The organism is Bacteroidota bacterium, from assembly GCA_018266755.1.
Taxonomy (GTDB): domain Bacteria; phylum Bacteroidota; class Ignavibacteria; order Palsa-1295; family Palsa-1295; genus JAFDZW01.
Map to the genome: position 1 here is coordinate 230,687 of JAFDZW010000001.1, position 57,671 is coordinate 288,357.

The window sequence follows — 57,671 nt, forward strand, 5'->3', positions numbered from 1 at the left end:
TGTTTTTCTTGCACGAAAAGGACTCTACCAGCATCTGACACGAGAGATGCGCAGGCAAGAGTCCGCCGTCTGTAGATCCACCCAGCGAGAGATTGTCGCGCAATTTTACAAGGATACTGTCACACAACTCGCGTTCATTCTCTATCCGTGGAGTATTCCGGATGCGCTTGCCAGTGAAGTTCGGCGTTACATTTCAGAATATGTCCTGATTGCCGAATCGGACTATGGGTTTGCACAGCTTGTAGTGCTCGCTCGAATCCATCAGGAGCTCGAGCACACACTCAAAGGCAGCACGACGCTCGACACGGTCAACAGAATGATCGAGGAGCTTGAACGGTTGATGCAGTCTGAGTCCGGTGCCGAGAATTCGCTCGTTCGTTTCGGCGTGGGATTTATGCTATTGCGGATCTGTGCGGAGATCGCTTGCTCTCATGAACGCACCATCCGATATTGCGAGTATGCGTTGAAGGTGACGGAGGATCTCGCCGCATCGCTCGGAGAACAGGCACCGGTGTTTCGACTGATCTGCCGGATGAATCATCCCGAACAGCGGAATAATTTTGCGTTGGAAGTCAAAGACTTTCTCAACTCCCCCTCGTTCGATCCGTCAATTTCGTCGATGCGGTACCTCGAGCAATTTCTCCCGTTTCTATTGCATGCTGGCGAGCACGAGTTCGTGGAACAGTATCTGGCACGACCCGAGAAACGAGAAGTCGACACGATACATCATTCGCTTGTACGTGTCATCTGCATGATCTATCGCGACGAACACGATGCTGCCGGCGCGATGCTGCAGGATCTGCTCAATCGTAATCGAGGTGACCGGCGAACACTTGTACAGGAGTTGCATCTGCGATGTATCGACAGTTATCTCCACTCGGTCCGTGGCGACCACGTATGGGCGGAGGAAACCCTCTCACGACACATCCGCTACATCCGTCAGCATGCCGGGACCCGCGAAGAATGCCCGCATCTGATCTTCACACAACAATTACTGCGATTGATCCGCGAGGCCGAGAAGGGATCGAGGGAGCGAGCACAGCAACTCTGCTCCGCGTATGTTGCAGAACACAGCGGACCGATCCACTATCGGTTCATGATCGAACGAACGTATCAACGGTATTTCGAAGGACGATAAGTTTCGTCGATAGTACGAGATATATACGGTCTACTTGTTCCTCCGTATTTTTAACTTAATGACTATCTACAATCCCTCTTCGGCCTGTCTCCAGGATTGCCATTATCACCGGCACGAGCCGGGGTTTGGGGCGACGGTGGCGCTTTCGGGCGGGGGAGGCTTCTGCGTTTCGCGAGCGGTGCAGATCGAACGATAGGTGCTCCCACGTTTGGTTGTAACCTTTGCGAGGTTCGGGTGTCAATTATTCGTAGATACTGCAATTCGATGAGATGACCAAGTTGATCCCACTCTACGTGTTGCTAACACTCTTGCCTCTTGGCACCGGTGACGTGTGTGCCCAGTGGGAGAAAATGAACATCCCGCAGTCGCTCGATGCCGTTAACCCGAGGTACTGCTTCTGTGGCGCCTATCTCTTCATTTCTCCGAACTCGGGGTCGCTTGTTCGAATCAGCTACCACGGTGCGGCCTCAGAAGAACTCGCCTCGCACTTCCCGCACCAAGACCTGGGGGCGTATAGCAAAGGATTGTCCGGCATAACAAGCATCGGGGGGTACCTGATCGCTTCGTTCGGTACGGTGTGGCCGGAGGCTGACTCCCTCGACGGCATTTATCGATCCTCGGATTTCGGGCTTACTTGGCTGCAGGTGAAGGACACCAACGCGATCGGGATTCGGGCATACCGAATGCTCTGCGTTGGCACGAGATTGTTGGCAGAAGATGGCTATTTCTTCCGCAGTGATGATTCGGGTGCGACTTGGCAGGTCGTTGGTGGTGGTCCCAACGGATTAATGACCGATCTGTGTGGGAGAGGTGATCAATTGTACGCGACCACGCAACAGAGCGGTCTGTTTCGCTCTTCCGATTTCGGAGCAACTTGGGAAAACATTGGGGGCGAGCTTGCGAAAGACTTCCTGTACGGAGTTGCAGTGTCCGGGTCCATGCTATTCGTATCTGGCTACAACTTCTACACTTCGCAAGATAGCGGCTCGACATGGAGTGTGATCACACACGACTATCTCGCGGGCGGTGCCCGTTATGTAGTGCCAGTGCACGGCTCGGTGCTTGCTGCCGGGTTACGCGCGGATGCGGGGATATTCCAAACACGCGACAACGGGATCACGTGGAGCAATGTTGGAGGCAACCTCGCTGCGAGCGGAGTAAGTCTTTTGACGGCCGACTCACAATATGTATTCGCAGTTTCGGGAGACCTGTATCGCCGATCGATCGAAGACCTCGGAGTCGAGGCGAATTTGCGTGACAATGCTACCAGCGACCAGTTCCTCCTCACCCTCGAAGGTGATCGGCTGAGCCTGCGATACTTCTCGCGCATCAACATCGATCATCCGATACTCGAGTTGTACGATATCCTCGGGAAGCTCGTATTTACTACCACCCTCGAACCTGCTGTGAGCGGCTGGAACCGTGCAAGCTGTGCGTTGCCATCGTTGCCGGGCGGGACGCACGTCTGTCGCGTGAGCGGGGGAGGGCTCTGCGTTTCGCGAGTCGTGCAGATCGATCTATAGGAGCACCGATGTTTAGGTGTAACCTTTTTGGAGTCAAGGTGTCTTGTTATCATCGAGACTACCCTACGATGACGAAGCTGATGATTTTCTGTCTACTGCTCGTACTGCTGCCGATCAGTGTCGGTAATGCACTTGCGCAGTGGACTCGGTGCAATGGTCCTTATGCGTGCAGAGTCAATGCCGTTACAACGATTGGAGCGACGCTCATTGCGGCCACAGACAGGGATGTATGGTGGTCACGAGACAGTGGCAATACCTGGTCTGAGGGCGGGTGCATAAACATTTATGCACCAAGTCTTACACCCTACGTTATCCGCTTTGTCGCGACAGCCAAGGGATTCGTATTTGCTGTCACGGACTCGAGTTATTGCTACCGATCTGCCGATTCTGGAAAGGTATGGAAACGGATGGATGGGTCTGGGTTAGGCTCTGTAACCTCGGTGCTGAGCGTCGATTCAGTCGTGCTTGCTGTTGACGACGGCATTCTGAAACGGACCACAGATTATGGCCAGTCATGGTCTACCGTACTTCCGGCTCTCAAGATTCGTAACTACACCTCCCCGGTCGTCAGCAAGAACACGCTCTACCTGTTGCTTGATAGCGGCATGGCGATATCGACAGATGCAGGTGATCACTGGAGTATGCGTTCGTTTGTATGGCCACCCGAAGTCCATCTGTTTGATGAATTAGAAGGCATGTGGTTTGTAGAATGCGGCACTCAGGGGATGTTTGTTTCCCGTGATAGCGGGCAACACTGGGTAAAGTCGTTGGCGGGGCTTGAAGAACTCCACGCAACCACCCTCGCAACAACAGATGCAGGCATCTATGCCGGCACCCTACAGGATGGCCTCTTTCTATCGACCGATCTGGGAGTGACCTGGAGGGGGAGCGATCCTAGTATCCCAGACGGACATATTACGTGCACCAGAGCATTCGGGGATGGTGTGTTGGTCGGCACGGACGTTGCACTTTTCTTCAGGAGGATTCAGGATTCTATTTGGAAGCAGTGTACCATTCCTGCGCTGCCAGTAACAGTGGTAGATCTTGGGACGTATCGCGGTCAGCTGGTCGCAGGATCCTACTCTGGCCTATTCTTTTCGAGTGATGGCGGTACGACATGGCATGTCGCGAATGCCCGCACGGGGGTAGGCTACACCAACGACATGGTCGGTGGTATTGTAATAGAGGCTGATACCGTTTGGGTAGGCTCCGACGGCGGGAGTGTGTGTCGCTCGAGCGATGGGGGCTTGTCTTGGAACTGCTATCGGGTCGAGATGGTCACAACACCTATCTTTCATTTGTGGGCTCACGATCGCGTTTTCCTGGCCTCGTCGTATTATGAAACGTATAGGTCTCAAAATGGAGGAATAACTTGGACGTTCCTAAACCCGCCTGATCAACGTCATGCTTTAGACTTCTTTTCTGGCGTAGATTCTGTTGTCTACGGGTGGGCAAACCTGATACTCTACCGGTCTTCTGATTTGGCAAAACACTGGCAGCCGGCTCAATTCCCCCAACCTAGCGGTACACCTCGGCAGATCTGTAGTGCGGATTCAAGCTTCTTCTTCACTGCTGACAGTGGTCTTTTCCGTTCTACTGACTTGGGTGAGAACTGGGATAAGATAGGCTTCGGGCTGCCAGCGGGGAGCTTTCGGATGATCTCGTCCGACAGCAGACGGTACCTAACCACCTTATCTCAGGGAGCCTTCTTTATTTCATCAGACCAAGGCAGTAGTTGGCAAAAGACAGTCTCTGCTCCGGCGCGGGAATCCAAATTCGCCACTTGGTTCTTTCTTGATACCATTCTCTACGTGTCGCAGAGCATTGACGGAGCGTTTGAGACAAGTGCCGGCCTCTGGAAGCGGAGTTTCACCGAACTACTCGCCCGCAGTCCAGATTATGCACGTTCACTGGAATGTGAAATATCCCCCAACCCGTACGAAGTTGGTGCGACACCGCTCCATCTCAAGATTCGGAATTACGGTGCGACTCAGCCGACTTTGATGTTGGTAGACATGCTCGGGCGAACTTGGGCTGTGCGCTCGGATGCGATCTCGATGCATAGCGGTGCAGATATGGATGTAAGGTTACCATCCCTTGCACCTGGCCCGTATGTGCTACAGGTTGTGTCGGAAGGCGCGATTTCGAGTTCACTTTTGGTGATCAGGTAAGAACTGTGCAATGTGTTGAGTTCTCGGCGTATTTTTGGCTTCGTGAACTACCTACAGGATCTTTTCGGACTTTCGGGAAAGACCGCCATCGTTACCGGCGCGAGCCGCGGGCTTGGGCGGGCTGCTTCACTTGCGCTTTCGGGAGCGGGTGCTAACATGGTGCTCGTCGGGCGTGATGGTGTTGCGCTTGATGAAACCAAGCGCGAGCTTTCGGGCGAGGCGATGATCGTCGAAGCAGATGTGACCTCCGCGAGTGATCTCGAACGGACGATCGATGCGGCGAAACACCAGTTTGGTGCGATCGACATCCTCGTCAATAATGCCGGCATCATACGTCGCTCACCCGCGATGGAATACTCGATCGAAGACTGGGATGCGGTGATCGAGACGAACCTGACGGCAGTGTTCGAATGGTCGCAAGCCTGCGCGCGTGAGATGGCGAAACGCGGCGGCGGGAAAATCATTAATATTGCATCGCTCCTCTCGTTTACCGGCGGGATGAATGTTGTTGCGTATGCCGCAGCAAAAGGTGGCGTCGCACAACTCACGAAGGCTATGGCGAATGAGTTTGCGTCGCATGGGATTACTGTCAACGCGATCGCTCCGGGATATTTCGAGACCGATGCGACAGCCGGTGTCCGGCAGAACCCGGATCGCATGTCACAACTACTCTCTCGGATTCCGTTGGGACGATTCGGCCGTCCCGACGAACTTGCAGGTGCGTTCGTTTTCCTCGCATCGCATGCCTCCGATTACATGACCGGGCACATTCTCACAGTCGATGGCGGTTTCAATTCCTACTAAGCGATTCTCTGTGAACCTCTGTGCATCCTCTGTGTACCTCTGTGGTTAAAGATTCTGCTCAACCACAGAGGTACACAGAGGGCACACAGAGTCGCACAGAGAGTGAGTGGCAGATTCACCGTTACTTCATCAGTAGATGTCACACAAGTGGTTGTTTCGCAATACTGCATCGCAACGAGGTCGGCACATTTCGATCTCGCCTGCGAACAGCGAGTTCAAGTTCATCTCTGCGGGTCGTATTATCCTTGATCAGAGTATGCCATCTGCAACGGGGAGTAATCCCGGTTCGGAGACGACACTGCTGTGTTTGCATGGCAGCGGTCGCGTTACCGTGGATGGGAAGACGTACGAGTGTTCGCGTTTTGACGGGATGTACATTCCGCGAGGTGCCGAATTCGAGGTCACGACGGATGATTACGTCGATATCGTGGAGGCGTCGAGCCCCACGTCCAAAGATCACCCGGTCCGCTATGTGAATTTCGAAAACGAAGTGAAGGAGAGCGATTCGCTTACGCTCCGTGTCGGCGCCGAGCCATATTACCGGGATATCCATAAAGTGATCGCCGAGAATGTCGAAGGCTCGCGGCTTTTGATGGGCGTGACCATGTCGAAGCCCGGCAACTGGACGAGCTGGCCGCCGCACGAGCATGCCGACACTCGCGAAGAACTCTACCTCTTTTTCGACATGCCGCGTCCGGGATTCGGGACGCAGTTTATCTACCATGATCTGATGAATCCGGAATTCTCCGAACCGGTGTTCGGGAACGACGCGGTCACCATTGTCGAAGGATACCATCCGAATGTCGCCGCGCCAGGCTACCCGATCAATTTCTGCTGGGCGCTGTGTTCGCTTGAGGACGATACCTGGCGCACGCTTGCGAACGTGAACGTTCAGAAAGGGTTCGAGACCATGCCGACAGGATTAAAGTAGAACCAACGATGCAGTGGCTCCGGCTATCGCCGGACGCGCACCTGTTAAAACTGGCTCCACGTTTGGAAGTACTGATGAAAGAGATATTAGATTTTTTTGAGACACTCTACACCCCGCTGGTGAGCGACACCATGGATAAACTTGGCATTCACGGCCAAGTGGTCGATCACGCAGTGCAGTCGATGTTGTTCGACCCTCAGCTGAAGGTTGCAGGCATTGCGTATCCGTGTAGGGTCGTTCCGACACGGGAGTATGTCGAGATTGGTACCTTGCTCGAGATGGTCGATTCGATCCCTGCGGACTCGATGGTACTGGTCGCTGCCGATTCCGATATCGATGCCGCACTCTGGGGAGGCATGATGTCATCTCGGTCGAAGGCCAGGGGAGCTCGAGGTGCGGCGGTCAATGGCGGGGTACGGGACGTCGAACAGATCGCCGACCTCAATTTCCCTGTGTTCGGTACATATCGTTGCGTCAAAGATATCCGTACCCGAGGATATATGGCCGAATATAATTGTGCGGTCAACTTCGGAGGTGTCGAGGTACGGCCCGGTGATATTGCCTTTGCCGACGCAAATGGGATAGTAATCATACCATCGCAGCACCTACACTCTATCCTTGCCGTACTTACCGAAGCAAAGTTGAATGAAGACCGAACGATTAGCGGCCTCTCGGAAGGGAAAAGTGCTCAATCCTTATACAGTGAGTATAAAGCATTTTGAAGAAATCTCCATTCGCAATTTTTTCAGAATCTTATTAATTCCATATTTCTTATTTTGGCAAAATATGTAATTTTGAATTTATAAATAATTGTTTTATAATAAGTTACTAGAGAATTTCCAATATTAAGTGAATATTACCGAATGGCCCGTTTCTTGCATAATCTACCGATCTTGAGACAAAGATTTGGAACCAGGTGTCAATGACACGTATATTTGCGGCGAGAAGTTTCTGAGCTGCCACGGGATACAGCTCTTAGTAAGCGATATCACATTTAGATATTCATCTTCTCAGCCAGAGGGCTGCAATACTATTGCATTCTCTGACCAGTTTTTGTTTTTTACGGGATACAACTATTATCAATAACCGCGCGTCATTGCGCGAGTGGCAATCCTTAGCTCACAACCACGGAGAGTTCTGGAGGCTACTTCACAACAGATACTGATCTGTAGGATCAGAGACGGATTCAATGCGAAATCTATTTTTGCGGCTTTTGCTGCTCATCGGGATTCTGTTGCCTTTTTCGAAGGTAAGGGGACAAGGAAACGTCAGGACGTTCGGTGCCGGCGCACTCGCGCTCGATAACCGAAGTGTGCCGTTCCGCTCCGTTACCATCGATGCACCAACTGGATTGTTGCAAAGCTATTCGTTGCATTTCCCAACGTCTGCTCCGCAGGATCCTACGTTCAATACGCTGGTATTTGACCAGGCTGGCAACGGAATCTGGTCGAATAGTTCACTGCCCCCGCTCGCACCGGGCGCAATCTGGTATGGTAATGCGCAGGGAGTTGCTACTCAACTTCCCCCAGGACAGGCTGGTACCATATTAGCCATTGGCCAAAATGGCTTACCGTACTATACACCGACCCTTCCTCCCTCGACATCCGTCAATCCGGCACAGATTGTCAGCGGCACGCTGCCGCCAGGGACGAATATCAACGTATCGCCGGGATCTTCTCTTACCGTCAATGGTGGTGTTGTACAATCGAATCAGCTTGTCGGCAGCGGTCCTGGGAAATATTCCGGATCAGTCACCATCCCGCAAAACGCGCTGACGATGACGATCCCATATCCGGGGATCATCTCCAGCTCTGTCGTGATCGTATCGATCGTCGACCCGAGCGGCCAGACCGACGGTGTGAGCGTCACGGGCATCACACCCGGTGCAAGTTTTACAATTCAGTTCACCGGTTTCTATCCGACGACCACCGGGCAGCTGAATTATTGCGTGATCAATTAATCAACGAAGAATTTTGAATTCCACGGGTATACAATCATTGATAATGAATACTCAACTAATCACAATCCATACAACTCAGACAATGAAAGCACTCTCTATTGCACTGGTACTCGCGCTTGTAGGCGGGTTCACGTTTACCGCGAATGCACAGAATGCAGCACCGTTTGCCGGCGGTGTGAAGCTCCAACAAGGTGGCGGAACGTCGCCTTCGTTCGGCTTGACGTTTGCGGCGAAGCAAACCTACACCGGAAATATGCAGCTCAACTTCGTACAGCCCACGGGTAATGGTATCCTGAAGGTGTCGAACTGGGGTACAAACGCTGGTGATGTCAACGTCACGACACTGGATCTCGCCAGCCCGTCGGATGTCGGAACAAGCATCCTCAGCATCGCCAACGGCGGTACGGGTGCGAGCACGGCCAATGGCGCGCTCAATAATCTGTTGCCGACGCAGACGAGCAACGGCGGAAAGTTCTTGACGACCGATGGTACGAATGCATCGTGGTCCACTGCAGTGACCTCGGTCGGCCTTTCGTTGCCGTCGATCTTCACCGTCAGCAACTCGCCGGTGACCACAACAGGTACGTTGACGGCTACACTCGCCAACCAGGGCGGAAACACGGTCTTCGCTGCTCCGGCGGATGGTTCGACGGGCGCACCGTCATTCCGCAACCTCGTTGCTTCGGACATCCCGAATCTGGATGCAGCCAAGATCACGACCGGTACGTTGCCGGTTAACCGTGGCGGTACGGGCGTAACGTCCCTCACACCGTATGGTGTACTGACAGCGAATGCTGCTGGTGACGGTATCGTATCGACCACGCTTGATTCCGGCCAAATCATGATCGGTTCGCACGGCGGCGCGGCTGTTGCAGCGAAGCTCACCGCAGGCTCGGGGATCTCGATCACGAACGGAAACGGCTCGATCACGATCTCGCAGAACAACTCGAACTTCATCAATAAGAAGCGTATTGCCCTCAGTCAGACCTCGGTGAGCTATACCGGTCAGACCCCGCCGGCTGGCTTCACGTTGAACGCGAACTCCATTGTTACGATTACGGTCATGGAGACAGGCGGATACCCGATCACGGCAACCGTATCGAATATCGATACGGCGAACAACACGTTCGACTTTGTGATCTCGGGTTATGTGAGCACCGCAACAAGCTTTGCTCTTGTTAGCTTCCAGAACTAAGCAATCTGATAGTTATCGGTTGTATGGATTTACAGATGGCGCCGGGCAGTAGCTCCTGCCTTGGGATCTTCACCCGGCGCCTTCCGTACTGAACCGATCGAATCAACTACCATTCGGGAAAGAATACGATGCTGTCTATGCGGAGAGTAATGCGATATCTGTCGGTGCTGATGATTGCGCTCGGAGCAATCCCATCGCTCCGTGCACAGCAGTCGCTCTATCGCTTGCGCTTGCAAGACTCGCTGAGCCATGCGCTCACACTTGGCGGGCCGAGCACTGGGTTCTCGTCAAATTGGACACTGCGCTTTCCCGGAAGTGGGGCCAGCGCCGGATCGTTGCTCTACGCCTCCGATGGCGCCGGGCAGCTCTCATGGCTGACCCCCGGTTCGAACACACAGGTACTGACTCTCGTTGGCGGAGTGCCCACCTGGGCCCCACCCGCCTCCAGCGGAACAGTCACCAGTGTCGGACTCTCGCTTCCAACGAACGAGTTTACCGTAACGAACTCGCCTGTGAGTTCTTCAGGGACGCTCACCGGTTCGTGGAAAACACAAGCTCAGAATCTCGTATTCGCTTCGCCGAATGCTTCGACGGGAGTGCCATCGTTCCGTGCCCTCGTAGCCGGTGACATTCCGTCACTCGCATACGTCACAAGTGTCGGTCTTTCTCTTCCGTCGTTATTCACAGTCAGCGGTTCCCCGGTGACCACGAGCGGTACGCTCAGCGCAACGCTTGCCACGCAGTCGGCTAACATGGTATTCGCCGGCCCGACGACCGGTGTTGCCGCGGCTCCGACCTTCCGGTCGTTGGTTGCATCGGATATTCCGTCACTTGCATATGTCACGAGCGTGGGATTGTCCATGCCGTCCGGCTTCACGGTATCGAACTCTCCGATTACATCGAACGGTACGCTTGCCGTCACGACAACGCTCAACGGTCCGCTTCGCGGTAACGGTAGCGGGTTTACGACCGGCAATCTGAATCTTGCCTCGGAAGTCACGGGCACGCTTGGCGTAACCAATGGTGGAACGGGCACGAACACACAGTTCACGCAGGGCAGCGTGATCTTCGCCGGTGCGAGCGGCGTGTACTCGCAGAACAATGCAAGTTTCTTCTGGGACAATTCGAATAGCCGGCTTGGGATCGGAACGAGTAGCCCCGGGACATCACTCGATATCAACGGTGCATTGACCAACCGTGAGACGTCGCTCGCGGTCGCCTCGAACGCCGCCACGATCCCATCGAACTCAAGTCAGATCCAATTGACAGGTGCTGCAACAGGGACTGTTGCCTTGACCGGACCGACGACGCCACCGACGGGTCAGCGGTTAGTCGTGTACAATAACACGACGGGCGGCAATGCAGCGACGCTTGCCGGATATACAATTCCGAACGGACAAGCGATCGAGTTCGTCTACACCAACGGCGCATGGAGATCGGTCACGGGTACGACCGCCCCAACCGGTGGAACTGTCACGAGTATCGGTCTGACGATGCCAACAGGGTTCAGCGTGGCAAATTCACCAATTACGACAAACGGGACGCTTGCCGTCACTACGTCGCTCAACGGACCGCTGCGTGGAAATGGTACCGGATTTACCACAGGTAACACGAGCCTTACTTCGGAAGTATCTGGAATCCTGCCTGTCGCGAATGGCGGTACAGGGTTGAACACTTCTGCGACCGCAACTGGCAGCCTGCTCTATACATCGTCAGCAGGAACGTGGTCGACGCTTTCCCCCGGCGCCAACACCAACGTACTGACCTTGGTGGGTGGTGTACCGACCTGGCAGGCCCCTGCGACGAATGGAACGGTGACGAGCGTCGGACTTTCCATGCCATCGATCTTCTCAGTCTCTAATTCGCCGGTCACCACGAGCGGCACCTTGACGGCAACGCTTGCCACACAGTCTGCCAACATGGTATTCGCCGGCCCGACGACCGGTGTTGCTGCGGCCCCGACCTTCCGGTCGTTGGTTGCATCGGATATCCCATCACTTGCATATGTCACGAGCGTGGGATTGTCCATGCCGTCCGGCTTCACGGTGACAAACTCTCCAATTACATCGAACGGTACGCTTGCCGTCACGACAACGCTCAACGGTCCGCTTCGCGGTAACGGCAGCGGGTTCACGACCGGCAATCTGAATCTTGCCTCGGAAGTTACGGGCACGCTTGGCGTAACCAACGGTGGGACGGGCACGAACACGCAGTTCACGCAGGGCAGTGTAATCTTTGCCGGTGCGAGCGGTGTGTACTCGCAGAACAATGCAAGTTTCTTCTGGGACAATTCGAATAGCCGACTCGGGATCGGAACGAGTAGCCCCGGGACATCACTCGATATCAACGGTGCTCTAACCAATCGTGAGACGTCGCTCGCGGTCGCTTCCAATGCTGCCACGATCGGTGCTAATATCGGTCAGGTGCGGTTGACAGGCACTGCTACTGGTGCAATTGCTTTGACAGGACCGACGCCGACGAATGCCGGTCAGTACTTGACAGTATATAATAATACCACAGGTGGTTTTGCTGCAACGCTCAATGGATATACCATCCCGAACGGTCAGGCGTTAGAGTTTATCTACTCAAATGGTGGTTGGCGTTCGCTGATCGGCGCTACTTCTCCGGGCGGAAGCGGTACTGTCACGAGCGTGGGTCTTTCTCTTCCGTCGTTATTCACAGTCAGCGGTTCTCCGGTGACCACGAGCGGTACGCTCAGTGCTACGCTTGCCACACAGTCTGCCAACATGGTATTCGCCGGCCCGACGACCGGTGTCGCCGCAGCCCCGACGTTCCGGTCGCTGGTTGCATCGGATATCCCGTCGCTCAACTATGTAACGAGTGTGGGATTGTCTCTTCCGTCGTTATTCACAGTCAGCGGTTCTCCGGTGACCACGAGCGGTACGCTCAGCGCAACGCTTGCCACACAGTCGGCAAACATGGTATTCGCCGGCCCGACGACCGGTGTCGCCGCGGCCCCGACCTTCCGGTCGTTGGTTGCATCGGATATTCCGTCACTTGCATATGTCACGAGCGTGGGATTGTCCATGCCGTCCGGCTTCACGGTGACAAACTCTCCAATTACATCGAACGGTACGCTTGCCGTCACGACAACGCTCAACGGTCCGCTTCGCGGTAACGGCAGCGGGTTCACGACCGGCAATCTGAATCTTGCCTCGGAAGTCACGGGCACGCTTGGCGTAACCAATGGTGGAACGGGCACGAACACACAGTTCACGCAGGGCAGTGTGATCTTTGCCGGTGCGAGCGGTGTGTACTCGCAGAACAATGCAAGTTTCTTCTGGGACAATTCGAATAGCCGACTCGGGATCGGAACGAGTAGCCCGAATACATCTGTCGATATCGTAAAAGATTTCGCTACGCGGGAATATAATTATTCCACAAGTATTTCGGGTTCGAATAATAATGTTAACTTCGATGGTTCGGGCAATCTCTTCGGCATGGTGCGAATTGCATCTGCGTCGGCTGCATTTACGTTGACGAGTATTGCGGGGCCGCAAAACGGCAAGCGGATCACGATCTATAATGCGAGCAGTCAATCAATGACGTTGGCGAATCAGTCGTCAGCATCCGGGGCGACTGCCGCAAACAAGATTATCACGGGTACTGGTGCAGATGTTACAATCCCTTCCGGAGGTACGGCAAATCTGTTGTATAGTGCTACCGATTCGCGGTGGGTCGTGATGTCGAGTTCGCTTGGTAATGTATCGTCGACAGGTACTTCCTTGCAAGTCACACCGTCGGATCCAACAGGTACAAGCAGTGGGACAGGGGTCATGATGGGCCTTGGTTCATCTGCGTCCTTTACGCCGACAAAGAGCGGTAAAGTGCTCATTATAATTTCCGCGTCGGAGAATAATAACGCTGGTGGTAACGGAGGCCAAATGCAGATACGATATGGAACCGGTTCCGCCCCGAGCAATGGTGCGGCACTGACCGGAACGACTGCTGGCAATCTGGCTCAAGGATCTCCTTCTGATCCCAGCGGTGCGAATAGTGCTCAGCATCATGAGACGATTCCGATGACATGTAATGCCGTGGTAAGCATGACCGTCGGTACCACATACTGGATTGATGTGAGTGTGGCACAAATTGGCGGAGGTACAGCAGAGATAGTTGGGGTTAGTATCTCGGCGATTGAGTTTTAATGGTTTAGATAGTATAGCTGATATATTAGTTTTTCTCCCTGCTCACACGGGGTCCCGTCCCCGAAAACAACGGGATGTTGATAAGGCAAACTAATGGCTCCCCGCGTTCTCCGGAACGTGGGGAGTTATTTTTTTGAATGGGGATATACGTAAAATCATCGTTACATCCTACACACCAAGCTGAATATCACTGGAGAACGCGTGTATTTTATCTATATGGATTACTATACTTAAGGCAAATTTTGGTGAAGATTTTGCGCAATCATGACCGAAGAATTCATCGTCACCGCTGGCGGAAATTATCACGTCGAGTGAGCTTTTTCTAAAAATTCATCCCGAAATAATGCAACTGTGCTGCATAACATTGCGTTAATTTTTATGCCGAACACTACGGGAAATTCAAATGCTTCATTACGTACCCTGACCTGTTCGAGCACAACGATCGTATAGATTTCTCTTATTCACTGCTCACACGGGGTCCCGTCCCCGAGAACAACGGGATGTTGATAAGGCAAACTAATGGCTCCCCGCGTTCTCCGGAACGTGGGGAGTTTTTTTTATGCATCGGCGCTTAGTGTATGATATGCGGATCCGATACAAACTCAGCCTGGGCGTGTTATTACTATGCAGCGGGTGTTCGTCAACCGATATAACATCTGCCGATCAGATCGTCTTTCCGGCGACGAATGTCAGTTACAAAGCACACGTCGCGCCACTGCTTGCGATCGCGTGCAATGCGGCAGGATGCCATGATATGGCACGACCTGAAAATGCAAATGTGGATCTGACATCATGGATCTCGCTTCGCGGTTCGACGAATGTCGTCAATCAGCCTGGCGATACGAATTGCGGGTTGGTGAAGGTCGTCTATGCCCGCGTCGGGCATCCGGGACCGCTGCGAATCAATGACAATCATCGTCAAGGGATCAAACAATGGGTGATCGAAGGCGCACAAAACAATTGACCGTTCTGCTGTTGCTCTGTTGCACTGTGACTGTGCATGCGCAGCGTTTTTCTGCCGACACGCGGTCGTATTTCGATTATGGTGACCAGAGCTATGTCACGACGCTTCAATCGCCGGCGGCAGATACGCTCTACGTCCTCATCAACACCGCACATGCCCTGTTCTCATTTCTGAAGACCGACCACACCCTCTCTTCACGCGGATCCTATTTTGCCGTGCGCGATCTTTCGGTCGAAGTTCGTGACGCCGCGACTTCGAAAGTTGTCGTAACGCGATCGGTACGTGACACTATCTTCGCAAAAGAATTTTCCGAAACGACATCGAAGCAACGATGGGAATCGAAGGTTGTCGCGCTGCCGCTCTCGTCGATTACCACGCCTCTTGCGGTAGATGTTCGCACCGAAGTGCGCGATGGTTTCCTCTCGCGCTTAGCGGACCGTCCTGCAAGCCAATCACTGACACTGCGAGCATTCTCGGGTGTCCGTTCGTTGACTGCCGCCGATACGAGCGATATCGGTATCGGCGACCCGATCGTCTTCGACGCTGCGGTCGCTGACTGCAACGAGTGTGCTCGAAACTATGGCAACACCACAGAATTCGGACGCGACCTGCGAGGAGTACTCCCGATCGCACTTGCATTGACGGATCATCTTGATAGTGTCGTATTCACATTGTATCAGGAATCCGATCAACTCCAGACCCCGAAGTTCGAGCGGCACCTCGTTCGCCATCTTGCGGTCTTGCCCGAGTCCTTTATCATGCACCGTCGTGAGGAGGTGTTATCGACCGATAGTCTCATTCGGTATCGTTCGGTTGCAACGAGTGATACCGCAGTACAGCATGTGCTCGTGCCAATGAATATCGACGGACGCATGCTCGAGCCGGGAGATTATTCTCTGGTGATAGAAATTTATCGCGGCTTCCAGACTCGACGTGTTAATCGTGCGATCCAGCTCGAGTGGCACGATATGCCGCTTTCGTTACAAAATGCGAAAGATGCGATTCCTCCGATGAGTTATATTCTGACTGACGAAGAGTATTCGGCGATGTCATCGGGTTCGAATGCCGAAGAACTACAGAAATTGTATGGGTATTGGAAGACGCAAGATCCAACCCCGTCTACTGCGTATAATGAGAAGATGGCGGAATTCTATCGCCGTGCCGATTATGCATATTTCAATTTTGCCCGTAGCCCAAGACAGCTTGACGGCGCTATGACCGATCGCGGGAAAGTCTATATATTATATGGTCCCCCCACATCCATTCAACGCTCGTTCCTCGTCGGGGAACAACCGACCGAAACCTGGACGTACTCGAATAATGTGAAGAAAGTATTTCGTTTCGTCGGTCAGGGAGGTGATTCGTTTAAGCTGATCGAGGTTAAGCCGTTATAATATAGTCTGTTACCAAGTTTCTTTTTGCCGGACGTCCCCTTTTTCCTAAAGGGACTCAATATATTTTTCTCCCAGAGTGTCACACGACGCAACTACTGCGTGTCATAACACGCAAAGGGCGGATTTTTGCCCTGCTCATTCCACAAACAAAAGAACTCGGTCGTGAACACTACCACTCAGCACTTCCTCGCTGCACAAGGACGCCGAATCGCGATCCTCTCAATGTTCGTAACGGTCTTAGTGATCGCTGCACAATATGCCACATCACACTCCGGCGGTATGACCGGGCAGACAAATAAGTCCGGCGACGGACAAGGGTGCACCTGCCACTGCGCCAACTCGAACAGCAATACCACCGTCACCATCTCAACGAATGCAACCTCGTTCGAGGCAGGCCAGACGTATTCATTCACGATATCGGTATCGAACGGGAATGAAGTCAAAGGCGGCTGCGATATCGCTGTTCAAAGCGGTACACTTGCTGCCGGTGCCGATGGTTTGCAGTTGAGCGGAACGCAGCTCACGCATACCTCACCGAAGACCTTGCCTGCTACCTGGAGCTTTACGTACACCGCACCGTCGACCGCAGGTACCGATACTATCTTCGCAGCAGGCAACGCAGTCAATAACGATGGCGGCAACGGCGGCGGCAACTGCACCGACCAGTGGAATTTTGCATCGAAGTTCGTGATCAACGTCACGGCGCCTCAACGGACGCTGGTACTCTCGCGCAACTCGATCGCGTTCGGCTCGCGCCGCGTCGGCGGTTCGTATACCGATACGATGCGCATTTCTTCCACAGGCAATGCAACCGTCGCTATCTCGTCGCAGTCGATGAAGACCGCCAACCCGATTACGAACTCCGTTACCGGATCCGCGAACCTGAGTGCCGGATCCAGCGAGACACAGACGATCACGTTCGCACCTACTTCGCGCGGATCGTTCACCGATACGCTTGTTGTCGCATCGGACGCGAATAATAACAATCTTGCGAGCCCGACCAGACAGACGGTCACGGTTACGGGTACGGGAGTTCAGGCCATCTTTAACGGCGCGAACACAGTGAATTTTGGCTCGGTCCGAGTTGGCGCGACCAAGTCATTGACTTACTCGATCGCAAATACCGGGGACGACACGCTGTTCTTGACGGCACCGTCGATTACCGGTTCGAATGCAGGGGCGTTTTCGATTACTTCTCAACCGACGCTGACAATTCCTCCGGGTGGAAATACATCGGTCGGTATTCAATTCGCACCGCTTACGAAGCAGCAGTTGACGGCGACACTGTCGCTCACGGCATCGAACGGCGTAAGTGTTCCGACGATCACCCTTGGTGGCACCGGTACGGCACCGATCGTTACGATCTTGTCGATGACCGATCTGGGGACCGGCCGTGTGGGCGGCACGCGGAACGGTTCGATCCAAATCAGCAACGGTGGTGATGCGGATCTGAATATTTCCTCGATCACGATCAGCAATCAGGCGCAAGGGAGCAAATTCTCTTTCACCGGATCGACTGCTGCGGTGATCACGCCGAATAATTCAACAGTGTTCCAGATGCAATATTCGCCGACGAGCGAACGCACGGACTCGGCGATCATCACCATCAACAGCGACGATATTACGGCACCTTCGTTCAAGGCGACCGTCATCGGGGAAGGTGGATTGCCGAAAATGGCGCCGCTTCAGACCGACACGATCAAGTTCGGTGATGTTCGCGTCGGAGCCAATGCACAGAATTTTTCTTTGCAAATCAAGAACAACGGCACCTATGACCTCGTGGTGAATTCGATCGATGTCACCCCGTCGCAATTCACCGTTGTCGGTAAGCCTTCGACAGTTGCCCCGAAGGGTGCCGGCCAGGTAACACTGAAGTTCGCGCCCACGGCGGCCGGGAAGGTCGTCGGCACGATCATCGTCCATGGCGACGATGTGAATAATCCCGTCGACACCGTCTATGTCAGCGGGAACGGGACGATCTCGAACTTCGACATTCCGTCGGGCATTTCCTTCGGCGATCAGAAGCTCAATACATCGAAGGATACGCTCATCAAATTGCGCAATCTCGGTACTGCTCCGGTCAAAATCCTGCAGTACGGCCTTACCGATCCGAGCAACGGATTCCAACTCTTTAGCGACACGGCCGCCGTTCGCCAGATCAATCCGCATGACAGCGCGACGATCAAGCTGCGGTTCAATGCATTCAAAGAGCAGTCCTTCTCCGGAACGCTCTCGATCACGACCGACGAAGGCAGCTCGAGCATTCGTCAGATCCAGCTCACCGGACGTGGCGTCAACTCGAAGCTGACGATCGGCGTGAGCTCGCTCGATTTCGGCACCGTCGACAGTGCGACTACTCTCGTGAAGAGCTTCTCGATCACGAATACGGGTACTGCACCGGCGACGATCAATGCGCTGACACTCACCGGCTCGACAGAGTTCGCCGTGGATTCGCCGAAGACGGCATTCACGATCGCCGCCGGTGGCTCGACTACAGTGCTCGTGCAATTCGCTCCGGTGTCAGCCGGTATTGCCGATGGTACGCTCACGATCTCATCGGCCGAAGGCTCGTCGCCGCAAGTGCTTCTGCATGGGATCGGCAAAGGCAAAGTAGATACCACGCAATCCGGTTCGGTGCGTGTGGTAGCGCCGCAAGTCGGGTTCGTCCGCGTGGTGCCAAATCCGGCAACGACTGCCGCAACGCTCTCGATGGGCCTCGTCGCACCACTATCGGATGTGAAGATTTCGTTCTACGATGCCGCTGCTCGGTTGGTGGCATCGCAATCGGTCGGTTCGCTTGACGAAGGCGTGCAGCAAATACCGCTCACGCTCCCGGCCATCTCGGGTGTCTCTTTCGTACGGATCACATCGAGTGGGATGTTGGTCGGTACGGTGGAGATTGTGATCACTCGCTGATCCCTACATCACGACACAAAACACAGCGAAGCGGCGCCTCGAAAGAAGCGTCGCTTTGTTGTTTTTTTTGCCCTCCTAACAATGACTTCAAGTTTAGCAAGGACATCGTTAGTACGCTCTACGAAGGAGTCATTCTGAGCGAAGCGAAGAATCCCTTGATGAAACGCAGTGAAGTCACGCCAACGAGATTCTTCGCTTCTGCTCCTGTGGTCGCAGAAGAATGCTCAGAATGACCATACGATGCCAAACTCCTATGGTCAACACTGAGCTACTTCCCGACGCATCCTGTGCGAACTCATTGGCACCTCGCGCGTTGTAGTAATGTCAATTTTTCTTCATCACTATGCATCGTCGAGTATTCTTGAAGGGCGCGCTGGCAGGCGGTGCGCTCGCACTTACCGGCCTCGATGCCCGTCTTGCCAGTGCGGCGTCGTTGCTGCGACCTGACGGCGGAGCGCTCACAAAACCATCGGCCGACCAGCAAGCGCTTGCCGACACGTTGCTCGCATATGCCAAGAGCCAGGGAGCGACCTACGCGGATGTGCGCATCTCACGCTATGCATCGCAATCGGTCGGCGTCCGCGATTCGGTCGTCACCGGCGTGAGCGATTCGGATTCGTTCGGGCTTGGCGTACGCGTAATCAAATCCGGCACCTGGGGCTTCAGCGCAACCCAAATGGTCAACGAGACGAACGGGAAACGCGCGGTGGACGAAGCGGTGCAAATGGCCGAAGCAAACTCCAAGCTGCAGTCGATCCCGCTCGATCTGGCACCGGTCGATGCGGTGACGGCCGAGTGGAAGACGCCGATCAAGAAGAACCCGTTCGACGTTTCGTTCAAAGAACGCGCTGAATTCCTGCTCAGTATGCATGCGCTTGCGAAGGGCGTGGATGTCGGCGGCAAAAAGCTCTTTATCAATTCGCATCTCTCGTCGGTGCGCGAGGAGAAGTATTTCGCATCGACCGATGGATCGAAGATTTGGCAGGAAGTGACGCGTGTCGATCCGTCGACGCACATCACGATTGCCGATCGAGCCAAAGGTGAATTCGCCAGCCGTGCGCTCTTCGTGCTTCCGCAAGGCAGAGGGTATGAATACGTCGAAGCGTATCCCTATAAAGAGGAGATTGCACAAGCCGTTGCCGAAGCGACGCAGAAGCTTTCGGCCAGGAGCGTCGAACCCGGGAAGTACGATCTGATCCTGCACCCGACGCACTTGTGGCTGACAATCCACGAAAGTATCGGGCATCCGACGGAGCTCGATCGCATCATGGGTTACGAGGCGAACTTTGCCGGTACGAGCTTCGTGAAAAAAGACGACCTGAATAGTCTTACCTATGGCAGCGATAACGTCAACATCGTCGCCGATCGGACGCAGGATGGCGCGCTCGCAACCGTCGGCTTTGATGACGACGGCGTGCCGTCGCAGTCATACGATCTGATTCGTGAAGGGGAGCTCGTCGGATTGCAAACGACGCGCGAACAAGCGAAGATGATCGGGGAGGCGCGTTCGCGTGGACAGAGCTATGCGCAAGGTTGGTGGAGCGTGCCGTTCCAGCGGATGCCGAATGTCAGTCTGAAACCGGGCAAGACGAAACGCTCGCTGAACGATCTCATCGCCGATACCGACAGCGGCATCCTGATCAAAGGAAATTCCAGCTATTCGATCGATCACCAGCGATATAACTTTCAGTTTACCGGGCAGGTCGCATACGAGATTAAAGGGGGAAAGCTCGGCGATATGTTGCGCGACGTAGCGTATCAGGCAAACACCCGCGACTTCTGGAAGCGATGCGATAGCGTCTGTGACCAAAGCGAGTATATGCTTGGCGGCGCGATGAACGACGGCAAAGGCGAGCCGATGCAGTCGAACCCGGTCAGCCATGGCTGTGCGCCGGCGCGGTTCTCGCGGATCGCAGTAATCAACACCAAGTCGCAATCGGCCAAAGCCCGTTCGGGCATGATCGATTACGAAGAGTGATCGGCCGCTATCCACAGAGAACGTCTTCTGAATGACAACAGATTGAATGTATGGCAAACGATATTCTTTCATCGGACGAATTAGAGACACTCGCGAAAAAGACGCTGAAGTATTCGAAGTCGGAGTGGTGCGAGGTGAGCATCGACAGTGCGCGCAGTTCGAATCTTCGCTATGCGGCCAATACCGTCACGACGAGCGGTTCGAGCGTCAACACGACCGTGCACATCAAGTGCGCCAACGGCAAGCGGGCAGGATCGGTCACGACGAACGATCTGAGCGACGATGGCCTCTCGAGGGCGGTTGCACGGGCGCATGAGATCAGTGGCCTCTCGCCCGAGAACGAAGAGCTGATGCCGCCGCTCGATGCGAAGCAAGAGTACTTGCGTTCGGCGCAGTTCGATGAGTCGAGCTCCGATCCGTCCTATACCGCAGGCGAACGTGCTCGGATCGCGAACCGCGCGATCAGCGAGGCTCGAGCGCGAAAGTTTATCGCTGCCGGATTCCTCGAGACGATCGTCAGTAGAACGGCATTTGCAAATTCGAAGGGATTGTTCGTCGAAGACGAAAAGACGCGCTCGACGTTCTCGACAACGATGCGCAACGACGACGGCACGTCCAGCGGCTGGAACAAGCGAGCCTCGCATGCGATCGCCCGGCTCGATGCCGAACGATGCATCATGCGCGCAGCCGAGAAATGCGCTGCATGGAAAAGTCCGTCCGAGCTCGATCCGGGTGTGTACCGTACGATTCTCGAACCGAGTGCGGCAGCCGACATGGTCCAGCAGTTCATGTGGTCGCTCGACGCTCGAGATGCCGAAGAAGGGCGCAGCCCTTATTCGCGTCCCAACGGGGCAACAGCGCTCGGTGAGCAGCTCTTCTCGCCGAAGGTGCATATCTATTCCGACCCGAATCATCCACTTGCTCCGGCGGGCGTGTATACCGGAGAGGGTATGCCCACCGAGCACATCGACTGGGTGAAAGACGGGAAGATCGAGAACTTCACACGCGGACGCTATTGGGCACAGAAAACCGGCAAACCGGCGGTTCCGGGACCCGCGAATATCATACTCGAAGGAGGCAATCAGTTGCCGGAAGATTTTCTTGCCAACGTGTCCGAAGGCTTGCTCATCACGAGCTTTTGGTACATTCGGGACGTCGATACCCAAACACTGCTCAAGACCGGGCTTACGCGCGACGGGGTATATTGGGTGAAGAACGGCGAGATCAAATACGCCGTGATGAACTTCCGATGGAACGAGTCGCCGCTCAACGTCTTGAAAAATGTCGAGGATATGTCGCGCCAAGTGGTGACGGCGCCTCGCGATGGCGACGACGATATCCAGATGATGATCCCGATGATGGTCGTGAGCGGGTTCAACTTCTCGTCGGTGTCGGACGCTGTATAGCGATTTACGCATGGAGCATTGAGAACGGGGGCGCGGGAAACCTTGCCCCTCTTGTTTTTCAGCAAAATCTGTGGAATGCCAATGCGTTCGCAGATTGTTTGATGCTTTCTCAATTCTGCATTCTCAATTCTCAATTCTGGATCATGCACATCGCACAACGGATCGGACGCCTCGGGACGGAAACTTCATTTGTGGTTCTGCAGCGTGCTCGCGAACTCGAAGCACAGGGAAAAGACATCGTCCATCTCGAGATCGGCGAGCCCGATTTCGACACGGCACCGAACATTGTCGCCGCCGCAAAACTCGCGCTCGATCAGGGGTTCACGCATTACGGTCCGGCTCCCGGACTTCCGGAATTCCGCAAGGTGATTGCCGATGTGGAAGGGAAGCGCCGCGGACTTGACTTCGACCCGAGCGAAGTGGTGGTCTGCCCCGGTGCAAAGCCAGTGATGTTCTATGCGATCATGGCTGCCGTCGATCCGGGCGATGAAGTGATCTACCCGAACCCGGGTTTCCCGATCTACGAAAGCTGTATCGAGCTTGCGGGTGGTATTGCTGTGCCGCTTGTGCTCAAGGAAGAGAAGGGATTTCGGTTCGACATCGAAGATCTGCGCAAGCTCGTGACGCCGAAGACGCGCATGATTATTATCAATTCGCCGCAAAACCCGACCGGCGGTGTCCTCACGCAGGACGATCTCAAGGGGATCGCAGAGATTGCCGTCAAGCACGACATCATGGTGCTTTCGGATGAGATCTATGGACGTGTGGTGTATGACGGATTCGTCAATCATACGATCGCAGCAATACCTGGCATGCGCGAGCGCACGATCATCCTCGACGGATTTTCCAAGACCTATGCGATGACCGGCTGGCGCCTTGGCTACGGCATCATGCCCGCCGACTTTGCCGCGGTATGCTCTAAGCTTCAGACGAACGTCCCGAGCTGTGCGACGAGCTTCATCCAGCGTGCTGGCATGGAGGCGTTGACCGGTCCGCAGGAGTGGGTTGACGGTGTGGTCGCCGAGTTCAAGCGTCGTCGCGATTTCATCGTCGATGCGCTCAACGACATTCCGGGCTTCAAGTGCCACAAACCGTTGGGTGCATTCTATGTCTTCCCGAACATCACCGGCACGGGCCTCGACTCGCGCGCCATTGCCGACAAGATCCTCTATGAAGGAAATGTAGCCTGCCTTTCGGGCACATCGTTCGGCAAGTATGGTGAAGGTTACATCCGCTTCAGCTATGCCAACTCGATCGAGAACATCGAGAAGGCGATGACGCGGATCAAGAAGCTGTTTGTGTAAGAGGGAAGTCACCCCTCCCCAACCCCTCCCCGCAAGCCTGCGGGGAGGGGCTTTTTGTATCTACCCCTCCCTCAGGCTTGTAGGGGAGTGATCTTTATTCAAAGTCCCTCCCCGCAGGCATGTAGGTGAGCGATCTTTATTCAAAGTCCCTCCCCGCAGGCTTGCGGGGAGGGATTTAGGGAGGGGTTATATAGGTCGGCGACTCCAAGTGCGTCTGCGGCAATTCCTCCAACCCACACGCGACTAAGATCGAAGAGATCACTCCATCGATATTCATAGATACCTGATTTGTCGTGAATCGGATCAACCGGAATCCGGCTTGTTCCAGCGCACGTTGGCGAGTAGCATCGCGGCGTTCTACGTCGCTTCGTTCATGTACGTCGCCGTCGATCTCGACGATTAGCCGATGCTCCGCGCAGTAAAAGTCAACAATGAATCCAATGATGGGGTGTTGCCGACGAAACTTCAACCCGCGTTGGCCGTGGCGACGCAGGGCATGCCACATGAGTTTCTCAGTGTGGGTTGGGTTCTTGCGAAATGATCTGGCTGTTGACAGCAGGGAATGTGTATAGGTACCCATAAACCAAATATACGCACAGCCCCATCACCCCTCCCCCAACCCCTCCCCGCAAGCCTGCGGGGAGGGGCCAAGAGAATCGCTGCTCGCAAGGTGCGGACAAGCGAACACGAAAGTCCCTCCCCGCAGGGTGCGGGCAAGCGAACATGAAAGTCCCTCCCCGCAGGGTGCGGGCAAGCGAACATGAAAGTCCCTCCCCGCAGGCTTGCGGGGAGGGATTTAGGGAGGGGTTATTATCGTTACAATCCCAACTTCTTGTAACCCAAGCATTGCCGGATGAAATATCTTCTTCTGTTCTTTCTCGTTCTTCCGATCAAACTCGTTGCACAACCTGCCAACTATTGGCAGCAGCATGTCTCCTACACCATCAGCGGCACGTTGATCGATTCCATTCACTCGTTCGATGGCAAGCTATCGGTCGTCTATACGAATAACTCGCCGGACACGCTGCACGAAGTCTATTTCCATTTATATGCGAATGCCTTTCGGCCCGGCTCGATGATGCACGAGCGTGCGAAAGCACTTCACGATATGGGACTGGTCAATCGGTTCGATCACTACAAACCGAGCGATTGGGGAGGGTATATCATCGATGAGGTGCGAGTTCACAAGCTCGCATTCGGCACAGATGACACACGAAAAACAAACGCACGGTTTGAAGTGACCGGCACAATACTCAAAGTATATCTCGATCGGCCGCTTGCTCCAAAAGAAGAGGTCGAGATCTCGATGCCGTTCTTCGAGCAGATCCCACTGCAAACGCGTCGCAGTGGCTGGATGAATGCCGATGGCATCAAATATTCAATGTGTCAATGGTACCCGAAGGTCTGCGAGTACGACCGCGAAGGCTGGCATCATCAGGAGTACGTTTCTCGCGAGTTCTATGGTGTGTGGGGCGACTTCGATGTGACGATGACCGTCCCCTCGAAATTCTGCGTCGGTTCGACGGGACAATGTCAGAACCCGCAAGAGGTCGGCTGGGGATACGACGAGATCGCAAACGGCGTGAAGAAGGGAAAAGTCTATCCCGATTCCGTCGCGAAAGCTCAGCATTCGCCGATGCTGACGTGGCACTTCAAGGCCTCCAATGTACACGACTTCGCATGGGTTGCGCATGAGTATATCCACGAATGGGATACCTGGAGCGACACGGTCACTGTGCACTGCTTCTACAAACAATCCGAGGACAAACAGTGGGCCGAAGCGATGAAGAATACCTTCTTTATGCTCGAGCATCATTCCAAGAAGGTCGGGTGGTACCAATATCGTAACTTCTCGAACACGCACGGCGGCGACGGAGGGATGGAATATCCGCAGTTGGTGATGGACGGAAGTCCGAACGCCGGACTCATCATGCACGAGGGTGGCCACCAGTGGTTTTACGGCATGCTCGGGAATAACGAAACGCGCTACGCCTTTCTTGACGAAGGATTCACCGAATTTATCGAGATGACCGGCATGGAAGCATATCACGGACGGACTGGCGATGATGGCATCGACAAACGTCCGTGGCTTACACGCATGCTCATCCCACGCGACGATAGCCGTCGCAGGTACTACTCATCGTACCTCGATCTTGCGACGGCTGGATATGAAGAGCCGCTGACTATTCCGCATGACTGGTTCAGAGAGAATGTAAACGCAGGGCAAGTATACTTCAAAACGCTGGCGGGCCTTGCACAGCTCGAGTACATTCTTGGCGACTCCGTCTTTTGGGCTGGGATGAAAGAGTATTTCCGTCGCTGGCATTTCAAGCATCCGACGCTCAACGACTTTAAACGGACAATGCAGGATGTCTCCGGCGCCGATCTCGATTATTATTTCGATGAATGGTTCGGTGCCACGCGAACGATGGACTATGCTGCTTGTGGCGTTTCATCGAAAGAGCAGGGCAATGGATCCTACGAGACGACCGTAACACTACACAACAAGTCGATCGGTGTTGCCCCGATCGATCTCACGTTGCATTACTCGGATGGTACGACCGGGATCGCGACAATCCCGTTAGCGGTCAATCAGAGTCTCGCCTATAAGAAGCCCGAAGCAGGGCGTATTTTCTTCCCGAGCTGGGATTGGGTGTCGCCTCGGTATGAGGGGAGCGCGATCACGCCGAAGAAGGTGTCCTGGTACGAGATCGATACGTCGATGCGACTCATGGATCTCGACCGTCGCAACAATTCCAGTTCCATGTGGCCGAATGTCGAGTGGTCGTTCTTGGAACAACTCAATAATTACCCGCCGCTTGGCTCATCGTACGGCGTATTTCGCCCGATCGTCGGATACGACGAGCTTGCCAAACTGAATCTTGGCGTTGGCCTGCGCTTCGGGACGGCACGGCTGAGCTCCGGCGATCTGAAGTTGATCGTGAAGCCGACACCAGCGCGAAATGCCGATTCCGGCAGAGGCCTCGTGCCGGTGAAAACGGTGTGGAGCGACTATATCGATGGCGAACTGAAATACGACAGAAGCGTCAAGTGGTTAGGCAATCTGACGACGTTTGCGGTTGACTTGCGCAAGATCAACGATGTCACCGGAGTAAATGTATCGCTCACGCATACCGTCCGGCCGGACTACTTATATCTCGGCCCGACGCATGTCATTAGCTTCGATCTCGACTTCGAACAGCGTGGCGCATTCGCCGACGACAATATTTCCTATCCGATCTATCCGCTCGATTGGGATCCGGTGAACTCGCGTTCGATCGGGTTGAACTATCATTATTCCTCGAGCGATCGCAAGACGTTGGCGTATGCAGCAGGCCGGATCGGCAGTCTGTTTGTGCGAGAGAAATTCTACGATAGCCTCGGCCAACATTACACGACGGAGATGAACGGCTACGCGCAGTTCGAGCTCGGCCTCTCGCATACCTACACACTATTGCCGGATGTGGATCTGAAGCTGCGCGCCGTTGCGGCTCGCACGGCCGGTACGCTCGAGGATCAGTATTACTATCAACTCAGCGGCGCGACGTATTCGCAGTCGTTGCGTAGCGATCTGTTCCGTACGGTCGCGAGCATCAGTCGGCATTTCAGCGAACAAGGTCACTTCTTTGTCGAGGGCGGTGCAGGTGTGCGTGGCTATGCGGATCAGCGCGGCGACCCGACGCGTCAGATCACGACACACGGAAGCGATCTGCTCGGTTTCAGCGCCGATCTCTCGTTGCCGAATCCGCTTGCGTCGCTCGGGTGGTTGCCGGCGTCGTTCGAGTGTTCACTCTTCTGCGATGCCGGCTGGGCGGGCGACTTTGCACATGGTAATCTCTCGACCGCCGAGAGCTTTGGTGACATTGCAAAGCAGCTCATGACGGATGCAGGCGTTGGGGTGAAGTGGAATGTACTTTCCTGGCTGCCGTGGCAATTGCAGGGTGTTGCCGAAGAATACGGTGCCATCCCAACGATCAATTTTTATTTCCCGCTGTACCAGAACCATCCGATCGACGGGAAGGATAATGTTGCATTCCGTTATGTGATCGGTATCGGCTCAATGTTCAGAATATGAAAACAGGCGTCATCGGGGTTGGGCATCTTGGTAAAGTCCATGCACGCTTATGGAAGCAAGTGCATGGCGCGGAGTTCGTCGGTGTATTCGATATGAATACGGCTGCAGCAAGAGAACTCGCAGACGAGCTTGGCGTGACTGCGTTCGAGTCGATCGAGGCGCTGCTTCGCGAAACCGACGGCGTCTCGATCGTGACGCCGACGAGCACCCACCATGCCGTTGCAATGCAGGCGTTGTCGATGGGCAAGCATGTGCTGATTGAAAAACCGATCACGACGACGATCGAAGAAGCCAACGAACTGATCGCGCTTGCGAAGAAGAACGATCTTCGTATTCAAGTCGGTCATATCGAGCGGTTCAACCCCGCACTCTTAGCCGTCGAACCCTTTATCAAGCAGCCGCGATTCTTCGAGTCGCACCGGTTGGCGCAATTCAAACCCCGCGGGACTGACGTTGCCGTTGTCCTCGATCTGATGATCCACGACATCGACGTGATTCTCTCGCTCGTCGGCGCGCCGGTGACATCCGTCGATGCCAGCGGAATCAGCGTCGTATCCGACGAGATCGATATCGCAAATGCACGCATTAAGTTCGAGGGAGGTGCGGTCGCGAATGTGACGGCAAGTCGCATCTCGCAAAATCCGATGCGGAAGCTTCGTATCTTTGAGCAAGACGCTTATGTGTCGGTCGATTTCGCTTCGAAACAGGCAGAAGTCTTCCGGCTCGTGAGTCCTGAGATAGCTACAGGGAGTTCATCGCTACTGTTCAACCTCGGCGAGATCGATCGCGCAGAAAAGAAACTCAACATTGTCTACGAGCGGCCGGATGTGAAAGATGTCAATCCGTTGCTCGTGGAGTTGCAGGAGTTTTGTCGTGTCGCAACGACTGCTGCTCGGCCGATCGTTTCGGGCGAGGACGGAGCAGCGGCGTTGGAAGTTGCAGATCGGATACTTCGTTCGATCCGAGAGAACGCCAAACGCTGACGGTTGAGTAGTGTTCGAATTCTTAACAAAATCCTCAAAAATCTACTTTTAGGGATTGTTTACCGGTATCATCGAGGAACTCGGCACAGTGATTGCTGTAATGCAATCTGGCACATCTTTGCGTATAGAATTTAGTGCAGAGAAGGTGCTGGGCGACTTGAAAGTTGATGATTCTATTGCAGTTAACGGCGTGTGTCAGACTGTGGTGAATCGGGCTTCGTTGTCTTTTGAGGTCATTTGTGTCGCCGAAACCATTGGGAAAACGACACTTGGCTCTTTGAAAGTTGGGGATAGGGTGAATCTCGAGCGGGCAGCGACACTTTCGACGCGGCTCGGCGGGCATCTGGTTCAGGGGCATGTCGATGCGGTCGCAACTCTGGAGCAGATCATACCGATCGACGGCAGTTGGGAATTCTACTTCCGGCTTCCGCAGGCTCTCATGAGATATGTGATCCCGCGCGGCTCGATCGCCATCGACGGGGTCAGCCTGACGGTCGCGGAGGTCGAAGGAGACCGGATCAAGACCGCGATTATCCCCCATACGTTCGAACTGACGACCTTCGGCTCGCTTCGAGTTGGCGACCGGGTCAATATCGAACCCGACAGCATTGTGAAGATGGTAGAACGCTTGCTCGAGGCTCAGGCTGAAGCCCGATAACGCAGCGTCAAGGGATACGGCCCGCCCGTGTGGCGGACATAGTTAACAAAGTGTACGAAATATGACGATCGAACCATATATGCACACAGGGTCGGTCGTTGTTGTGTCTAACTAAGCTTACTGAAGGAACAGAGCTATGGCAGGTCATGGCGGCGGCGGAAAAGTATACTTCATTCTCTACCTCGCAGTTCTGCTCGAACTGCTGATCATCATCGTCGAACGCGACGATGCTGAAGAGGAGCTCAAGCGCGAGAAGGAAGCACTCGTTCGCAAGAACAAGCGTATTCAATTGATCGCCGAGACGATCATTAACGCCCTTCGTGGTTCGCAGACGAGTGTGTCGTCCACCTCCGATCAGTCCATGACGCTCGGCGATCCGAAAGAGCCGGAACGTGAGTTCTCGGTCAAGGTTCGCGTTTCGGATCCGGCCCGCGACTCCGTCAACGATCTTTCGCTGACCATCCTTCGCAACGATACGAAGATGGATTCGATCGAAATGACCCACGACACGTCGATCTTCCCTCGTGTGCAGATGGGACAGGATTATATCTTTAAGTATAAGTTCAAGCCGACGTTCGGTGAGGGCGTCTATAAGCTTCGTTTCAATGCCCGTACGAACCAGATCGTCGGTGTGGCGCAAAGTCACAGCGCGGACGATACCGTCAAGATCGGCGCCGTTCACCTGACGGTGGGCGAGTTGGAAGAAGTGAAGAATAATATCACCGAGAACGTCGCACTCAAAGGATTTATCGACTCGTTGTTGACGGGTAATTATAGTAACTTCTCGACGAACCTCGGTAATAACGAGTTCGTCGTGAACGTCAAGCGTCCGGAAGCGAAGGTAACAGACCAGCTACAGGTATTGCCTCAGCTTGCTGACTTTGTTGCGTTCCCTGGTATCGAGCTGCCGAACCCGATCAAGATCGAAGGCGCCGATATTAAGGGCGTAAGCATTACGAAGATCGACGGACCAGGTGAATTCCAGAAGATTGACACCTTATGGTACTGGATCTACAAACCCGCTTCAACGGAGATCGGACAGAACTATACTGTTCACTTCAAGGGCCAAGCCAACCGCGGTGGCGGTGCGAAGGATGTCGGCATGAGTTCGTTCAGCGTCACGGTGCATGCGCTCCGTCCGGTTGCTGGCGATACGGCAATGTACTCGCCAACGTATGTTGACGACAATGGCAAGACGGTGGTCAGCCCGTATACAAAGGTGCCGTTTAGCATCAATGGCAAATATGAGGAGTTGAACGGCTCGTATCAATTGCACCTTACGCTTGATGGCGCCAGCTTCAAAGATGTGCCGGAGCCAACCTACGAATTCACTCCGACCTTCATGGAAATGGAAGGCAAGAAGCTTGGTGTGACCATCAACTTCAAGTCACCATTCATGAAGAACTGGGTGGAGCTCCGACATGATGAATTCGCCATCGCTGCGCCGCCGTTCCTTGCCAAAATCACTCCTCCGAACATTACCCCGGATGTCCGCTCGGTAAAGATTCTCTGCGGATATGGAATCGAGGGCCACTATACCGATGCAGGTGGAGACTTGGATGTCCAATCCGAAGGAGGTGTCTTCGATACGAAAGCATCAAAGACCGGAACACAGTTTGAGTATAGCCTGCGCGTCGCAAAGTTCCCGGCGAACATCCCGGCGAAAGGTAAGGCGGTCAAAGTAACGATCACCGATCGTGCCGGAGGAGGTACGCTCACTCGTACCGTTACGTTGATGCCGCCGAAACATGGATTCGGCCGTTGATCCCCAGCACAACCGATCATGGAAAAGTTGATGAAAATTAGAATTGATGTGAATCGCAACACTATGACATACCGCCGAAACGCGAAGGTTGCATTGTTCTGTGCTATTGCACTTGTATTTGCTACAGTGCAGAGCTCGTTCGCTCAGCCATTGGTTGATTCGGTGCGCGCACTTCAAAAACAGAACGATCGTATGTACCGTGTGCTGAGCTCGCTCGATGACCAGGGCGGGTCCTACGCATACACGAATGTCGTTCAATGGAAGATTACCGATCCCGAGCTCTATGGACAATTGAAGGATGCCTTGCAGAAGGAGCCCTTCAACCTCAAGCCGGACGAGGTAGATATCACCGATATCTATATGTTCTCTGCCCCAATCCCTGGTACCGATCGCGTTCAGCCGTTCCATATCCTCGCGATGGGTATTCGCAAGGAGAAGACGAAGGGCAAGAGAAAGACATCGGTCTTGGATGCGTTCGGCGGCGGTGATGAAGATAATTCTCAGCCGGTGCCGTTTCCGTTCAAGGGGAAGGCACTCGTAAAATATTTGGTGCAGAACAAGACCCTGCTTGACAATATCAATTCCATTGGCGGAGAGTTCGTTGAACTCCCGGGCGAGATCATCCCGCACGGCGCGCAGCTTGTGAAGGATTCGCGCGTACGGTATATGTACAATCGCATGTTCAGCCAGTTCTATTCGAAGGTTGGAATGCAGGACGAACAGCGCCGCGTGCTGGGGCTCCCCACATCACAAGAAGCATTTGCCGCGCCGGCCGTCAATCCGAATGATACTACAGGCGGAGCACAACAAGATATTCCGCTTATCGACCCGGAAGCAACGACCGCATTGCCCGAGCAGTCGTCGTTCCTACAGCGTGCTTCACGCTACGAAAAACTGGTCGATCTGTCAATCAATCACCTATGGGTCAACGTGACCAAGCAGTTGTCGCTGGAGTTGGAACTTGGGCATAGCGAAGTTGGCTTGCCGTTCTGGAGCACCGGTGAAGCCCGTTTCTGGATCAACATGAAGAACCAGATCGGCAGCGAAAGCAATGTGAAGCTCGGTCTGGTATTCCCGCTTGATTTTGGCAACAAGGATGCCTTCACGTTCCCGGCACGCCGCCTGAGCGGTAGCTGGGGCGGCTCGCTCGATGCGTATTTCGCAGGAATCGACTTCTTCAGTGCATTCAATCTGCCGTTGGCATTGAAGCTTTCGATCATGCCGGGCGGCGGTTCGAACTCGAGCATTCTCAACGATACATGGAGCACTGCTGGCAAGAGCGATGTCGCGTTCACAACCCTTGCGGGGAAGGACACGGTCATCCCTGCTTCGCGTACGTTCTACCGCACGACGGTGGTCGCACAGCTCTACATCCCGACGATCTTGCAGCTCGATCTCAATAACTTCTTGCAGGTGTCTGCCGGTATCGGTATTTTGAACGTCGAGCAGTCGATGTTGCCGAAGGGCACCGGCTACGATTACACGCGCAACCGTCCGGGCGATCAGCCGCTCTTCACGCCCGACCAGGTTGACAAGGTGCAGGACCTCAAGCGTGTCTCGGCGCCGGTCTCGCCGCACTTCATGGTTGAGTATGTCAACCACAAGAATTCAAAGTTCGGCCTCAGTGCCGGATACGATCATGAGTTCATGTTCGGTGGCTGGATCGAGTTGATCCAGGACCACTTCCGCATCGAGCTCAACTATAGCTCACCGCTGATTCGCGATGCGAAGGCATGGGAGCCGCAGTCGTTCTTCTCGATCACACCACGGTTCTATTTCTAAGCGAAAGGAGCAGCACCGATGGTACGCAATCACAACTCCGGAAAGTTTGGTATGAAGCAAGTAGTGCGTTCGGCCGTAGCCGTTGTCGCGTTCTTCTGTGTCGTCCGAAGTGTCCATGCACAGCCTGGTTCACAACAGGGTGGCACGACGACGCAGACCAACTCGCAGCAAGTGAGCTGGCAGGATGAGTACAGATCCGCTCAGGAAGAGAATCGTGCGCTGAAGAACATTATGTCGGCGATCCAATCGATCGACACCGCCCGGCAAAATGAGCTGATTCAGTTCATCATCACCGATCGTGGTGTGCGAAGCCGCGTGATCTCCGCATTGCGTAAGGCAGGGTACCCAATCTCAGCCAGCACGGATGCCGATCTGATGGTCACGCAAAAGCCGCTCTCGAAGGATGCGTACTTGCAAGGAAATAGTGATATGCAGATTTTGCGTATCATTATTCAATCCGTCGGCATTTACGGCGATCCGACGATCCGCAAACTCCTTGGCGAAGATCTCTATAATAAGATCAACAACCGATCGGATTTCGAGTATACATTGGTTTCTTCTCCGACGTCGCAGTCGAAGATCCAGTACGCTCTTGTGAATGCGTCGCTCTTCGGTGGCGAAATTGTTTTCAAGTCGGGCTTCGGTTTTGGCATGACCGTCGGTAACGACTACGTCGGCTTCCCGTTCTGGCAGGCAGGTAATGTCGGCGTCGAGGGTCTCATCCGCAAGGAGATGACGGATGTCCGCCTTGGCCTCAATTTCCAGCTTGGCGAAGCAGGTATTACACCGTTTAATATCAACGGTGGCTTGAACATCAAGCAGCGTAAGCTCGAAGGAACGCAGGGCTTCCATGCTGAGCTTCAGCAAGCGATTGAGATTTCGAAGGACAAGGACGCCGGTCGCTTTAGCGTGGGCGGCGAGTTCTACGAAGCCTTCAATCCGTCGATCACGACGCTCTCGCTGCGTGCGACGACCGATCGTCAGTACCGCACGGACTACGGCTCATTCACGCCGACCACGCCGGGCCTGAAAAAGGATAGCTTGTATTATCTTGGTCTAAGTGGCCACGTGTGGGCGACCTACGGACTCACGAGCGGTTCGCTCAGGGGTGGCTACGTTCAGCTCGGTCTTGGAACGCATCGTATCAATGCGATCACGATCGGCCAGAAGGGTACGACGGTTGGTACTCCTGGGTATCTTGATATCGTGCAGGCGAAGACCATCGATCGTTTCGATCCGGTTGTGAAGCTCGGCTATAACCACGGCGGCAGTGATGGATACGATTGGGGCGTGAGTGTTCAGTATATGAACGAGCTCATGGCTGACGGTTTTATCCAGATCTTTAGCTGGCTCGATATCGAAGCGAAGTATGCCGCAGTCGTCGGTCGCGATCCGGAAAAGTGGGAGTGGAGCGATTTCGTGATGATCTCGCCGGTGCTGCACCTGAACTTCTAAGAGAGACCATTACTCTCAAACGAAGAACGCGCCGATCGGCGCGTTCTTCGTTTATAGAGGTATGGTTTTCTCAGTGCACATAGCGTTCGATAAACTGCTTAATCACTGTGTCCGACGAGGTTTGCAGTTCACCCGGAGTGCCGTCGAAATATACGAGGCCTTCGTATAAAAAGATAACTCGTTTTGCAATCCGCTCGACGGTAAAGAGGTCGTGCGTAATAATCAGGTTTGTGGCCTTGTAGCGATTCGTGACGCTCAGGATCAGGTCGTCGATCTGATCGCTTGTGACGGGATCGAGCCCGGTTGTCGGTTCGTCGTAGAAGATATACTTTGGGTTCATGGCGAGCGCTCTGGCCAACCCGACGCGTTTGCGCATGCCCCCCGAAAGCTCGGAGGGTTTGTGATCGAGAATGCCGCCAAGACCTACTAACTCCAGTTTCTCCGTCGCAAGCTGGCGCAGCTTTTGTTCGTCGCGTTCGCCCTGCTCCCACAGGCCGAGTACCACGTTCTCGTAGACGGTCATCGAATCGAAGAGCGCAGCGGACTGGAACAGGAAGCCGATCTGACGTCGCAGGGGATAGAGTACACCCTCCGGGGCTACGGCAGTGTTGATTCCATCGACCACCACATCGCCCGCGTCGGGCTCGAGCAAGCCGACGATCAGCTTCAGCAGTACGCTCTTCCCGCAGCCCGACTGACCGATGATCGCCACCGTTTCGCCGTCGTGGACCGTGAACGATACTCCCCGGAGCACGTGGCGCTCGCCGAACGACTTCTTGAGGTTACGGATCTCGATCATACGTTCAGAAGATGATCGTCCAGAGGACGTAGTCAAGAATCAATATGGACGCAGCAGCAAGCACAAACGCCCGGATGCTGGAATTGCCGACGCCCTCGGCACCGCCGCTTGTTTTCAAGCCGACATGGACGCCGATCAGAGCGGTGACATTCCCAAAAAAGACCGACTTGAATACCCCGGCAAGTACGTCCTTCACATGGAAGTACTGCCGGACGCTATCGAAGAACGTCTTGTTCGTCAGTCCGAGAAAGAAGTTCGAGACGACAACCGCGCCGATCAGCGCGATCATATTCGCGAAGATCGTCAGGATCGGTACCATGAGTGTCGCAGCGACCACGCGAGGCGTGGAGAGATAGCGGATCGGGCTGATGCCGAGGCTTTCGAGCGCGTCGATCTGTTCGGTCACTTTCATCGTCCCGAGTTCGGCGGCGATCGATGCGCCGACACGACCTGCGATCACAATTGCCGCCAGCACCGGGCCGAGTTCGATGAAGATTGCTCGTGAGACCGTGCCGCCAATGAGCGTAAAGCTAATGAGTCCCTTAAATTGGTATGCCGCCTGCCATGCGCTGACCATTCCGGTGAAGAACCCGATGACAAGCACGAGTGGCAGCGAACCGACCCCGATATGCTCCATTTGCTTCAGGAGCAAACGGCGGTCGCGGCCCATGCGCGGGACGAACGAATATGTTCGCCCGAGCAGGCGCGAGACATCACCAAATTCCTCGAGGAATCCGATGGTCTTTCTGCCGATATAACGGATCGGGTTGTTCAAGGGGCCAGTTTGCGCGTATATGACAACGATTCTTGGAGGGTGTAACACCTCCGGGACGCATTTATCTTCGCATTTTCAATAAGATATCGGGATATACGGCTTCGGTTGAACTTGTTGCAGCCCGGAGGCGTTTTTCCAGTCCTTGTTCTGTAACAGACAAGTGCTGTGCCCGTAGCTCAGCTGGATAGAGCATCAGCCTTCTAAGCTGAGGGTCGTTGGTTCGAGTCCAACCGGGCATGCGGGAATAGAAATGTAAAGAGTGAGAATGGGCATGTGTCTGTTTATCCTATTTACATCTGCGATTTGATACGGCGGGATTAGCTCAGTAGGTTAGAGCGCCAGAATGTGGCTCTGGAGGTCATGGGTTCGAAACCCATATCTCGCCCAACGAAATCAGCCTTCGAGTTTCGAAGGCTTTTTCATATATTACCATGGTACGCGTACGCTTTGCTCCATCTCCGACCGGATTTGTACACGTCGGTTCGCTTCGGACCGCGTTGTACAATTACCTGTTCGCTCGTCATCATAATGGCGTCAATATTCTCCGCATCGAGGATACTGACCAGACGCGCTATGTCGAAGGTGCAGTCGAGAACTTGCTGCGCACCATGGATTGGGCCGGCATCTCCTTCGACGAAGGACCGGTGCAGGGTGGCGAGTACGGCTCATACACCCAGAGTGAGCGCACGGATCTGTATCGAAAGCATGCGGAGGAGCTCGTAGAGAAGGGCAAGGCATATTATTGCTTCTGCTCGTCGGAGCGTCTCGATCAGGTTCGAAAAGAGATGCAGGCCTCCGGCCAGCCGCCAATGTATGACCGTCATTGCCGCAATCTCAGCGCCGATGAGGTCAACGCAAAGCTCGATGCAGGCGAGAAGCATGTGGTGCGCCTGCGAGTCCCGCTCGGCGAAACGATCACGTTCAACGATATCGTCAGAGGCGAGGTGAGCTTCGAGACGAAGACGATCGACGATCAGGTCCTCCTAAAGTCCGACGGCTTCCCGACGTATCATCTTGCCAACGTCGTCGACGACCGCCACATGAAGATCACGCACGTGATCCGTGGCGAGGAGTGGCTGTCGTCCACTCCCAAGCACATCCTGCTCTATCGTGCGTTTGGCTGGGAGAGCGAGATGCCGGCGTTCGCGCATCTGGCGCTCTTGCTCAATCCCGATCGCAGCAAACTTTCGAAGCGTCAGGGTGATGTTGCCGTCGAGGATTTTAAGGCCCAGGGATACTTGCCCGATGCACTGGTGAACTTCGTCGCACTGCTCGGTTGGAATCCGTCCGATACGCAGGAGATTTATTCCATGCAGGAGCTGATCGCTGCTTTTGATCTTGAGAAGGTCAATAAGGGCGGTGCGGTCTTCGGCCGCGAAAAGCTCGATTGGATGAACGCGGAGTACATCCGCAAGAAATCACCTGCGGATCTGCTCGCACTCGTGAGGCCGCTTGCTGCGGCGCGCGGCTATGCCGTTTCCGATGAGTATCTTTCCAAGGTAATCGCGCTGATGCTCGAGCGTGTGCGCTCGGTCAACGACTTTGTGGACTTTGCTTCCTACTTCTTCATGGCTCCGACAGAGTTCGATGAGAAGTCGCGCGCGAAGAACTGGAATGCCGAGGCCAAGCAGCGGCTTGCGGATATCCTGCCGACGCTCAAGGCACTCCCCGAGTGGACCCACACAGCCATCGAGCAGACGGTACGTTCATACGCCGAAGCAAACGGCATATCGGCAGGCAAACTCATCCATCCATTGCGGCTCGCTTCTAGCGGCGTCGGTATGGGCCCAAGCCTCTTCGAGATGCTCGAAACCATCGGGCAAGCGGAGGTGTGCAGTAGGATCGAGTATGCACTGGCGAATCTAGATTAGCATCCTTCATCGTAGGGGCGAGGCATGCCTCGCCCGTTCTTCCGTCTAGCACTGCTGCTCGGTGGCGTACATCGGATCGTCCCGCCACCGTTGCGGATTCTCCTCAATGTAGCGCCTGGCTGCGAGCAACTCTTGTTCGTCTCTGACGATCCGTTCGTAGAATCCCCTTTGCCAGACTATCTCATCGCTTCCGCTCCTCTGTGCTTGGCGGTAGATCTTCGAGGCAGCGGATTTCAATGACCCGACGATGGAAGAGAGCGATGCGCTTCTTGACCCATGCCCTCGACTATCTTCAGGCGATTCGGTGCCATCCCATGTGTCGATATGGATCAAGCCGTGAATATGATTTGGCATGACCACGAACGAGTCCAGTCGAATGGTTGGGAAGTGTGTTGGCAATGAATGCCAAGCGATCTCAATGGCTTCGCCGATCGGTAACAACCGGACACAGAAAGGCTCTATGGTGCAAAAGCGCGGCTTCTTTTTGTGCGAACACACGGTGACAAAGTATGTCCCAGGTCGCTGATAATTGTAGTGTTGGAGTCTCGGGGACTTCCGTTGAGGATATCGCTGTTCCATCGCATCTCATGTTGACGAAAGGCGGTCGAGGCATGCCTCGACCCTACGAAACACGGGGTAGTTACCCCAAAAACTTATTCCTCGCCGCCTGCAATTCTTTGATCAGGTATTCTAATCGCGCATCGCCGCTGCCTTGGCCGAGCGGGAAATAGAACTTCGTTGTCTCGATAATGTACTTGATGGGGTTCTTCTTGACGTTGAAGGCGAGGCAGCGGAAGGAGTCAAGACGGTCGCAGAGCTTGAGGATCTTGGCATCGACGCTGGCGGCTTTGATGCGGTCGACATACTCTTTCTCGAGCATCTCGCGCATCATGCCTTCGGCTTTGATATCTTTCGTCAGTAGTTGCACCAGTTGGCTGCAATATTCGCCGAAGTTGTACTTGATGACGTCGCCGGTGATTACTAGTGAATCCTCGAGCACGTCGTGTAACAGTGCTGCGCAGATGACCTGAATATCTTTGATCTCCAGCTCCAGGATCACGATCTTTGCGACGCGGCTGGGGTGCCAGAAGTAGGGAGTACCGTCGTGTCGCTTCTGGCCTTCGTGGACGCTTTCGGCCATATCATAGGCGCCGACGGCGAGATTCACATCGGTTGCCGCAAAACCACGCTCCAACAGGAGCATCTCCATTTCGGAGCGCTTGAGGTAGGTCTGGTTGTATTTGAATTCCTCAAGATGCACTCCTACAAAGATACAACATGTTGCGCCAGGGGCTGGGGCAGTAGTCAGTATTCAGTAGCCGGTAGTCGGAAATACTATCGTCTAACGGTCTAACTACAGGCTACTGGCTACTAACAGGTCATACATTGAATCGGAAGTGCATGATGTCCCCGTCGGCGACAGTGTAATCTCGGCCTTCGGAGCGTAGCAAGCCTGCATCTCTCATCGCAGCTTCGGTCTTTAGGCGAACAAAGTCGTCGTATTTCATCACTTCTGCGCGGATGAAGCCTTTTTCGAAATCGGTATGGATGACACCGGCGGCTTCGGGCGCCTTTGCACCCTTGCGTACCGTCCAGGCGCGGACTTCCTGTTTGCCAACAGTGAAGTACGTCTGCAGACCAAGTAGATCGTACGCCGAGCGCACGATCACGTTCAAGCCAGGCTCCTTCATTCCAAGTTCTTCGAGGAAGGCCTGACGCTCGTCGGGCGGAAGTTCTGCAAGCTCACACTCGATCTTCGCGCAGATCGGGACAATGTTAGCGCCTTCGGCGTTGGCGATCTCACGGACGGTATCGATATATGCATTTCCGTTCGCGAGCCCTGCCTCATCGGTATTGGCAATGTACATGATCGGTTTGCGTGTGATCAGGTGCATATCGCGCATCCACATCGCCTCGTCGTCGTTCTCGATCGGGAAGGTACGAGCCAGTTTACTCGATTCGAGCGACTTCTTGACTCGCTCGTAAAAATCTGTCTCTGCCTTTGCTTTGGGGTCGCCTGTCTTGGCCTTGCGAGCCGCGCCGTCGAGTTTCTTCTCAACCGTTTCGAGGTCTTTGAAGATCAATTCTGCGTCGATGATCTCGATGTCGCGCTTCGGGTTGACCGAGCCATCGACATGGATAATGTTAGAATCGTCGAAGCACCGGACGACGTGCAGGATTGCATCGACATCGCGAATATGCGAGAGGAATTGGTTGCCCAGGCCTTCACCCTGCGCCGCGCCTTTGACGAGGCCGGCGATGTCGACGAACTCGATGGTTGCCGGGACTTCCTTGTCCGGCTCGGCGATCTGCGTTAGGACCTTCAGGCGGCCATCCGGGACCGCCACGACGCCCGTATTCGGCTCGATCGTGCAGAACGGGTAATTCGCCGCCGCCGCGAGGTTCGTGGATGTGATTGCATTAAACAGGGTCGATTTCCCGACGTTCGGCAAGCCGACGATACCACACTGTAAGCCCATGAGTTCTTTTCTGGAAAATTGTGCCCTTAGAAGGGCTGGGGGTCTGGTTTCGTTCCGAGACTTCCGATTCGTGGCTGTCGGTAGAATCATGGCAGCCTTTGCGATTTCGGGCCCATTCCGGGCACTGATCGTAGGGAACTATGCCCTATCGACATCTGTAGGAAGACTATTCATGCGCCACCATTCATCTACATCACTATGAAAAGGTACTCTATCACTCTCTGTAGTTTACTGGTCCTATGGACGACATCGTATGGACAGACGTACAAGAAGATTGCTTCCTTGCCTGGTGCCGCAAATTATGGCTACGTTTCATTCTCGATCGGTGACAGACTGTATTGTGGTGGCGGATTTGTAAAGACTTTCTTCCAGTACGATCAGCATTTAAATGTTTGGATAAGAAAAGCGGATATTCCCGGGGTCGACACAGCCCGGACGTTTGGCATTGGGTTCTCTATCGGCAGCAAAGGCTACGTAGGCCTGGGTACAGACGGAGATCAAACCTTAGTCTTTAAGAAGGATCTTTGGGAATATGATCCAGCTACCGACAGTTGGACTCAGAAGGCCGATTTCCCACACGGTGCCTTTGCTGGTTCGGGTGTTTTTGTCGTAAATGGCAAGGCTTATGTCGGTGGCGGAGGGGATAAGAACTTTAACTATTCAGAATTCTACCAGTACGATCCTGTTGCTGACGATTGGTCACCGAAGCGCGATCTTCCTGTAGACGCGCGTGGATACCCAGCCATGTTCAGTATTGGCAAATATGGCTACCTGATGGGCGGAGAAGGAAAGACCGAATTAAGTGACTTCTATCAATACGATCCGAGTTTTGACCAGTGGACGGCGTTACCGGATTTCCCAGGTGCAGCACGATCACAAGCGGCAGCCTTCGCAATTGGTGGCCGAGGATATGTTGGTTTGGGGCAAAGTAACTACACGGCCGTATACAAAGACATGTACACCTATGACACGGCAAAGAGCAGTTGGCAGAAGTTGTCAGACTTGCCTGGGCCGGGCAGGGCTGCCCCTAGCGTGTCGGTGCTTGGAGATACGGCATACATGGGAAGCGGGTTCAACTACAGCAGTGGACTACTTGCCGATTGGTATTCTTTCGTAGCTCCCGACGCCGCCGTTTCAAACTCTCAGACGACTTCTGCTACCGTCATGTCTTACCCACAGCCAGTCTTTGACAGGCTATCCTTCGCACACCTTGAAGCCAATACGTTCTATAAAGTCGAGGTCATCGACATGTTAGGACGCAGCTTGCTCCAAACCTCCGTTCATACTACTGCTGCGGGCGATCCATCGCTGAACGTATCAGGTCTCCGTCCAGGGCTCTACCGAGTAGTGCTTTCAACCGAATCCAGCTCGGTCGCAGTCTCAGTGCTAAAGCAGTAGTAGGAAATTGACCATCGGTAGCCGTCGTCACTGCGTGAGCGTGAACGACCACGAGATCACGACATCCAGTGGGGTCGTGATCGAGTTGTTGCCGTTGGTGTACAGCGTGATCGGTACCGTACCATGCAGCGTACCCGTGATCTGGTTGGGGTTCGCCGGATCGATCGTACCGGCTAATGATCCCTGTGCACCGCCGAAGAACGGACTGAAGTATGCCTCGAACGGGACGCTGATCGCCATACCTTCGTGACTGGTGAACTGGCCCGATCCGCAGCCGTCGAGTTCGGAAGTATAGACGTGCATCGGTTGTCCGGTCCAAGCCCCGGTCGCAGTGATGCCATAGGTGTTCCCGTTGACGATCAGCTGCGCGCCTGCCGGCTGGATGCCGTCGTTCGAGCTATTGAAGGAGTGGATGGTCGTGTCGTAGTTGGTGCCATCGCCGTTGGTGCAGGGGTACTTCGCCACTTCGTACATAGCCTCGCTTGCCGATCCGCTCAGTGTAGCATCCTGCCACTGAAATGACTTATCGCCTCCCGAGGCGCTCACTTGGCCGCAGGAAATGACCAGACTCGATCTCGAGACGTCCGTCTTTGTATTGACGAACCCATTTCCCTGATCGAGTGTCCCCGACCCGCCGCTATGCACCACAAGCGATATTGTGCCGCTGGCTTTGTAGGTGCCGCCGTTGTTATTATTGTTGTCGTTGTTGGTTGTCGGCGCCGTCGACGATTGACAGGAAACAAGGAATGATGCGGCCGAAAGAATCGCGACGCCGCACATACAATAGCTGTGTTTCATACGCTCCCTCCCATAAGATAATGGTTGTGCCTTGGACGGGGAGATTCGGATGGCGAACCGGTCGTCTGCTACCGGTTGGTCTGTACCGAGTAAATACTCAGGGAATCGCAAAAGTGCCCGAATCCGTGACCCGACGAACGAGCAACCACCCCCCTGCGGCGCTTGTTAGCTCATTCGCATGACCAACGACCAATTACTCACTGCCTATCGCCACATGCTCTATGCGCGTGAGTTCGACAACGCGCTGATCAATCTGTACCGGCAATCGAAGATTGTTGGCGGCGTGTACTCACAGATCGGCAACGAAGCGACAAGCGTCGGAACCGCGATGGCCCTCGGCGAAGGTGATATCATCTTCCCGATGCACCGCGATAGCGGGGCCCACTTTGTTCGTGGTATGACTCCGCAGGAAATGGCGATCAACTTCCTCTTCCGAACAGGAGCGATGACCCGCGGCACGGACGGTACGGGACATTTCGCAGCACCAGAGCGCGGCATTTACGGCAACGTCTCGCATCTCGGCGCGATGGTACCAGTGGCCGCAGGTGCAGCACTCGCGCAGAAAATGAAGAAGAACGATCGTGTCGTGCTCAATTACATCGGTGACGGTGGCGCGTCGGTTGGTGAGGTGCACGAAGGACTGATGATGGCCTCGACGATGGACTTGCCGTTCATTCTGGTGATCGAGAATAATCAATACGCTTACTCGACCCCCGTGAAGGTGCAGTCGAGGAATCCGAGATATTCAGATAGGGCGATCGGCTACGGCATTCCTGGCGAAACTGTGGATGGCACTGATCTCGAAGCGGTGTTCGATGTCACGAGCCGCGCCGTCGAGCACGCACGAGCAGGGAAGGGCCCAACGCTCATCGAATCTGTGACCATGCGCATGCGCGGCCACGCCGAACACGATGCGGCCGAATACGTCCCGAAGGAACAGCTCGAAGAGTGGAAAAAGAAAGACCCGATGACGAAGACACTAGCGCTGATGATTTCGCGAGGGATCGCGGACTCAGAGATTGTGACACTTGAAGTGAGCTGCAAATCCGAGATCGAAGAGGCGGTAGCATACGCCAATACTTTACCTCCGCCCGATCCTGAAGAAGCGTTGAAGGGCGTATTTGTCTGAGACGCCGGTCTAGTACGTGTCATTGCGAGAAGTCCGCGTGCGGACGACGAAGCAATCTAGAATCTGCGAGTGTAGTCCCCGTCCTTAGGAGTTTAGATTGCTTCGTTGCGCTTCGCGCTTCCTCGCAATGACATTCATTAGGTTACCCCACCTTCAACTCCGCCGTCAATATTTCCCGCAACGATCTCAATCCCGCATTCCACCCTGCCAACTCTTCCGCCTGCCACAACGATTGTTCTTCGGACGTGCCGAGTGTCTTGCTGATCGCATAGACTGCACCGAAGACGTCCCCGGACCCGGTGGTATTCTCAATCGGCTTTGTGCTTGGCGTCTTGTTCCAGATCTTCGTTGCACCAAAGTCGAATGCCGTTGCTCCTCGCTCTGCGCGGGTGATGATCACCGTCTTCGGTGAGCCGTGCTGAGCGTTGAGCGCTCGTATTTCGGTCAGCAACTCCATTTCGCTCGTCGTATCGGGCACGCCGAACCAATCGGATTCCATCTCGTTGAGTTGCGCCGAATCGACGTTTGTCATCCATTCTCTCCACGACGCAACGCCACGCGGAATGCGCGGCACTGCAGGGTCTTTCGACAACGGCCCAAGCACCAGTGCATGTATGTCGAGATGAATGTATGCCTGGGTATTTGCGCGAATGTACTTGAGGGTCTCGACGGAGATATCGAAGCCCGAGATCATGTTGACAAAGAGTCCGTCGAGCGACGCAAGCATGTCCGCCGGCAAATGCTCTGGCTTCAACTCCGGCAAGATGCTTGCGCAGAATTCGGATCGGGAATTGTCCTCGTGGTACCGGAGCTTGACACGATTACTCAGCGCATCGTAGGTGCGCGGTGCAGCTGAAAAGTCAAAATGCGTCAGCTCACTCATGAACTCCTGCAGGTACTCAGCATCAGGAATCGAGACGAACGTCAGCGGGACGATCTGTACATCAAGTTTCGATTCTCGAATGATGCGTTCCGCCGCCGCCCACGAGTAGAGTACTCCGCCAAGTTGCCGCTCGAGCAGTTGTCCGTTCGGCGCAATGATCTCGTCAATGCACGGCGCCCCGATGATACCGATTCGTTTCATGAGGTCAGCCAACAGCCGCCACTTCGGCTTCGTTGCGAGAAGAGATTTCTGTGCAGTGAAACTATTCATCGTAATATTACGATATATGCTGTATGGGAGCGAGTAAGACAAGTGAATTCACCGACGCGGACAACCGCGTAGCCCGATATGCGAAAGCGCTCGGTCATCCGGCGCGCGTGGCGATCCTTCGGCTGCTCGTCTCTCGGCAGGCATGCATCTGCGGGGATATCGTAGACGAACTACCGATCTCGCAGAGCACGGTATCACAGCATCTCAAAGAGCTCAAAGATGCCGGGCTGATCAAAGGCGATATCGAAGGGGTCAGGGTCTGTTACTGCATCAACGAATCGGCATGGGCCGAAGCGAAGGCACTGCTTTCGGAGTTCTTCGAGGCCTTCGTTGAGACAAGCGGTGCATGCTGCTAAGAAGTAGATTTGAAATTGATGTCATCAGGAGAAGAGAGTATGGAAACATCAGAAGCCTTGAAAGATCTGGTTCGTGAGAAGTATGCAGAGATAGCCTTGCAGGACAAGGAGACGAACCAGTCCTCCTGCTGTGGCGCAGGCGGTTGCTCGACAGAAGTATATAACATCATGAGCGAGGACTACACCTCGCTTGCCGGTTATAACGCCGACGCCGATCTCGGTCTTGGCTGCGGAATCCCGACGCAGTTCGCACGTATAAAACAGGGTGACACGGTCGTCGATCTTGGCTCCGGTGCAGGAAATGATTGTTTTGTCGCTCGCGCGCTTGCGGGGGAGAACGGCCGAGTCGTCGGAATCGACTTTACCCCGGCGATGATCACGAAAGCCCGCGAGAACGCAGAGAAGCTCGGCTTCTGGAATGTCGAATTCCGCAAAGGCGACATTGAACATATTCCGCTGACGGCGAACGTCGCCGATGTAGTCCTCAGCAACTGTGTGCTTAATCTCGTGCCCAACAAAGATGGCGTCTTCAAGGAGATCCATCGCATTCTCAAACCTGGCGGACATTTCAGCATCTCGGATGTCGTGCTCTCGGGTGAGCTTCCCGATGCTCTGCGCACCGATGCTGAGATGTATGCCGGTTGCGTCGCCGGAGCGATCCAGATGGATGAGTATCTGCGTCTGATCACCGCGAACGGCTTTACGAACATCACGATCCAGAAGGACAAACCGATTATCATTCCGAACGATATTTTGTCCAAGCACTTGAGTCCCGAAGAGATTGCCTCGTTCGGCGGCGAAACGGCAAGCATTCGAAGCATCACCGTATATGCCCAGAAGCCCGAAGGCGCTTGCTGCGTAGGTTCCTGTTGCAATTAACGATCTAAATATTCATTCCACCCACTCCATGACGACCAAGAAACGAATTCTATTTCTGTGCACCGGTAACTCATGCCGTAGTCAAATGGCGGAAGGTCTGATGAACAAACTCGCCGGTGACCGATTCGAAGCATATAGCGCAGGTTCAAACCCGGCAGGATATGTCCATCCGATGGCCATCGAGACGATGCGCCACATGGGGGTTGACATTTCACGCAACGTATCGAAATCGCTCGACCAATATCTCGGCGATCCGTGGAATATCATCATCACCGTTTGCGATAATGCGCGAGAAGCCTGCCCGACATTTCCCGGGCGTCCGATCTCCGCGCACTGGGGCTTCGAAGATCCTGCTCACTTCGAAGGGACGGAAGAAGCGAAACAGCGGTTCTTCCGGCAGGTAGCGACAGATATCGAACGAAGGATTCGGTTATTTCTCGCGCTGCCCGAATCGGCAATGAACGAGTTCGAGTACGCACAGGCAGTGCGAAACATCGGACTTCAGTAGCTCTTTCTCTCTGTCCCTGTCGAGAATCTACCACCCGGACAATGCAGCATATTCGCACTTCTCTTGCCGAGATCGTCGGCACGTTCATTCTTGTCGTGATCGGTACCGGCTCGATGATGCTCAATGAAATTACGAGCGGGGAAGTGACGCACATTGGCGTGTGTGCCGCATGGGGACTTGCGGTCTATCTTGCGATCTGGTTTGCCGAGCGAATCGGGAAGGGACATTTTAATCCGGCCGTCACGATCACGGTAGCGATCAAGGAGAAGATGCCAGTCAGTGAAGCTGGGCTCCGGATTGCCGCGCAGACGATCGGTGCGGTTGTGGCGAGTAGTGTGCTTCGGGACTATTGCCCGACAATCAAGACACTCGGGCAGACGCTTCCGAACCTGCCGATCGTGTCGGTCTTTCTCATCGAGGTCGTCATCTCGTTCGCCTTGATGGTCGTCATCGAATATACCGTTGCGAAGAAATTCACACTCAATACGGCTGCACTTGCGATCGCCGTGTATGTATTTATTGCGGCGATTATCACAGGACCGTATACCGGCTGTTCGATGAATCCGGCGCGCTCATTGGGCCCGGCATTGATCGGCGGCGGGATGGAGTGGATGTGGCTCTATACGCTTGCTCCGATAGTCGGCATGTTGCTCACACTGCCGGTACTGAAGCGAACGACATTGTTAGAATCTGCGGTGAAGGCGGATATGAAAGTGCTGTGAGTCCGAGGATGTTCACTTTTATTGCGAGGAAGCGCGCAACGCGACGAAGCAATCTAAAATAGTAACGTTCGCGACCGCGCCTAAACATTTCAGATTGCTTCGTCGTCCGCAAGCGGACTACTCGCAATGACACGTAATGCTGTTTCGAACCGGATCTATTTGAACGCAAACGCAAACACCACAGCCCCAAGGACGAGCACAAAGCTCACGACATAATTCCATTTGATCGGTTCGCCGAGATAGGTGAACGAGAAGATGAGGAATGCCGTAAGCGAGAATACTTCGGCGACGATCTTGAGTTGCGTTGCCGTGAAGTTACCCGATTCATATCCCAGCCTGTTTGCGGGGACCTGAAAACAATATTCGAAGAATGCGATCGCCCAGCTTGCAAGGACCACGAGCCAAAGCGGCTTGCTCGTAAACTTGAGATGTCCGTACCAGGCAATGGTCATAAACGCATTCGAAATGGCGAGAAGAATGATCGGAAGAAAGCGCATTGGGTGGTGATTCGTCTATGGGGTGAGTAAACGGTTGTATGCTGGGGCAGTTCCTGCGGAGTAGTCAGTAGCCAGTAGCCAGGAAATACAATGACACTGCTCTTACCTGACTACTGACTACTGACTACTGACTACTGGCCGCCCCCACACTTTCCGTTGACAAAATCCTACCACCCTTTGTTGTACGTGACAATATGAAGCATACCATTCGTATCGCATCCGGGCAGGGGTTTTGGGGTGATCTGCCCAGCGCGCCGATCGATCAGGTTCGCCGCGCATCCAAGGATTCCCCGATCGATTATATGATGATGGATTACCTCGCCGAGGTAACGATGTCCATCATGCAAAAACAAAAACTTCGCGATCCGAACGCGGGGTATGCGAAGGATCTTGTCGAGGTTATCGATACGATCCTGCCGGATATTGCCAAGAAGGGGATCAAGGTCATTACCAATGGTGGTGGCGTAAATCCCGAAGCATGCCGCGACGCGATCTTTGCCGCTGCACGCAAGCGCGGCATCAAGATCAAGGTCGGCATCGTTCTTGGCGATAATATTCTCGACTCACTCGACCATCTCCTCTCGGCAGGTCACGACCTGAAGAATATGGAGACGGGTGAGAAGCTCAAAGGAGTCCGGAAGCAAGTTCTGAGCGCGAACGTGTACTTCGGTGCGATGCCGATTGTCGAAGCGTTGCGCAAAGGTGCGCAGATCGTAATCACCGGGCGCACGACCGATACCGGACTCACGCTCGCCCCAATGATCCATGAGTTCGGTTGGAGCCCTGAGGATTGGGACAAGATCGCAGCAGGTACCGTTGCCGGACACATCCTCGAATGCGGTGCACAATCGTCGGGCGGTAATTTCAGCGCCGACTGGAAGTCGGTCAAAGATTTTGCGAATATCGGTTTTCCGATTGCCGAAGCCTACGAGAACGGCGACTTCGTAATCACGAAACATCCGGGGACAGGCGGCAAAGTGTCGCGTCAGACGGTCGCCGAGCAGTTGCTCTATGAGATCGGCGATCCGAGGGAGTATATCACCCCAGACTGTGTTGCTGATTTTACGTCGATCCAACTTCGCGATCTCGGCAAGGACCGTGTGCTTGTCCATAGCATCAAAGGAAAGCCGGCGACGGACTTTTATAAAGTGTCGATGTCCTATAACGACGGTTTCTCGGCATCGGGTACGCTGACATACACCTGGCCCGACGCGATGGACAAGGCGAAGGTTGCCGACAAAATTTTACGTGCGCGCCTCGAGAAGGCCGGTTGTACATTCGATGAGATGCGCACGGAATTCCTTGGTTATAACTCCTGTCACGGACCCTTGACACCGACATCCGAAGCGGATGTAGAAGAAGTGGTCGTGAAGTTCGGCGTTCGCGGACATGACAAACGCTCGATCGTCGAGTTCGGCAAGAATCTGGCTCCGCTCATCCTGACCGGCCCGCCATCGGTCACAGGATTTGCCGGTGGTCGCCCGAAGCCGAGCGATGTCGTCGCCTACTGGCCGGCGCTGCTGAAGAAGACGGCAGTAATGCCGAGAGTCATCGTTGAAGAAGCATAAGCAAAGTATGAAAGTCCAACTACTCCAGATCTGCCACGCCCGTAGCGGCGATAAAGGCGATGCGGCAAATGTCGGGTTGATCGCTCGTGAAGAGCGGTTCTATCCGCTGATCAAGTCGAAGGTGACTGCCGCTGTGGTCAAGAAGCACTTCAAAGGCATTTGCCTTGGAGCGGTCGATCGGTACGAGCTTCCGAACCTTTGGGCGCTGAACTTCCTCCTGCACAACACTCTCGGCGGTGGCGGTACGGTGAGCTTGAAGCACGATGCGCAAGGGAAGACACTTGCTGCGGCGATGCTTCGCCTCGAGATCGACGTCCCGCCTGCGCTTCTGAAGGCTCCGAAGGCGAAACCTTCGGCCGCGAAGCGTGTTGCTAAGAAAAAGGGGAAATGAGACAACGCTCATTCATCATCATTCTTACGGTCGGCGTCCTCGGGTGGTTTGGCTGCGGCAAATCGTCGGATTCGACGTCATCGAATGGCACCACGGGCGGCCAGAAACATGGTCAGGGTGTCTTTCTGAATGCGACACATTTGCATGCGCCGCGCAGTGGTGAACACTACGTTCTCTGGTTCAAATACAATGGCGACACAGGCTGGCGCTCGGTCGATACGATCTCGTTCAGTTATTATCTGCTTGGCGACCAGATGACCAACACGAGTATACTCGATTCCTCCAGAACGCTCGGCGATCTTTCGGAAGCGGTGATCTCGCTCGAACGTACTATTGGGACGGAACCGACGACGATTGTTCTCCGCGGTACGTTTAGCGGCACCGACACGATGCGTGCTTCGCTCGATGCATCTGCGATCGGCGACTTCTCGGGCATGGCTGCTAATTTAGTGTTTACCTCCACATTGCCCGACCCGACAGCCTATACCAAAGAGTTTTACCTCACGTCGTACGACGGCGCAAAGTATCTGCCGTCGCTGAGTGCATTGCCTGCGCTGACGAGCCCGTGGAAGTACGGACTCTGGGCGGTCGATTCGAACTACTCGCCCGACCAACTAATCTATTATGGAATGTTCACCCAGGCATCGGGACACGATAGCTATCCGGTGGGTGATAACCTCGCATTCCCGGGCGGCGACGGACGTCATGCGATGAACGTTCCGACCGGAAGTATCATCGTTACGCTGGAGCCAGATTTATACGGGAATGACGTCGGTAAACTCGGTCCGACGCAGATGACACTCTTACGCTTCGATCGGACGAGGAAGATCGTTCGCGATTCGAATTTTGTGATGTCGAATGTGTCGGCGACAACAATGCCGACGGTGAATATTCGGGTCTTCAACTACTGAAGAATTCTTTGTGGATCCGGCGGACGGTTTGTTCGAGGTCCTGGTCGGCAACAACAACTGAGATCGCATTCTGTGCCCCGCCGTAGGAGATCATCTCGCAATTCATTTTCTTGACAGCGCCGAAGAGCCGCGCGGCAACGCCTGCCGAATGTTCCAGGCCATGCCCGACCAGCGTGATCAGTGCGCGTTTCTGGTCGATTTCGGTCAAGGCAATGGAAGCCAGCGCCGTTGAGATTGCCTGCGCTTCGGCTGCGGTGTCAAGCACGAGCATCGTGTTGTCAAACGAAATGCTCGTGGCAAGCGGGATGACCTTCAGATCGTTGAGTGCATCGAAGACAAGCGGCAGGGTTGCAGAGGTTGGGACCAAATCACCGGAGCGTACCTGCAAGAGTGTGACGCCGCGTTTGATCGCGATACCCGTAATTGCCTCGGCTTCGGCTGTTGAAAGCACGATCGTCGTTCCGACACGATCAGGCTCTTTCGACGAGAGTACTCGCACCGGAATTCCAGATTCGACGGCGGGTCCGATCGTTTCAGGGTGCAATACTTTTGCACCATAGAACGCCATTGTCGATGCATCGGTAAAGTTCACGATTTCCTGAGCGTATGCTTCGGGTACGATGCGCGGATCGCACGTATAAATACCGGCAACATCGGTCCAGATTTGTATCTCTTTTGCTGCAACGGCTACGCCCATGATCGACGCGGAGAAATCCGAACCGCCGCGACCGATCGTCGTCGTCTCGCCACGTTTGTTCGCGCCGATAAAGCCTTGCGTCACACAGACGCCGCCCGATGACATTTTCTTCGCGAGCGGTTTCATCCGCTTTGCGATCTCTGTAGTTTGAGGGCGGGCGGCGGTGAAGGCAGAGTCGGTCAGAAAGAATTCTCGGGCGTCGCAGAACTGGACGGGGATATTCCGGTGGCCGAGATGTTCGCCGTAGGCTTGTGCAAAAATTGTGGTAGAAGCGCGTTCGCCGGCGCTGACGAGTTTGTCCTTCATCTTCGGCGTGAGTTCTCCGAGGAGCTCGATGCCGCGGACGAGCGTACGAAGTTCGCGCCAGATGAACCGAAGCTGTAATGCTGCTTCCTGTTCACCACGAGTGGAAAGATCGAGGTCGTGAAGAATCGTGAAGTGGCGCTCGTCAAGCTCAGAAATTACCTTGTGCGCCTCGTCGAATTTCTTCAGCAAGGCAAGCTCGCCGATACGGATAAGTGCGTTCGTCACTCCGGCGCATGCCGAGAGCACAACCAGCGGACGGATGTTCCGCTTGATGCCATGCTTCGAAACAATATCCATCACGCGGCGCATCGCGGCCGCATCCTGCACCGAGGTGCCACCGAATTTCTGGACGACGATACTTCCCATCTTACTTATCCAACCACACGTACATCAAGTCGATTCTGTTCATCGGGTCGAGCGGATTGTCGCGGACCCAAGCCTGCAACAAGCGATAGTGTTCCTGGTAGAAGAGCGGAATACACGGCGCTTCGTACGCAGCGGCATTCTCGGCCTCTGCATATAGCTTCAGGCGTTTCGTGTCGTCGGTTGTCTGCAGAGCTTCGGCGAATGGCTTATTAAAGGCCTCGCTGTTCCACCGGGTACTATTGGGATAGCTTTTCATCGTCGCACTCGGCGGGACGAGGCGGCCATAGACGAGATTCAGGAAATTCTCGATCTCGGGATAATCGGCGTACCAGCGAGTGACCCATACATCGAGCTTGCCGTCCTCCGATTCGTCGAGCAACTGCCCGCTCTGCATGACCTGCAACTCTACCGCAGCGCCCAGGTTTACCTTCCACATTTCCTGAATCGCCTGTGCAATCTGCATCTGGCTCGGTTCGTTGTACACCGCAAGTTTAATCGTGAGCGGCTTTCCATCCCCATATCCAGCGGCCTTCAGCCAGTAGTGGGCGCTGTCGGAATTGAACGCGATGCCATGTACCTCCGAAATCGGGTAGCTGGAGAATGCCGGCGGGACGATGAAGTTGTGCGCAGCGCTGTGCGGCATGTTCTTCAGGACATACTTCACGATTCGTTCGCGATCGACGGCAAAACTCATCGCGCGGCGCAAGGCCATGTTCGAGTATTGCGGGCTCGTGCACAAGATGTCGATGAAGAACGAGTTCATCGCGGTGACGTGCTGAAGCTGGTAGCCTTTCTTCGTGTACTCTGCTGTCAGCGTCTTGTCCGGTGTGACGATCTGTTGAAACGACTCGGTCGGGAGCGTGATGTCCTCGTCTTGTGTGCCTCGGTCGAAATTCGCGAAGAGCGTCTTGTCGTCTTTGATCATCGTGAAACGGACTTCGTCGAGCAATGGGAGCTGATTACCTGCGGAGTCCTTCTGCCAGTAATGCGGATTGCGCTTAAGCAGAATTTCCTCGTCCGGCTTCCATGAGACGAACACGAAGGCGCCGGTGCCGACAGGATGCTGGAAGAGATCCTTGCCGTATTTCTCGACAGCTTCGCGTGCAATGATGAAGCCAAAACTCGTCGTCAAGTGCTCGAGGAACGGCGCGAACGGGCGGACGAGATGCACGACGAATGTCGAATCGTTCGTTGCCTCGAAGCCGCTGACACCGGTAATGTTCTTGCCGAGCTTCGCGAGCGAGTCACGGTTGAAGTAATCGTCTGCGCCTTCGACAATTCCTTGAAAGATCCAATAGCCGCTCGTGAGCGTCTTGGGGTCGCAGACACGTTCGAGCGAATACTTTGCATCGGCAGCCGTAAACTTGCGGCCTTTGCCGTTCGGGAAGCAGGGATCGTCGTGAAAGTACGCGTCGGTGCGAAGATGGAAGGTATAGGTCTTGGCGTCGGCAGAAATCTCCCAGCTCTTGGCGAGCTCCGGTTCGACGAGCAGCGTTGCGCTGTTATCGACGAGATGGTCGTAGATGTTCGTCGCGATGTCGTCCTCGACCTTGGAGTTCATACGCACCGGGTCGAGACTCGACGGATTGCCGCGGATCTCGTTAATAGTGTATCGGCCACCGTACTTCTTCCCGCCGGCTGCAGGGCGCATCGAAGCACCGCTTTCTTTTTTGCACGATACGAACACGGTTGCGATGGCAACGATCGCGATCGCAGTCAGTAACGATTTCATAGACGATGAACTGGAGAAAAACATCCGCCTTGTAACGACATCCAGCCGGGAAACATTACGGGTGGGCCTCACACGCGAATGCCTCGCAGTGCGAGGCATTCTGTAATCAACTACAAGTATAATCTCACCAGCAAACTGTGTGGTCAGGGAGGGAATCGAACCCCCGACACAAGGATTTTCAGTCCTTTGCTCTACCGACTGAGCTACCTGACCGACCAAAAGCGAGCACACACAACACCCAATGGCGGCAGGGGAGTTTCAGAAATCAGCACGGGCACGCTTCCATCGAACAAGGGATGCGCAACACAATTGTCCAAATGGGGGGTGTATCCCTTCCTGAGAGGTACTACCGATGCCTATTCCGAACAGTACAAACTGGATTGGATTACCACAGACCGAACGAGGTCTTACCTTCCCCGGTTTCTCGTCCTCCCGTGGCATGTTTGAACAAAACCGTGTTCAAAGTAACACTTTTGCCTAGTTGTGTGTCTTATCAGGGGGCAAGAAACCGCCTCTGGAGTGTGTCATGTGTAGTATCGCGTATTTTTGTGTGTAGCAACACACGCGAATGGGACGAGCTTTAGAAAAATGGATGAAACAGACGTCGCCAATGTCTCCGGCGGCGTCGGCAATGCTGAACCTGATCGTCGCATCGAGCCGGGTCGAGGAAGGAATGGAGAAGATCCTCGAATCCTACGGGATCACGCGACGGCAGTATAATGTACTGCGAATTCTTCGCGGAGTCTATCCGAACGGGCATCCGCGTTCCGAGGTCAGTGCCCGTATGGTCGATCGCGCACCGGACGTTACCCGGTTGATCGATAGGCTCGTGCATCTTGGCTTCGTCGAACGTGTGCGCGGCACGACGGATAAGCGCGAGTCAATTGCCAAACTCACATCGAAAGGCGCCGAGGTGATGCACGTGCTCGATCCTCTGGTCGCGGATTACATCGAGCATATTTTCGGCGGCCTCTTTACTAAGGAAGAATGTCTGACGCTCTCTGTGCTGTGCGAACGCACGTACGAGGACGAAGTCTGAGAGTACGCCGTCGTATCATTGGTTTCTGAGCGCGTATAGTTGCTCAGCAATCTGCGGCATCGCAACTCCTGCAGTCTCCCGCACAGAACGATCGGCATAGCGAGAGAAGTCCGTCGATTCCGGGTTTACTTCGATCACGTATTTCCCGAGCCGAATCGCGAGAAAGGGGAGCGACGCTGCGGGATAGACGATCGTCGAGGTCCCGACCGAAAGGAAGAGGTCGCATTCACGGGTCGCTGCTTCTGCTGCATCCCAGACGTCTGCCGGAAGTTCTTCGCCAAACCAAACCACGCCCGGCCTAATTAATCCGCCACATTCCGGACACTGCGGCACATGTTGCTCGTCAGGTGCTATCTCATACGGACGTCCGCATTCGAGGCATCGGTGCGCTATGAGCGATCCGTGAAGTTCGTGTACATGTGTCGAGCCGGCAGCGCGATGCAGTCCGTCAACATTTTGGGTTACGACATCTACGCGCGGGATGAATTGTTCGAGGTCGGCAATCGCCCGATGCCCGGCGTTCGGCGTTGCCGACTCCACCACATGCCTGCGATATTGATACCATTGCCAGACGCGCTCGGGGTTTGCCATGAATGCATCGATATTCGCAAGCTCTTCGGGCTTGAACTGTGCCCATATGCCATCGGGTGCGCGAAAGGTAGCGATACCGGACTCGGCAGAAATTCCAGCGCCGGTAAACACAACAATGCGATCGGCGTGTGCGAGATGGCCGGGTAGATCGATCATGGTGTCGGGGAGGGAACGAGCGTTGCGATGACCTCTTTCAACTCGTCAGGTTTCATAGTCCCGATCAAGAGTGGTTTGCCGCCTTTGAAGTGAAGCTGAAGTCCCCACTTCCCGCGGGCGTTATAGCACCAGCCTTCCTTCTTGCCCGCATACTTGATCCCCCAGCCGCCGTATTCTCCGAGCGGGTCGTACTGTCGGACGAATGCCTTCTCAATATCACCGATCGGGATGACCTTCCACTTCCATTTGAATGGCCGAAACCGGATGCGAATCTCGTCGGAGGTTATGACGGTCTCGAGCAGGGAAAGCACGAGGAGCGACGGCGCGATCAGAGCGAACCCCAGCACACCAAGTACAGCGACCCACGGGACGATACCGCCGACGGCCAACCCAAGCACGATGACGATCGGCTCAATGCCAAGTAAGAACCACCACCGCGAAAAGTGTTGGCGTTCCGAAAACAAGATTGCGGTGTAGGGTATCATGGAATTTCCATAACAACCGCCACCGCAATTTGTTCTTGTTCTGAGTACAGACGTCAGATCCTGTTCATCATTGTGCGCTGCCTATCCATCGTTCTGACATCTGACTGCAGGTAGTGGCTTCGTTTGAACACTGTAAGAGGCGTCATTCTCTGCGAAGCTACGAATCTCGTTTCGCCGAGCCACACTACGTTTCATCGAGAGATTCTTCGCGTTGCTCAGAATGACAATGCGCCAGACTGAGTCACGATTCGACTTCATGTCCTCCAACCTCACCCTGCCTGAGTTTGTTACGCCTCGACGAGTTCGGCGACTTCCTGCTTGACGAGTTCAGCGTTGATATGGAGCTTCACTTCGTCGCTAACGACTACGCCGCCAGCCTCGGTGATCCCGTTCCACTGCAGGCCGAAATCCATGCGATTGAGTTTGCCGGCGATCTCGAAGCCTGCAACGGTGGTGCCGCCGAAGCCTGAAACCTGTCCGTTGTAGGTTGCCGTGAGCGCGATCTCTTTGGTCGTGCCGCGGATCGTAATATCGCCGGTGACGAGGTATTCGCCTTCGCCCTTGCGTTGAATCTTCTTCGAGACAAAGGTCAGCTTCGGGTGGTTGGCCGCATCGAAGAAGTCCGCGCTTTTGAGGTGTCCGTCGCGCATCTCGTTCTTGGTGTCGATGCTATCGACATCCGCTTCGAATGCGATGGTCGCGTCCGAAAAATCGGGTGCATCGGCATTGATAGAGCCGGAAAAGCTCTTGAACCATCCCGTAACGGTGGAAACGACGAGGTGACGTACTTTGAATGTTACCTCGGTGTGTGCTTGATCAAGTGTCCAGGTTGCCATAAGTAATTGCCTTTCAATGAGTAATCAAAATATGTATCTACAATCAATGTATATACATACGTTTTTACATTCAAAATTGTTTCACTGAAGATGTAATAATTGCCCCGAGTGGGCATTAGTCCTTTATATATTGGTGTTATACGACACGAATATCTCAGTTATCTATGATACTACGTCGTTTGATCACTGCTGTGTTCATCGCTGCGTTGTTTGCCCAATCCACGCTCGCCGGTGATCTTCGCCATCTCTTACCCAGACCGAAAGCCTGTTTCGATCGGGGTACAAATTTTATCGTGAATGAGTATTCGCCGATCGTCGTTGCCGACGACGCCAACGAAGCGACGCTGCGTGCGGCCAATTTCCTTCAACAACGGTTCTTTCTCCTTCTCGGAAAGACCGTACCCGTCATTCGTGCATCGCAATACGATGGGCCGCGTGGGATATTTATCGGTGTAGCCAATACATGGCCGGCGCTCGGCACGATGATGCATACACGCATCCCCGACGGAGAAGATTTTTCAAAGCCGCAGAGCTACATCCTCGATATCGACGAGGCCACAATCATGCTGCAAGCGTCCGATACGCTCGGCTTGTTTTATGGCTGCGTCACGATCGCACAATTGACCAACGTCAAGTTCGGTACAGCCACGACTGTCG

General features: G+C 54.5%; 47 protein-coding genes and 3 tRNA genes (2 of these 50 running past the window's edge). 35 read left to right on the plus strand and 15 right to left on the minus strand.

Annotated elements, in window-relative coordinates:
• The 15 genes from JSS75_00920 to JSS75_00990 form a co-directional block, all read left to right on the plus strand.
• Positions 1–1,138, plus strand: the 3' portion of a protein-coding gene (locus JSS75_00920) for a hypothetical protein (GenBank protein MBS1902249.1). It extends 155 nt beyond the left edge of the window; the window shows 1,138 of its 1,293 coding nt (coding positions 156–1,293); its start codon lies off the left edge, out of view; its stop codon occupies positions 1,136–1,138.
• Between the two features lie 269 nt (positions 1,139–1,407).
• Positions 1,408–2,661, plus strand: a complete 1,254-nt coding sequence (locus JSS75_00925; protein MBS1902250.1) for a hypothetical protein — start codon at positions 1,408–1,410, stop codon at positions 2,659–2,661.
• An 80-nt stretch (positions 2,662–2,741) separates the two neighbouring features.
• A complete protein-coding gene (locus tag JSS75_00930) occupies positions 2,742–4,832 on the plus strand; it encodes a hypothetical protein (protein ID MBS1902251.1) in 2,091 nt (696 codons plus the stop codon).
• Positions 4,833–4,874: 42 nt separating this feature from the next.
• Complete coding sequence (locus tag JSS75_00935; protein MBS1902252.1) at positions 4,875–5,636, plus strand: glucose 1-dehydrogenase; 762 nt, start codon at positions 4,875–4,877, stop codon at positions 5,634–5,636.
• 136 nt (positions 5,637–5,772) lie between these two features.
• On the plus strand, positions 5,773–6,567 hold the full coding sequence (locus tag JSS75_00940) for a 5-deoxy-glucuronate isomerase (protein ID MBS1902253.1): 795 nt from the start codon (positions 5,773–5,775) through the stop codon (positions 6,565–6,567).
• 74 nt (positions 6,568–6,641) lie between these two features.
• Positions 6,642–7,289, plus strand: coding sequence for an RraA family protein (locus tag JSS75_00945; GenBank protein ID MBS1902254.1), 648 nt, complete (start codon positions 6,642–6,644; stop codon positions 7,287–7,289).
• Positions 7,290–7,756: 467 nt separating this feature from the next.
• A complete protein-coding gene (locus JSS75_00950) occupies positions 7,757–8,527 on the plus strand; it encodes a hypothetical protein (GenBank protein MBS1902255.1) in 771 nt (256 codons plus the stop codon).
• 43 nt (positions 8,528–8,570) lie between these two features.
• Complete coding sequence (locus JSS75_00955; GenBank protein ID MBS1902256.1) at positions 8,571–9,722, plus strand: hypothetical protein; 1,152 nt, start codon at positions 8,571–8,573, stop codon at positions 9,720–9,722.
• A gap of 149 nt (positions 9,723–9,871) precedes the next feature.
• Positions 9,872–13,891 carry a hypothetical protein gene (locus JSS75_00960; GenBank protein ID MBS1902257.1) on the plus strand — a complete coding sequence of 1,340 codons (4,020 nt, stop codon included), beginning with the start codon at positions 9,872–9,874 and terminating at the stop codon, positions 13,889–13,891.
• A 583-nt stretch (positions 13,892–14,474) separates the two neighbouring features.
• Positions 14,475–14,855, plus strand: coding sequence for a hypothetical protein (locus JSS75_00965; protein MBS1902258.1), 381 nt, complete (start codon positions 14,475–14,477; stop codon positions 14,853–14,855).
• Positions 14,825–16,249, plus strand: a complete 1,425-nt coding sequence (locus JSS75_00970) for a GWxTD domain-containing protein (GenBank protein MBS1902259.1) — start codon at positions 14,825–14,827, stop codon at positions 16,247–16,249. Before JSS75_00965 ends, JSS75_00970 begins: the two co-directional genes overlap by 31 nt.
• 162 nt (positions 16,250–16,411) lie before the next feature.
• Positions 16,412–19,165 carry a choice-of-anchor D domain-containing protein gene (locus tag JSS75_00975; protein MBS1902260.1) on the plus strand — a complete coding sequence of 918 codons (2,754 nt, stop codon included), beginning with the start codon at positions 16,412–16,414 and terminating at the stop codon, positions 19,163–19,165.
• Between the two features lie 343 nt (positions 19,166–19,508).
• On the plus strand, positions 19,509–21,143 hold the full coding sequence (locus JSS75_00980) for a TldD/PmbA family protein (protein ID MBS1902261.1): 1,635 nt from the start codon (positions 19,509–19,511) through the stop codon (positions 21,141–21,143).
• 50 nt (positions 21,144–21,193) lie between these two features.
• Entirely contained in the window at positions 21,194–22,549 is a 1,356-nt protein-coding gene (locus JSS75_00985; protein ID MBS1902262.1) for a TldD/PmbA family protein, read from the plus strand.
• A 143-nt stretch (positions 22,550–22,692) separates the two neighbouring features.
• Complete coding sequence (locus tag JSS75_00990; protein MBS1902263.1) at positions 22,693–23,853, plus strand: pyridoxal phosphate-dependent aminotransferase; 1,161 nt, start codon at positions 22,693–22,695, stop codon at positions 23,851–23,853.
• A gap of 175 nt (positions 23,854–24,028) precedes the next feature.
• Here JSS75_00990 and JSS75_00995 read toward each other — a convergent pair whose 3' ends face one another.
• Positions 24,029–24,433, minus strand: coding sequence for an endonuclease domain-containing protein (locus tag JSS75_00995; protein MBS1902264.1), 405 nt, complete (start codon positions 24,431–24,433; stop codon positions 24,029–24,031).
• A 273-nt stretch (positions 24,434–24,706) separates the two neighbouring features.
• Between JSS75_00995 and JSS75_01000 the strand changes: the two genes are divergently transcribed.
• From JSS75_01000 to JSS75_01025, 6 genes are all read left to right on the plus strand, one after another.
• On the plus strand, positions 24,707–27,928 hold the full coding sequence (locus JSS75_01000; GenBank protein MBS1902265.1) for a hypothetical protein: 3,222 nt from the start codon (positions 24,707–24,709) through the stop codon (positions 27,926–27,928).
• Entirely contained in the window at positions 27,925–28,911 is a 987-nt protein-coding gene (locus JSS75_01005) for a Gfo/Idh/MocA family oxidoreductase (GenBank protein MBS1902266.1), read from the plus strand. Before JSS75_01000 ends, JSS75_01005 begins: the two co-directional genes overlap by 4 nt.
• A 55-nt stretch (positions 28,912–28,966) precedes the next feature.
• A complete protein-coding gene (locus tag JSS75_01010) occupies positions 28,967–29,569 on the plus strand; it encodes a riboflavin synthase (protein ID MBS1902267.1) in 603 nt (200 codons plus the stop codon).
• Positions 29,570–29,705: 136 nt separating this feature from the next.
• A complete protein-coding gene (locus tag JSS75_01015; protein ID MBS1902268.1) occupies positions 29,706–31,334 on the plus strand; it encodes a hypothetical protein in 1,629 nt (542 codons plus the stop codon).
• A gap of 63 nt (positions 31,335–31,397) precedes the next feature.
• Positions 31,398–33,116, plus strand: coding sequence for a hypothetical protein (locus JSS75_01020; GenBank protein MBS1902269.1), 1,719 nt, complete (start codon positions 31,398–31,400; stop codon positions 33,114–33,116).
• 18 nt (positions 33,117–33,134) lie between these two features.
• A complete protein-coding gene (locus tag JSS75_01025; protein MBS1902270.1) occupies positions 33,135–34,571 on the plus strand; it encodes a hypothetical protein in 1,437 nt (478 codons plus the stop codon).
• Positions 34,572–34,641: 70 nt separating this feature from the next.
• Here the strand turns inward: JSS75_01025 and JSS75_01030 are convergent, their stop codons facing one another.
• Both JSS75_01030 and JSS75_01035 read right to left on the minus strand, forming a co-directional pair.
• The gene (locus JSS75_01030; protein MBS1902271.1) at positions 34,642–35,370 is read right to left on the minus strand and encodes an ABC transporter ATP-binding protein; all 729 of its coding nucleotides are present in this window, start codon (positions 35,368–35,370) and stop codon (positions 34,642–34,644) included.
• Positions 35,371–35,374: 4 nt separating this feature from the next.
• Positions 35,375–36,040 carry an ABC transporter permease gene (locus tag JSS75_01035; GenBank protein ID MBS1902272.1) on the minus strand — a complete coding sequence of 222 codons (666 nt, stop codon included), beginning with the start codon at positions 36,038–36,040 and terminating at the stop codon, positions 35,375–35,377.
• A gap of 270 nt (positions 36,041–36,310) precedes the next feature.
• Here JSS75_01035 and JSS75_01040 point away from each other — a divergent pair.
• The 3 genes from JSS75_01040 to JSS75_01050 all read left to right on the plus strand — a co-directional run bounded on the left by JSS75_01040 (position 36,311) and on the right by JSS75_01050 (position 38,016).
• A tRNA-Arg gene (locus JSS75_01040) sits at positions 36,311–36,384 on the plus strand.
• 72 nt (positions 36,385–36,456) lie between these two features.
• A tRNA-His gene (locus tag JSS75_01045) sits at positions 36,457–36,530 on the plus strand.
• A gap of 46 nt (positions 36,531–36,576) precedes the next feature.
• On the plus strand, positions 36,577–38,016 hold the full coding sequence (locus JSS75_01050) for a glutamate--tRNA ligase (GenBank protein ID MBS1902273.1): 1,440 nt from the start codon (positions 36,577–36,579) through the stop codon (positions 38,014–38,016).
• Between the two features lie 45 nt (positions 38,017–38,061).
• Here JSS75_01050 and JSS75_01055 read toward each other — a convergent pair whose 3' ends face one another.
• The 3 genes from JSS75_01055 to ychF form a co-directional block, all read right to left on the minus strand.
• Positions 38,062–38,370 carry a transposase gene (locus tag JSS75_01055; GenBank protein MBS1902274.1) on the minus strand — a complete coding sequence of 103 codons (309 nt, stop codon included), beginning with the start codon at positions 38,368–38,370 and terminating at the stop codon, positions 38,062–38,064.
• Positions 38,371–38,656: 286 nt separating this feature from the next.
• The gene (locus JSS75_01060) at positions 38,657–39,277 is read right to left on the minus strand and encodes a bifunctional (p)ppGpp synthetase/guanosine-3',5'-bis(diphosphate) 3'-pyrophosphohydrolase (GenBank protein ID MBS1902275.1); all 621 of its coding nucleotides are present in this window, start codon (positions 39,275–39,277) and stop codon (positions 38,657–38,659) included.
• A 118-nt stretch (positions 39,278–39,395) separates the two neighbouring features.
• Positions 39,396–40,496 (minus strand): redox-regulated ATPase YchF, encoded by a 1,101-nt coding sequence (gene ychF, locus JSS75_01065; protein MBS1902276.1) that lies wholly within the window; start codon positions 40,494–40,496, stop codon positions 39,396–39,398.
• A gap of 198 nt (positions 40,497–40,694) precedes the next feature.
• Between ychF and JSS75_01070 the strand changes: the two genes are divergently transcribed.
• Complete coding sequence (locus tag JSS75_01070; protein MBS1902277.1) at positions 40,695–41,894, plus strand: T9SS type A sorting domain-containing protein; 1,200 nt, start codon at positions 40,695–40,697, stop codon at positions 41,892–41,894.
• A 27-nt stretch (positions 41,895–41,921) separates the two neighbouring features.
• Here the strand turns inward: JSS75_01070 and JSS75_01075 are convergent, their stop codons facing one another.
• Positions 41,922–42,692, minus strand: coding sequence for a hypothetical protein (locus JSS75_01075; protein ID MBS1902278.1), 771 nt, complete (start codon positions 42,690–42,692; stop codon positions 41,922–41,924).
• Between the two features lie 178 nt (positions 42,693–42,870).
• Here JSS75_01075 and JSS75_01080 point away from each other — a divergent pair, with 178 nt between their 5' ends.
• Positions 42,871–43,821 carry a thiamine pyrophosphate-dependent dehydrogenase E1 component subunit alpha gene (locus JSS75_01080; protein MBS1902279.1) on the plus strand — a complete coding sequence of 317 codons (951 nt, stop codon included), beginning with the start codon at positions 42,871–42,873 and terminating at the stop codon, positions 43,819–43,821.
• Positions 43,822–43,963: 142 nt separating this feature from the next.
• On the opposite strand, the gene JSS75_01085 is transcribed toward JSS75_01080, so the two are convergent.
• Positions 43,964–44,974 carry a carbohydrate kinase family protein gene (locus JSS75_01085; GenBank protein MBS1902280.1) on the minus strand — a complete coding sequence of 337 codons (1,011 nt, stop codon included), beginning with the start codon at positions 44,972–44,974 and terminating at the stop codon, positions 43,964–43,966.
• Positions 44,975–44,997: 23 nt separating this feature from the next.
• Here JSS75_01085 and JSS75_01090 point away from each other — a divergent pair, with 23 nt between their 5' ends.
• From JSS75_01090 to JSS75_01105, 4 genes are read left to right on the plus strand one after another with little or no spacing between them, the layout of a single operon-like run.
• Positions 44,998–45,330, plus strand: a complete 333-nt coding sequence (locus tag JSS75_01090; GenBank protein MBS1902281.1) for a winged helix-turn-helix transcriptional regulator — start codon at positions 44,998–45,000, stop codon at positions 45,328–45,330.
• Positions 45,331–45,369: 39 nt separating this feature from the next.
• Complete coding sequence (locus JSS75_01095) at positions 45,370–46,209, plus strand: arsenite methyltransferase (GenBank protein ID MBS1902282.1); 840 nt, start codon at positions 45,370–45,372, stop codon at positions 46,207–46,209.
• 28 nt (positions 46,210–46,237) lie between these two features.
• Complete coding sequence (locus JSS75_01100; GenBank protein ID MBS1902283.1) at positions 46,238–46,717, plus strand: arsenate reductase ArsC; 480 nt, start codon at positions 46,238–46,240, stop codon at positions 46,715–46,717.
• A 41-nt stretch (positions 46,718–46,758) separates the two neighbouring features.
• Complete coding sequence (locus JSS75_01105) at positions 46,759–47,439, plus strand: aquaporin (protein MBS1902284.1); 681 nt, start codon at positions 46,759–46,761, stop codon at positions 47,437–47,439.
• A 155-nt stretch (positions 47,440–47,594) separates the two neighbouring features.
• Here the strand turns inward: JSS75_01105 and JSS75_01110 are convergent, their stop codons facing one another.
• Positions 47,595–47,936 carry a DMT family protein gene (locus JSS75_01110; protein ID MBS1902285.1) on the minus strand — a complete coding sequence of 114 codons (342 nt, stop codon included), beginning with the start codon at positions 47,934–47,936 and terminating at the stop codon, positions 47,595–47,597.
• Positions 47,937–48,130: 194 nt separating this feature from the next.
• Here JSS75_01110 and JSS75_01115 point away from each other — a divergent pair, with 194 nt between their 5' ends.
• From JSS75_01115 to JSS75_01125, 3 genes are read left to right on the plus strand one after another with little or no spacing between them, the layout of a single operon-like run.
• A complete protein-coding gene (locus tag JSS75_01115; GenBank protein ID MBS1902286.1) occupies positions 48,131–49,504 on the plus strand; it encodes a DUF1446 domain-containing protein in 1,374 nt (457 codons plus the stop codon).
• Positions 49,505–49,511: 7 nt separating this feature from the next.
• Positions 49,512–49,895, plus strand: coding sequence for a hypothetical protein (locus JSS75_01120; GenBank protein ID MBS1902287.1), 384 nt, complete (start codon positions 49,512–49,514; stop codon positions 49,893–49,895).
• Positions 49,892–50,806 (plus strand): hypothetical protein, encoded by a 915-nt coding sequence (locus tag JSS75_01125; protein MBS1902288.1) that lies wholly within the window; start codon positions 49,892–49,894, stop codon positions 50,804–50,806. The genes JSS75_01120 and JSS75_01125 overlap by 4 nt, the downstream gene beginning before the upstream one ends.
• Here JSS75_01125 and JSS75_01130 read toward each other — a convergent pair.
• From JSS75_01130 to JSS75_01140, 3 genes are all read right to left on the minus strand, one after another.
• Positions 50,796–52,175 carry an aspartate kinase gene (locus tag JSS75_01130; protein MBS1902289.1) on the minus strand — a complete coding sequence of 460 codons (1,380 nt, stop codon included), beginning with the start codon at positions 52,173–52,175 and terminating at the stop codon, positions 50,796–50,798. The two genes, JSS75_01125 and JSS75_01130, sit on opposite strands and share 11 nt — an antisense overlap.
• A 1-nt stretch (position 52,176) precedes the next feature.
• A complete protein-coding gene (locus JSS75_01135) occupies positions 52,177–53,907 on the minus strand; it encodes an ABC transporter substrate-binding protein (protein MBS1902290.1) in 1,731 nt (576 codons plus the stop codon).
• Between the two features lie 140 nt (positions 53,908–54,047).
• Positions 54,048–54,120, minus strand: a tRNA-Phe gene (locus JSS75_01140).
• A gap of 379 nt (positions 54,121–54,499) precedes the next feature.
• Between JSS75_01140 and JSS75_01145 the strand changes: the two genes are divergently transcribed.
• A complete protein-coding gene (locus tag JSS75_01145) occupies positions 54,500–54,946 on the plus strand; it encodes a MarR family transcriptional regulator (GenBank protein MBS1902291.1) in 447 nt (148 codons plus the stop codon).
• A 15-nt stretch (positions 54,947–54,961) separates the two neighbouring features.
• Here JSS75_01145 and JSS75_01150 read toward each other — a convergent pair whose 3' ends face one another.
• The 3 genes from JSS75_01150 to JSS75_01160 all read right to left on the minus strand — a co-directional run bounded on the left by JSS75_01150 (position 54,962) and on the right by JSS75_01160 (position 57,014).
• On the minus strand, positions 54,962–55,693 hold the full coding sequence (locus JSS75_01150; GenBank protein ID MBS1902292.1) for an NAD-dependent deacylase: 732 nt from the start codon (positions 55,691–55,693) through the stop codon (positions 54,962–54,964).
• The gene (locus JSS75_01155; protein ID MBS1902293.1) at positions 55,690–56,178 is read right to left on the minus strand and encodes a hypothetical protein; all 489 of its coding nucleotides are present in this window, start codon (positions 56,176–56,178) and stop codon (positions 55,690–55,692) included. Before JSS75_01155 ends, JSS75_01150 begins: the two co-directional genes overlap by 4 nt.
• A gap of 287 nt (positions 56,179–56,465) precedes the next feature.
• The gene (locus JSS75_01160; GenBank protein MBS1902294.1) at positions 56,466–57,014 is read right to left on the minus strand and encodes a YceI family protein; all 549 of its coding nucleotides are present in this window, start codon (positions 57,012–57,014) and stop codon (positions 56,466–56,468) included.
• 164 nt (positions 57,015–57,178) lie between these two features.
• Here JSS75_01160 and JSS75_01165 point away from each other — a divergent pair, with 164 nt between their 5' ends.
• On the plus strand, positions 57,179–57,671 hold the beginning of the coding sequence (locus tag JSS75_01165) for a T9SS type A sorting domain-containing protein (GenBank protein MBS1902295.1). The gene runs 2,561 nt beyond the window's last position; 493 of the gene's 3,054 nt are visible here — the first part of the coding sequence; it begins with the start codon at positions 57,179–57,181; the stop codon falls past the right edge of the window.

What these genes read in the sequence shown, in the direction of transcription:
- JSS75_00925 (MBS1902250.1), top strand. Translation starts at nt 1,408, where the DNA reads ATGACCAAGTTGATCCCACTCTACGTGTTGCTAACACTCTTGCCTCTT.
- JSS75_00930 (MBS1902251.1), top strand. Translation starts at nt 2,742, where the DNA reads ATGATTTTCTGTCTACTGCTCGTACTGCTGCCGATCAGTGTCGGTAAT.
- JSS75_00940 (MBS1902253.1), top strand. Translation starts at nt 5,773, where the DNA reads ATGTCACACAAGTGGTTGTTTCGCAATACTGCATCGCAACGAGGTCGG.
- JSS75_00945 (MBS1902254.1), top strand. Translation starts at nt 6,642, where the DNA reads ATGAAAGAGATATTAGATTTTTTTGAGACACTCTACACCCCGCTGGTG.
- JSS75_00950 (MBS1902255.1), top strand. Translation starts at nt 7,757, where the DNA reads ATGCGAAATCTATTTTTGCGGCTTTTGCTGCTCATCGGGATTCTGTTG.
- JSS75_00955 (MBS1902256.1), top strand. Translation starts at nt 8,571, where the DNA reads ATGAATACTCAACTAATCACAATCCATACAACTCAGACAATGAAAGCA.
- JSS75_00960 (MBS1902257.1), top strand. Translation starts at nt 9,872, where the DNA reads ATGCGATATCTGTCGGTGCTGATGATTGCGCTCGGAGCAATCCCATCG.
- JSS75_00965 (MBS1902258.1), top strand. Translation starts at nt 14,475, where the DNA reads ATGCGGATCCGATACAAACTCAGCCTGGGCGTGTTATTACTATGCAGC.
- JSS75_00970 (MBS1902259.1), top strand. Translation starts at nt 14,825, where the DNA reads ATGGGTGATCGAAGGCGCACAAAACAATTGACCGTTCTGCTGTTGCTC.
- JSS75_00980 (MBS1902261.1), top strand. Translation starts at nt 19,509, where the DNA reads ATGCATCGTCGAGTATTCTTGAAGGGCGCGCTGGCAGGCGGTGCGCTC.
- JSS75_00985 (MBS1902262.1), top strand. Translation starts at nt 21,194, where the DNA reads ATGGCAAACGATATTCTTTCATCGGACGAATTAGAGACACTCGCGAAA.
- JSS75_00990 (MBS1902263.1), top strand. Translation starts at nt 22,693, where the DNA reads ATGCACATCGCACAACGGATCGGACGCCTCGGGACGGAAACTTCATTT.
- JSS75_00995 (MBS1902264.1), bottom strand. Translation starts at nt 24,433, where the DNA reads ATGGGTACCTATACACATTCCCTGCTGTCAACAGCCAGATCATTTCGC.
- JSS75_01000 (MBS1902265.1), top strand. Translation starts at nt 24,707, where the DNA reads ATGAAATATCTTCTTCTGTTCTTTCTCGTTCTTCCGATCAAACTCGTT.
- JSS75_01005 (MBS1902266.1), top strand. Translation starts at nt 27,925, where the DNA reads ATGAAAACAGGCGTCATCGGGGTTGGGCATCTTGGTAAAGTCCATGCA.
- JSS75_01015 (MBS1902268.1), top strand. Translation starts at nt 29,706, where the DNA reads ATGGCAGGTCATGGCGGCGGCGGAAAAGTATACTTCATTCTCTACCTC.
- JSS75_01020 (MBS1902269.1), top strand. Translation starts at nt 31,398, where the DNA reads ATGACATACCGCCGAAACGCGAAGGTTGCATTGTTCTGTGCTATTGCA.
- JSS75_01025 (MBS1902270.1), top strand. Translation starts at nt 33,135, where the DNA reads ATGGTACGCAATCACAACTCCGGAAAGTTTGGTATGAAGCAAGTAGTG.
- JSS75_01030 (MBS1902271.1), bottom strand. Translation starts at nt 35,370, where the DNA reads ATGATCGAGATCCGTAACCTCAAGAAGTCGTTCGGCGAGCGCCACGTG.
- JSS75_01035 (MBS1902272.1), bottom strand. Translation starts at nt 36,040, where the DNA reads ATGGGCCGCGACCGCCGTTTGCTCCTGAAGCAAATGGAGCATATCGGG.
- JSS75_01050 (MBS1902273.1), top strand. Translation starts at nt 36,577, where the DNA reads ATGGTACGCGTACGCTTTGCTCCATCTCCGACCGGATTTGTACACGTC.
- JSS75_01055 (MBS1902274.1), bottom strand. Translation starts at nt 38,370, where the DNA reads ATGCCAAATCATATTCACGGCTTGATCCATATCGACACATGGGATGGC.
- ychF (MBS1902276.1), bottom strand. Translation starts at nt 40,496, where the DNA reads ATGGGCTTACAGTGTGGTATCGTCGGCTTGCCGAACGTCGGGAAATCG.
- JSS75_01070 (MBS1902277.1), top strand. Translation starts at nt 40,695, where the DNA reads ATGAAAAGGTACTCTATCACTCTCTGTAGTTTACTGGTCCTATGGACG.
- JSS75_01075 (MBS1902278.1), bottom strand. Translation starts at nt 42,692, where the DNA reads ATGAAACACAGCTATTGTATGTGCGGCGTCGCGATTCTTTCGGCCGCA.
- JSS75_01080 (MBS1902279.1), top strand. Translation starts at nt 42,871, where the DNA reads ATGACCAACGACCAATTACTCACTGCCTATCGCCACATGCTCTATGCG.
- JSS75_01085 (MBS1902280.1), bottom strand. Translation starts at nt 44,974, where the DNA reads ATGAATAGTTTCACTGCACAGAAATCTCTTCTCGCAACGAAGCCGAAG.
- JSS75_01090 (MBS1902281.1), top strand. Translation starts at nt 44,998, where the DNA reads ATGGGAGCGAGTAAGACAAGTGAATTCACCGACGCGGACAACCGCGTA.
- JSS75_01095 (MBS1902282.1), top strand. Translation starts at nt 45,370, where the DNA reads ATGGAAACATCAGAAGCCTTGAAAGATCTGGTTCGTGAGAAGTATGCA.
- JSS75_01100 (MBS1902283.1), top strand. Translation starts at nt 46,238, where the DNA reads ATGACGACCAAGAAACGAATTCTATTTCTGTGCACCGGTAACTCATGC.
- JSS75_01105 (MBS1902284.1), top strand. Translation starts at nt 46,759, where the DNA reads ATGCAGCATATTCGCACTTCTCTTGCCGAGATCGTCGGCACGTTCATT.
- JSS75_01110 (MBS1902285.1), bottom strand. Translation starts at nt 47,936, where the DNA reads ATGCGCTTTCTTCCGATCATTCTTCTCGCCATTTCGAATGCGTTTATG.
- JSS75_01115 (MBS1902286.1), top strand. Translation starts at nt 48,131, where the DNA reads ATGAAGCATACCATTCGTATCGCATCCGGGCAGGGGTTTTGGGGTGAT.
- JSS75_01120 (MBS1902287.1), top strand. Translation starts at nt 49,512, where the DNA reads ATGAAAGTCCAACTACTCCAGATCTGCCACGCCCGTAGCGGCGATAAA.
- JSS75_01125 (MBS1902288.1), top strand. Translation starts at nt 49,892, where the DNA reads ATGAGACAACGCTCATTCATCATCATTCTTACGGTCGGCGTCCTCGGG.
- JSS75_01130 (MBS1902289.1), bottom strand. Translation starts at nt 52,175, where the DNA reads ATGGGAAGTATCGTCGTCCAGAAATTCGGTGGCACCTCGGTGCAGGAT.
- JSS75_01135 (MBS1902290.1), bottom strand. Translation starts at nt 53,907, where the DNA reads ATGAAATCGTTACTGACTGCGATCGCGATCGTTGCCATCGCAACCGTG.
- JSS75_01145 (MBS1902291.1), top strand. Translation starts at nt 54,500, where the DNA reads ATGAAACAGACGTCGCCAATGTCTCCGGCGGCGTCGGCAATGCTGAAC.
- JSS75_01150 (MBS1902292.1), bottom strand. Translation starts at nt 55,693, where the DNA reads ATGATCGATCTACCCGGCCATCTCGCACACGCCGATCGCATTGTTGTG.
- JSS75_01155 (MBS1902293.1), bottom strand. Translation starts at nt 56,178, where the DNA reads ATGATACCCTACACCGCAATCTTGTTTTCGGAACGCCAACACTTTTCG.
- JSS75_01160 (MBS1902294.1), bottom strand. Translation starts at nt 57,014, where the DNA reads ATGGCAACCTGGACACTTGATCAAGCACACACCGAGGTAACATTCAAA.